The sequence below is a fragment of the Allobacillus saliphilus genome, from assembly GCF_018138385.1.
Classification (GTDB): domain Bacteria; phylum Bacillota; class Bacilli; order Bacillales; family Alkalibacillaceae; genus Allobacillus; species Allobacillus saliphilus.
Window position 1 is genome coordinate 1 of the sequence record NZ_JAGSIE010000029.1, and the last position, 47874, is coordinate 47874.

At 39.3% G+C, this 47874-nt stretch carries 55 protein-coding genes; 37 read left to right on the forward strand and 18 right to left on the reverse strand.

Features of this window, described 5'->3' with window-relative positions:
- The first annotated feature begins 489 nt into the window (after nucleotides 1–489).
- Nucleotides 490–1401: a DMT family transporter gene (locus KC820_RS09765; RefSeq protein ID WP_336511041.1), complete on the forward strand. Its 912-nt coding sequence runs from the start codon at nucleotides 490–492 to the stop codon at nucleotides 1399–1401.
- A gap of 165 nt (nucleotides 1402–1566) precedes the next feature.
- Here KC820_RS09765 and mreBH read toward each other — a convergent pair whose 3' ends face one another.
- Nucleotides 1567–2574, reverse strand: a complete 1008-nt coding sequence (gene mreBH / locus KC820_RS09770; protein WP_144162115.1) for a rod-share determining protein MreBH — start codon at nucleotides 2572–2574, stop codon at nucleotides 1567–1569.
- Nucleotides 2575–2877: 303 nt separating this feature from the next.
- The gene (locus KC820_RS09775) at nucleotides 2878–3708 is read right to left on the reverse strand and encodes an HAD family hydrolase (RefSeq protein WP_212370579.1); all 831 of its coding nucleotides are present in this window, start codon (nucleotides 3706–3708) and stop codon (nucleotides 2878–2880) included.
- A gap of 175 nt (nucleotides 3709–3883) precedes the next feature.
- On the opposite strand from KC820_RS09775, the gene KC820_RS09780 reads away from it, so the two are divergent.
- Both KC820_RS09780 and KC820_RS09785 read left to right on the forward strand, forming a co-directional pair.
- Nucleotides 3884–4609: a lysophospholipid acyltransferase family protein gene (locus KC820_RS09780; RefSeq protein ID WP_336511040.1), complete on the forward strand. Its 726-nt coding sequence runs from the start codon at nucleotides 3884–3886 to the stop codon at nucleotides 4607–4609.
- A 61-nt stretch (nucleotides 4610–4670) separates the two neighbouring features.
- Complete coding sequence (locus tag KC820_RS09785; protein WP_212370581.1) at nucleotides 4671–5336, forward strand: SOS response-associated peptidase; 666 nt, start codon at nucleotides 4671–4673, stop codon at nucleotides 5334–5336.
- Between the two features lie 52 nt (nucleotides 5337–5388).
- Here the strand turns inward: KC820_RS09785 and KC820_RS09790 are convergent, their stop codons facing one another.
- Nucleotides 5389–6747, reverse strand: a complete 1359-nt coding sequence (locus KC820_RS09790) for an alanine/glycine:cation symporter family protein (protein WP_377862705.1) — start codon at nucleotides 6745–6747, stop codon at nucleotides 5389–5391.
- 187 nt (nucleotides 6748–6934) lie between these two features.
- Between KC820_RS09790 and KC820_RS09795 the strand changes: the two genes are divergently transcribed.
- The 3 genes from KC820_RS09795 to KC820_RS09805 all read left to right on the forward strand — a co-directional run bounded on the left by KC820_RS09795 (nucleotide 6935) and on the right by KC820_RS09805 (nucleotide 8626).
- A complete protein-coding gene (locus KC820_RS09795; protein WP_212370583.1) occupies nucleotides 6935–7420 on the forward strand; it encodes a low molecular weight protein-tyrosine-phosphatase in 486 nt (161 codons plus the stop codon).
- Nucleotides 7420–7680, forward strand: coding sequence for a hypothetical protein (locus tag KC820_RS09800; protein WP_212370585.1), 261 nt, complete (start codon nucleotides 7420–7422; stop codon nucleotides 7678–7680). The genes KC820_RS09795 and KC820_RS09800 overlap by 1 nt, the downstream gene beginning before the upstream one ends.
- Nucleotides 7681–7777: 97 nt before the next feature.
- Entirely contained in the window at nucleotides 7778–8626 is an 849-nt protein-coding gene (locus KC820_RS09805; protein ID WP_212370672.1) for a YihY/virulence factor BrkB family protein, read from the forward strand.
- Nucleotides 8627–9088: 462 nt separating this feature from the next.
- Here the strand turns inward: KC820_RS09805 and KC820_RS09810 are convergent, their stop codons facing one another.
- On the reverse strand, nucleotides 9089–10258 hold the full coding sequence (locus KC820_RS09810) for an MFS transporter (protein WP_212370587.1): 1170 nt from the start codon (nucleotides 10256–10258) through the stop codon (nucleotides 9089–9091).
- Between the two features lie 106 nt (nucleotides 10259–10364).
- On the opposite strand from KC820_RS09810, the gene KC820_RS09815 reads away from it, so the two are divergent.
- The 5 genes from KC820_RS09815 (at nucleotide 10365) to KC820_RS09835 (ending at nucleotide 14500) form a co-directional block, all read left to right on the forward strand.
- Complete coding sequence (locus KC820_RS09815; RefSeq protein ID WP_212370589.1) at nucleotides 10365–10751, forward strand: OsmC family protein; 387 nt, start codon at nucleotides 10365–10367, stop codon at nucleotides 10749–10751.
- Nucleotides 10752–10958: 207 nt separating this feature from the next.
- Nucleotides 10959–12272 carry a Na+/H+ antiporter family protein gene (locus tag KC820_RS09820; protein WP_212370599.1) on the forward strand — a complete coding sequence of 438 codons (1314 nt, stop codon included), beginning with the start codon at nucleotides 10959–10961 and terminating at the stop codon, nucleotides 12270–12272.
- Between the two features lie 106 nt (nucleotides 12273–12378).
- Nucleotides 12379–13158 carry a delta-lactam-biosynthetic de-N-acetylase gene (gene pdaA, locus KC820_RS09825; protein WP_212370601.1) on the forward strand — a complete coding sequence of 260 codons (780 nt, stop codon included), beginning with the start codon at nucleotides 12379–12381 and terminating at the stop codon, nucleotides 13156–13158.
- A gap of 8 nt (nucleotides 13159–13166) precedes the next feature.
- Complete coding sequence (locus KC820_RS09830; RefSeq protein WP_212370603.1) at nucleotides 13167–13493, forward strand: hypothetical protein; 327 nt, start codon at nucleotides 13167–13169, stop codon at nucleotides 13491–13493.
- A gap of 137 nt (nucleotides 13494–13630) precedes the next feature.
- Complete coding sequence (locus KC820_RS09835; RefSeq protein ID WP_212370605.1) at nucleotides 13631–14500, forward strand: DNA-3-methyladenine glycosylase family protein; 870 nt, start codon at nucleotides 13631–13633, stop codon at nucleotides 14498–14500.
- Between the two features lie 53 nt (nucleotides 14501–14553).
- Here the strand turns inward: KC820_RS09835 and KC820_RS09840 are convergent, their stop codons facing one another.
- Genes KC820_RS09840 through KC820_RS09850 form a run of 3 tightly spaced genes read right to left on the reverse strand, consistent with a single transcriptional unit; the run spans nucleotide 14554 to nucleotide 16718 of the window.
- Nucleotides 14554–15840: a hypothetical protein gene (locus KC820_RS09840; protein ID WP_212370607.1), complete on the reverse strand. Its 1287-nt coding sequence runs from the start codon at nucleotides 15838–15840 to the stop codon at nucleotides 14554–14556.
- A gap of 3 nt (nucleotides 15841–15843) precedes the next feature.
- Complete coding sequence (locus tag KC820_RS09845) at nucleotides 15844–16314, reverse strand: PilW family protein (RefSeq protein WP_212370610.1); 471 nt, start codon at nucleotides 16312–16314, stop codon at nucleotides 15844–15846.
- Nucleotides 16311–16718, reverse strand: a complete 408-nt coding sequence (locus KC820_RS09850; RefSeq protein WP_212370612.1) for a type IV pilus modification PilV family protein — start codon at nucleotides 16716–16718, stop codon at nucleotides 16311–16313. Before KC820_RS09850 ends, KC820_RS09845 begins: the two co-directional genes overlap by 4 nt.
- Before the next feature lie 145 nt (nucleotides 16719–16863).
- Between KC820_RS09850 and KC820_RS09855 the strand changes: the two genes are divergently transcribed.
- The 7 genes from KC820_RS09855 (at nucleotide 16864) to KC820_RS09885 (ending at nucleotide 23404) form a co-directional block, all read left to right on the forward strand.
- Entirely contained in the window at nucleotides 16864–18522 is a 1659-nt protein-coding gene (locus tag KC820_RS09855) for a GspE/PulE family protein (RefSeq protein ID WP_212370621.1), read from the forward strand.
- A 15-nt stretch (nucleotides 18523–18537) separates the two neighbouring features.
- Complete coding sequence (locus tag KC820_RS09860) at nucleotides 18538–19746, forward strand: type II secretion system F family protein (protein ID WP_144162169.1); 1209 nt, start codon at nucleotides 18538–18540, stop codon at nucleotides 19744–19746.
- A gap of 85 nt (nucleotides 19747–19831) precedes the next feature.
- Complete coding sequence (locus tag KC820_RS09865) at nucleotides 19832–20266, forward strand: prepilin-type N-terminal cleavage/methylation domain-containing protein (protein ID WP_212370623.1); 435 nt, start codon at nucleotides 19832–19834, stop codon at nucleotides 20264–20266.
- Nucleotides 20267–20556: 290 nt separating this feature from the next.
- Complete coding sequence (locus KC820_RS09870) at nucleotides 20557–21315, forward strand: prepilin peptidase (protein ID WP_212370624.1); 759 nt, start codon at nucleotides 20557–20559, stop codon at nucleotides 21313–21315.
- Between the two features lie 11 nt (nucleotides 21316–21326).
- Nucleotides 21327–22304 (forward strand): type IV pilus biogenesis protein PilM, encoded by a 978-nt coding sequence (gene pilM, locus KC820_RS09875; RefSeq protein ID WP_212370625.1) that lies wholly within the window; start codon nucleotides 21327–21329, stop codon nucleotides 22302–22304.
- Nucleotides 22305–22838 (forward strand): PilN domain-containing protein, encoded by a 534-nt coding sequence (locus KC820_RS09880; RefSeq protein WP_212370626.1) that lies wholly within the window; start codon nucleotides 22305–22307, stop codon nucleotides 22836–22838. It abuts the gene before it with no gap.
- Nucleotides 22835–23404: a type 4a pilus biogenesis protein PilO gene (locus KC820_RS09885; protein ID WP_212370627.1), complete on the forward strand. Its 570-nt coding sequence runs from the start codon at nucleotides 22835–22837 to the stop codon at nucleotides 23402–23404. The genes KC820_RS09880 and KC820_RS09885 overlap by 4 nt, the downstream gene beginning before the upstream one ends.
- A gap of 273 nt (nucleotides 23405–23677) precedes the next feature.
- Here the strand turns inward: KC820_RS09885 and KC820_RS09890 are convergent, their stop codons facing one another.
- The 6 genes from KC820_RS09890 to KC820_RS09915 all read right to left on the reverse strand — a co-directional run bounded on the left by KC820_RS09890 (nucleotide 23678) and on the right by KC820_RS09915 (nucleotide 29109).
- Nucleotides 23678–24451 (reverse strand): ABC transporter permease, encoded by a 774-nt coding sequence (locus KC820_RS09890; protein WP_212370628.1) that lies wholly within the window; start codon nucleotides 24449–24451, stop codon nucleotides 23678–23680.
- Nucleotides 24451–25359 carry an ABC transporter ATP-binding protein gene (locus KC820_RS09895; RefSeq protein ID WP_212370629.1) on the reverse strand — a complete coding sequence of 303 codons (909 nt, stop codon included), beginning with the start codon at nucleotides 25357–25359 and terminating at the stop codon, nucleotides 24451–24453. The genes KC820_RS09890 and KC820_RS09895 overlap by 1 nt, the downstream gene beginning before the upstream one ends.
- A 3-nt stretch (nucleotides 25360–25362) precedes the next feature.
- Nucleotides 25363–25578: a PLD nuclease N-terminal domain-containing protein gene (locus tag KC820_RS09900; RefSeq protein WP_236782614.1), complete on the reverse strand. Its 216-nt coding sequence runs from the start codon at nucleotides 25576–25578 to the stop codon at nucleotides 25363–25365.
- A gap of 436 nt (nucleotides 25579–26014) precedes the next feature.
- Nucleotides 26015–26434, reverse strand: a complete 420-nt coding sequence (locus KC820_RS09905; protein WP_144162201.1) for a helix-turn-helix domain-containing protein — start codon at nucleotides 26432–26434, stop codon at nucleotides 26015–26017.
- Nucleotides 26435–27409: 975 nt separating this feature from the next.
- Nucleotides 27410–27961: a GNAT family N-acetyltransferase gene (locus tag KC820_RS09910; RefSeq protein ID WP_212370630.1), complete on the reverse strand. Its 552-nt coding sequence runs from the start codon at nucleotides 27959–27961 to the stop codon at nucleotides 27410–27412.
- A 251-nt stretch (nucleotides 27962–28212) separates the two neighbouring features.
- Nucleotides 28213–29109, reverse strand: coding sequence for a TIGR01777 family oxidoreductase (locus tag KC820_RS09915; protein ID WP_236782618.1), 897 nt, complete (start codon nucleotides 29107–29109; stop codon nucleotides 28213–28215).
- A gap of 66 nt (nucleotides 29110–29175) precedes the next feature.
- On the opposite strand from KC820_RS09915, the gene recX reads away from it, so the two are divergent.
- Nucleotides 29176–29997, forward strand: coding sequence for a recombination regulator RecX (gene recX / locus KC820_RS09920; protein WP_212370633.1), 822 nt, complete (start codon nucleotides 29176–29178; stop codon nucleotides 29995–29997).
- A 16-nt stretch (nucleotides 29998–30013) separates the two neighbouring features.
- A complete protein-coding gene (locus tag KC820_RS09925; RefSeq protein WP_144088173.1) occupies nucleotides 30014–30352 on the forward strand; it encodes a YfhH family protein in 339 nt (112 codons plus the stop codon).
- Between the two features lie 46 nt (nucleotides 30353–30398).
- Here the strand turns inward: KC820_RS09925 and KC820_RS09930 are convergent, their stop codons facing one another.
- On the reverse strand, nucleotides 30399–31382 hold the full coding sequence (locus KC820_RS09930; RefSeq protein ID WP_212370635.1) for a metal-dependent hydrolase: 984 nt from the start codon (nucleotides 31380–31382) through the stop codon (nucleotides 30399–30401).
- Between the two features lie 57 nt (nucleotides 31383–31439).
- On the opposite strand from KC820_RS09930, the gene mutY reads away from it, so the two are divergent.
- From mutY to KC820_RS09985, 11 genes are all read left to right on the forward strand, one after another.
- The gene (mutY, locus tag KC820_RS09935; RefSeq protein ID WP_212370637.1) at nucleotides 31440–32525 is read left to right on the forward strand and encodes an A/G-specific adenine glycosylase; all 1086 of its coding nucleotides are present in this window, start codon (nucleotides 31440–31442) and stop codon (nucleotides 32523–32525) included.
- A gap of 93 nt (nucleotides 32526–32618) precedes the next feature.
- On the forward strand, nucleotides 32619–32789 hold the full coding sequence (locus KC820_RS09940) for a gamma-type small acid-soluble spore protein (RefSeq protein WP_144088170.1): 171 nt from the start codon (nucleotides 32619–32621) through the stop codon (nucleotides 32787–32789).
- A 679-nt stretch (nucleotides 32790–33468) separates the two neighbouring features.
- Complete coding sequence (gene ntdP, locus KC820_RS09945) at nucleotides 33469–33993, forward strand: nucleoside tri-diphosphate phosphatase (protein WP_144088169.1); 525 nt, start codon at nucleotides 33469–33471, stop codon at nucleotides 33991–33993.
- Between the two features lie 118 nt (nucleotides 33994–34111).
- Nucleotides 34112–35899 (forward strand): ABC transporter ATP-binding protein, encoded by a 1788-nt coding sequence (locus KC820_RS09950; protein ID WP_212370639.1) that lies wholly within the window; start codon nucleotides 34112–34114, stop codon nucleotides 35897–35899.
- 273 nt (nucleotides 35900–36172) lie between these two features.
- The gene (locus KC820_RS09955; RefSeq protein WP_212370641.1) at nucleotides 36173–36355 is read left to right on the forward strand and encodes a Fe3+ hydroxamate ABC transporter substrate-binding protein; all 183 of its coding nucleotides are present in this window, start codon (nucleotides 36173–36175) and stop codon (nucleotides 36353–36355) included.
- A 28-nt stretch (nucleotides 36356–36383) separates the two neighbouring features.
- Complete coding sequence (locus tag KC820_RS09960; RefSeq protein WP_144088166.1) at nucleotides 36384–36605, forward strand: hypothetical protein; 222 nt, start codon at nucleotides 36384–36386, stop codon at nucleotides 36603–36605.
- A gap of 48 nt (nucleotides 36606–36653) precedes the next feature.
- The gene (locus tag KC820_RS09965; protein ID WP_212370643.1) at nucleotides 36654–36893 is read left to right on the forward strand and encodes a hypothetical protein; all 240 of its coding nucleotides are present in this window, start codon (nucleotides 36654–36656) and stop codon (nucleotides 36891–36893) included.
- Nucleotides 36894–37193: 300 nt separating this feature from the next.
- Nucleotides 37194–37967, forward strand: a complete 774-nt coding sequence (locus tag KC820_RS09970) for a DUF58 domain-containing protein (RefSeq protein ID WP_212370645.1) — start codon at nucleotides 37194–37196, stop codon at nucleotides 37965–37967.
- Between the two features lie 44 nt (nucleotides 37968–38011).
- Entirely contained in the window at nucleotides 38012–38389 is a 378-nt protein-coding gene (locus KC820_RS09975; RefSeq protein ID WP_212370647.1) for a hypothetical protein, read from the forward strand.
- Nucleotides 38373–39581 (forward strand): MFS transporter, encoded by a 1209-nt coding sequence (locus tag KC820_RS09980; RefSeq protein WP_212370648.1) that lies wholly within the window; start codon nucleotides 38373–38375, stop codon nucleotides 39579–39581. The genes KC820_RS09975 and KC820_RS09980 overlap by 17 nt, the downstream gene beginning before the upstream one ends.
- Nucleotides 39574–40071: a hypothetical protein gene (locus KC820_RS09985; RefSeq protein WP_212370649.1), complete on the forward strand. Its 498-nt coding sequence runs from the start codon at nucleotides 39574–39576 to the stop codon at nucleotides 40069–40071. The genes KC820_RS09980 and KC820_RS09985 overlap by 8 nt, the downstream gene beginning before the upstream one ends.
- Here KC820_RS09985 and KC820_RS09990 read toward each other — a convergent pair.
- The 3 genes from KC820_RS09990 to KC820_RS10000 form a co-directional block, all read right to left on the reverse strand.
- Nucleotides 40068–41129, reverse strand: a complete 1062-nt coding sequence (locus KC820_RS09990; RefSeq protein ID WP_212370650.1) for an FUSC family protein — start codon at nucleotides 41127–41129, stop codon at nucleotides 40068–40070. The genes KC820_RS09985 and KC820_RS09990 overlap by 4 nt on opposite strands.
- 398 nt (nucleotides 41130–41527) lie before the next feature.
- A complete protein-coding gene (locus KC820_RS09995; RefSeq protein WP_212370651.1) occupies nucleotides 41528–41668 on the reverse strand; it encodes a hypothetical protein in 141 nt (46 codons plus the stop codon).
- Nucleotides 41669–41729: 61 nt separating this feature from the next.
- Complete coding sequence (locus tag KC820_RS10000) at nucleotides 41730–43025, reverse strand: glutamate-1-semialdehyde 2,1-aminomutase (protein ID WP_212370652.1); 1296 nt, start codon at nucleotides 43023–43025, stop codon at nucleotides 41730–41732.
- A 113-nt stretch (nucleotides 43026–43138) separates the two neighbouring features.
- On the opposite strand from KC820_RS10000, the gene KC820_RS10005 reads away from it, so the two are divergent.
- The 5 genes from KC820_RS10005 (at nucleotide 43139) to perR (ending at nucleotide 46308) form a co-directional block, all read left to right on the forward strand.
- Nucleotides 43139–43525: a potassium channel family protein gene (locus KC820_RS10005; protein WP_144088159.1), complete on the forward strand. Its 387-nt coding sequence runs from the start codon at nucleotides 43139–43141 to the stop codon at nucleotides 43523–43525.
- A gap of 155 nt (nucleotides 43526–43680) precedes the next feature.
- Nucleotides 43681–44151 (forward strand): thioredoxin-dependent thiol peroxidase, encoded by a 471-nt coding sequence (gene bcp, locus KC820_RS10010; protein WP_212370654.1) that lies wholly within the window; start codon nucleotides 43681–43683, stop codon nucleotides 44149–44151.
- Between the two features lie 29 nt (nucleotides 44152–44180).
- Nucleotides 44181–45131 carry a D-2-hydroxyacid dehydrogenase gene (locus tag KC820_RS10015; protein ID WP_212370655.1) on the forward strand — a complete coding sequence of 317 codons (951 nt, stop codon included), beginning with the start codon at nucleotides 44181–44183 and terminating at the stop codon, nucleotides 45129–45131.
- 1 nt (nucleotide 45132) lies between these two features.
- On the forward strand, nucleotides 45133–45690 hold the full coding sequence (locus tag KC820_RS10020) for a cob(I)yrinic acid a,c-diamide adenosyltransferase (protein WP_212370657.1): 558 nt from the start codon (nucleotides 45133–45135) through the stop codon (nucleotides 45688–45690).
- Between the two features lie 174 nt (nucleotides 45691–45864).
- Nucleotides 45865–46308 (forward strand): peroxide-responsive transcriptional repressor PerR, encoded by a 444-nt coding sequence (perR, locus tag KC820_RS10025; protein ID WP_212370665.1) that lies wholly within the window; start codon nucleotides 45865–45867, stop codon nucleotides 46306–46308.
- Between the two features lie 69 nt (nucleotides 46309–46377).
- On the opposite strand, the gene KC820_RS10030 is transcribed toward perR, so the two are convergent.
- Nucleotides 46378–46752 carry a YgzB family protein gene (locus tag KC820_RS10030; RefSeq protein WP_212370667.1) on the reverse strand — a complete coding sequence of 125 codons (375 nt, stop codon included), beginning with the start codon at nucleotides 46750–46752 and terminating at the stop codon, nucleotides 46378–46380.
- A gap of 202 nt (nucleotides 46753–46954) precedes the next feature.
- On the opposite strand from KC820_RS10030, the gene KC820_RS10035 reads away from it, so the two are divergent.
- On the forward strand, nucleotides 46955–47521 hold the full coding sequence (locus tag KC820_RS10035; protein WP_212370669.1) for a DUF6241 domain-containing protein: 567 nt from the start codon (nucleotides 46955–46957) through the stop codon (nucleotides 47519–47521).
- Nucleotides 47522–47874 lie beyond the last annotated feature (353 nt).

Here is a 47874-nt window from a genome sequence, read left to right on the forward strand (position 1 = left end):
ATTTTGTGGTTGAAATCACTTTAACACAGGAGAGAAGGATGACCTATTCTTTTTACACAATTATATGGACTTAATCCGAGAAGCCGTCTCAACGCCCGAACAGTGGCTTATGAAGTGCAAAAAGTCGTCGAGAAGCTGTCTCGATATCCGAATGGCAGCTTATGAAACGTGAAAAGTCATCGAGGAGCGGTCTCAACACCCGAACGGCACTCAACGCAGCGCCAAATGTCGTTGATAAAGCATCTAATCCCCTAGATCAGAAGCGATAATCCCCCGAATCAGAAACGAGAGTGAAGTTTCGGTGGAATAGCTAGCGCCTAATCACCCGAAACGCAATCACGAATTTGATTTCAGTCGAAATACGGCGGTTGTTAGGTAGTGTTTAGCCTAGCAAGCATAAGTTAAAACAGTTATGCACCATTGAACATATATTAATAAAGAGTATGATAGTCTTTAGGTGGTGATTTGGTGGTTAGGTCTTATATATTTGTGTTGATTGCGGTTACCATCTTTTCCAGCAACTTGGTAGTCGGTAAAGCAGTTAGCCATATGTCACCTGTAACTGTAGTGTTCTTTCGTTTATTCATTGCTTTCCTCATTACTTTGCCTATTGGTTATAAACAGGTGAAATATCATATGGACATATGGAAGGAAAATTGGAAATACTTATTTGCGTTTGCTGTGACTGGCATTTCATTTTTTAACTTCTTTGTTTACTTATCCTTAAACTATACATCATCGACAAACGCTGGAATTGTTGAAGCAACGACACCAGTTTTTTCTATTTTTCTAGGTTATTTCATATTAAAGGAACGGTTGACGAGACGACAATTAATCGGAGCTGGAATTTCCTTTATTGGAGCAATCTGGGTCATTGCGAATGGTTCGTTGGAAGTTTTATTAGCGCTCGATTTCAATATTGGTGACATCTTCATGATTGTTGCTGTTCTAATTTGGGCGATTTATGGAATGTATGTCAAGCAACATAATCACAAGTTTCCTGTGTATGGCGGTGTAGTGATCATGCTGGGAATGGGCTTTTTGATTATCTTGCCGTTTGCTATTGCGAATTGGATCATCAATGGGTTTCATGTTGAAATCACGGATTATAAGGGCATAGCCGGATTGTTATACCTAGGGATTTTTCCGTCAGTAATTGGGCTTATTTTTTGGAATAAATCCGTCTCGAATTTAGGTCCTTCGTTAGCGAGCATTTTTTTGAACTTGTTACCTGTCTTTACAACAATCATGGCTGTCATATTTTTAAATGAAAAACTTGTTCCAGCTCAAATTTTCGGTGGAATCCTTGTGGTCGGTGGCGTCCTACTCGTTAATTTGAATTTGAAGAACATCAAGCGATTTTCAAAAAAAGATAAGAAAGCAATTGAAACGACGAATTAACCGGACCCCGTTACCTGATTGAAAAGGTAGCGGGATTTTTGTTACAAAACAAATACGACGAAAGTACACCACATGGACGATAAAAATAGCTTATTCAATCCACGCCAAAAAGCACACCACCCACAGGATGATATGCAAATGTGACGTATGTGATTGATAAGTTAATTATTTTGTCGCTTTTTGAAGTTTATGAATGATACTCAGTGATTTCCCGGTACCAACAGCAACGCATTCAATCGGGTTCTCGGCAATGTGCACAGGAACATCGATTTCGTTGGATAACCAGTCTTGCATGCCTTTCAAGAGTGCACCGCCACCGGTTAGCATAATCCCATGATCGACAATGTCACCACTTAATTCTGGTGGACAGTTTTCAAGGGTGTCACGGATGGCCTCCAAAATGGCTTCCAATGACTCACGGAGTGCCTGCTGAATTTCATGTGAGTTGAGTTCAATCGTTTTTGGTAAACCTGTCACCAAGTCTCGCCCACGTACTTCCATAGTGAGCGGATCGTGGTCGACTAAAGCATAACCGATTTCCATTTTGACGTTTTCCGCTGTTCGCTCACCAATGAGGACATTATATTTTTTGCGAACATGCTGAATGATCGCGCTATCCATATGGTCCCCGCCTGTGCGAATTGATTTCGCTGAAACAACGCCACCAAAGGAAATAATCGCTACTTCGCTTGTTCCACCACCAATGTCAACGACCATATTGGAAACAGGCTCTTCAACAGGTAGTCCAGCTCCGATAGCTGCAGCGACTGGTTCTTCAATAATGTGTACTTGTTTAGCGCCATATTCACGAATAGCATTGTCGATGGCACGACGTTCAACAGAAGTAGAACCGGTCGGTGCACAAACAATTACATTTGGTTTTCTTAAAGAAACACCGAGTTTTTTACTTACTTTTTTAAGCATTGTACTAAGCATTTGTGACGTAATTTCATAATCAGCAATGACTCCGTCTTTTAATGGACGAATGGATTGAATATTATGAGGTGTTTTTCCGATCATTTCTTTTGCTTCATTACCTACTGCCAATACTTTTCCAGTATGTGTATCTATTGCGACAACTGAAGGTTCATTGAAAACAATTCCTTTATTCTTTGTATATATCAACAGGTTAGCAGTACCTAAGTCAATTCCAATTGCAGTATTTGAAAACATTGTGTTGCCTCCATCTCTCTTGTGTGGTAATTTTTCTCGAAGTTTACGTAATTATTCATTGTTTCGCTTCATTTTTTATTGTTCGTTATGTGACGAATTGTGTCAACTGATATCCTCTTGGTTGAAGAGGAAATGATTTCTATATAACTATTTCCTATACCTCGTCAGTTTAACATTTTTTGAATGAAATTTTGTTAAAAATAGATAACAAATGAATTACATCATTATCGATCATGTAATAATTCTTAACTATCATAAAAAAAGAAACCTGCTCATCGAAAGAGCAGGTTTCTGAAACTGCACTTATTCAAATGTCGCTAATGTATTCGTTAAAACCAATCGATCGTCATCAACAGGTGACTCATCGACATCGCTAATCCATACGGTACTCATTCCAAGCTGTAAGGCTGGTGCAATTTCGTTCATAAAGTTATCACCGACAGAAACAACTTTCTCAGCATCTACATTATATTTTTCGATGACATAATTAAAGTGTTTCTTTGTATTGACAGGCTTCAATGCGGATGGAATCACTTCGACAAAAAATTGCTCTAACTCTAAAAAGCTTAGTAATCTTTTCGCATCTTCTAAATCACTATTCGTACAAACGACTAACGTCTTGCGTTTCGAAAGCTCTTGCAAATAATCCTTCAAACCAGGTGTCTGATTCAAAAATCCTTCGAGTTCTGCCATTTGTACTTTTGTCTGGTTATACGACTCTTGGATTTCCTTCACATGGACGCCAAAGTGACGTGCCACTGCATAAGGTGGCCACCAGCCGTCACCAATCGGTACCCATTTGTTAAAGTCAAAGTCACTCGCTTGCATAAAAGAAGGAGCATTCTCTATTTCTACGACTTCATTGTCCCAGTTTCTAGCTTCTGTCAATGTTTCTTGAAAAGGGTCCCACGACCAAATTAAATCTCTTTCGCCGTCATAAATTTTACCGATTTGAAGAGGTGATTCGCCATTTTCATATTCATTGTATTTCTCTTGAAATGCTTCTCGTAAATCTTCACGTACTCGGGATTTTAAGTTTTCTGTATGTAATTTAAAATGCCCTTTACCTTCATACAATGTTCCGTCCAAATCAAAAATAACCACATCTGCTTGCTCGATGATATTTCGATACATGCAAAATCCCTCACTTTGTATATTCTAGAAATTATTTTACCATAGGAATGATAAGCTTGGTAATAAAACCGTATGTTAGTCAAAAGAGCTTTTTTTCATAGGTGTTTTTCTATACAATGATAAGTGAATCGTTCTATAAACAACAACATCATACAACAAAGAGGGATGGATGACGGTGCGCACATTAAAAACATTGATCGTAAGCATTTATCGAGTGCTTCGGTCTGTTCCAATATTGAATAAAATAAAAAAGATGGACAGAAAAAACTATAGCCGTGAGGAATACAATGCAATCGTGCACAAACTTCCTAAAAAAATCGGTAGAAGTATTTTTAAGTCTACAGGTAGCAAAATTGTCGTTAACGGAGAAGAGAAAATCCATGACTCACAAGTATTGTTTGTCTCAAACCACCAAGGCAATTTTGATATTTTTGCACTTCTCGGTTACTTGAAAAAGCCATTTGGATTTATTTCAAAAATTGAAGTAAAAAAGATCCCGATTGCTCGAACGTGGATGGAGAAAATGGACTGTCTTTTTTTGGACCGAAAAGATCGTCGACAATCATTAAAGACATTTAAGCAAGGGATTGAGTTGCTGAAAGACGGTCATAGCTTATTGATTTTCCCAGAAGGCACGCGGGCGAGAAGGGATGAATTGCTTGAATTTAAAAGCGGTAGTTTATCTTTGGCCAGAAAGGCAAATGTCCCTGTTCAACCGGTGATGATTAATGGCACTTACAATATTATGGAAGCCAACAATAATCGAATTCGAAAAGGGAAAGTGTACTTAACAGTTTGTGATCCAATACTGCCAGAAGAATATGAACATATGAGCCTTGACGAGCTAGCTGATGAAACGAAAAAAAGGATTCAAGAGGCTATGGATCAGACGAAAAAATAAGTTAGTATTCAAAAGATAGCGGAAAGCAAGAAATTAATGAATCAAAAGGAGAGGTGTGCGTATGTGTGGTCGCTTTACGTTAACTGCTTCACCAGAACAAATAATGGAAGCTTTTGATTTAGATGAATTACTGGATTGGAACCCGAGTTATAACATCGCCCCGACACAGGACGTACTGACGATTGTTAACGATGGGCAGAAAAATCGTGGCGGAATGATGCGTTGGGGTTTGGTTCCTTTGTGGGCGAAAGATTTATCCATTGGCAATAAGATGATTAACGCACGCTTGGAAACCGCCGATGAAAAACCAAGCTTTAAACGATTAATGGAACGAAGACGCTGTTTGATTGTTGCGGATAGTTTTTACGAATGGATGAAAGAAGACGGAAAGAAGAAGCCGCAACGAATCTTTCGCGATGACCAACAGCTCTTTACGTTCGCTGGCTTATGGGATCGCTATCGTGAAGAGGAAGACGAATATATTACGTGTACGATTTTAACGAAAGAATCGAATGCATTTATGCAGCCGATTCATCATCGTATGCCAGTCATATTGCCTAAATCCCATGAACAAGAATGGATTACGTATGAACAAAAGGATGCGACTGAAATGCGTGACTGGTTAATGTCATTGGATGATGTTGCGTTTGATCGCTATGAAGTCGATTCTTACGTCAACTCACCTAAAAATAACGATGAGAGCTGTATTGCACCGCTCACAACATAAGAAGAGCCGGTCTTGGTAAATCCAAGATCGGCCCTTTTCAGTTTAAATTAATTTAACTGGCTTTCCTTCGTTCTTCTTTGGCAACAGAAGAGAATCGTTTTGTTTCTGCAACGACAATGCCAGAAAGACCGAGTAACCCGATTAAGTTCGGGAAGGCCATTAGTCCGTTCATGACGTCTGCAAAAACCCAAACCGTTTTTAGCTGAGCGACTGCACCGACAAAAATCAACCCGATGAAGACGACTCGGTAAATGAATAAACCACGTTCATTCGTTAGGTAGTTAAAACATTTCTCTCCGTAATAAGACCAGCCTAGTAAAGTGGAAAAAGCGAAGAATACTAGACCGAAAGCAACAATGTAGCTACCGAAGTCTCCTAAGAAGTGTCCGAACGCAGCAGATGTTAGATCCGCTCCATCATATCCACCTGCGAAAAATTCGGAGCCCGCCATAACGATTGTAATACCAGTAACAGAACAAACGATAATCGTATCAATCAGCACTTGCGTCATGGAAACTAACGCCTGTCTAGCAGGGTAGTCCGTTTTAGCAGCAGCTGCTGCAATCGGGGCAGAACCTAAACCAGCTTCGTTCGAGAAGACCCCACGAGCAACCCCGTAACGGATAACGGCACCAATTGCACCACCAGCAACTGCATTACCAGTAAATGCATCTGTGAAAATTAATCCAAGCGCGGCAGGTACTAAATCGAAATTTACAAATAAAATAATGAGCCCACCTATGAGATAAAGCGCTGCCATAATCGGTACAAAAAATGCAGTTACTTTTCCGATACTTTTGATACCGCCAATAATAACAAGCCCGGCTAATACTGCCAAAACAATACCAGTGACAGCCCCGTGAACATTGAAGTTACTTGCAAGAACATCAGAAACCGAGTTCGATTGCACCATGTTTCCGATACCGAACGCCGCAATCGCTCCGAATAAAGCGAAGAGTACACCGAGCCATTTAGCGTTCAATCCTTTTTCTAAGTAATACATCGGCCCACCAGACATCGTTCCATCTTTACTTTGGACACGATACTTTACAGCCAGCAATGCCTCAGCATATTTCGTCGCCATACCGACTAATGCCGTGATCCACATCCAAAAGACAGCACCCGGTCCCCCAAGTACGACAGCTGTGGCAACCCCGGCAATGTTACCGGTACCAATTGTAGCAGCCATCGCAGTCGTCAATGCTTGGTAATGTGAGATATCACCATCTGACTTTTTGTCTTGCCCTTTTTTAGAAAAAGATAATTTAAGTGCATAACCCATACTGTGAAACTGTAAAAAACCAAGACGAATCGTCAAATAGAGACCTGTACCAACGAGAAGCACAAGAAGGGGAATTCCCCAAACAATATCACTTGCCTTACTGAGAATATCATTTAACTGTCCCATCATCGCATTCCTCCTTTTTTAGATAATTGGCTATCAACTAAATTTTCAGAAAAATTAAAGCAAATGTCAAGCTTTTTTTGAGGATTTATGGATGAACTCAAAAAAACCTTGTTTACTAGCACTATTCGAGGGAAATAGATATTATGAATATAATGTTATTATTTTATATTATAATTAAGCGGGTGATGGAATGGTGAAAGTATTATTTGTCTGTCTCGGGAATATTTGTCGTTCACCGATGGCAGAAGCAATTTTTCAAGATTTAGTGAGTGAAAAGAGGTTGGATGATCAAATAGTCATCGACTCTGCCGGAACAGGTGACTATCATGTTGGTAAATCACCGCATGAAGGTACAATTCAAAAGCTGACGGATGCAGGCATCAATTCAAGTGGTCTCGTTGCTCGTCAAATTAGCGAAGAAGATTATCTCCATTTTGATTACATTATTCCAATGGATGATGATAACTTGGACAACATACGTAAACAAATCGATGAAGATTCAACTATCGTCGTTAAAAAACTATTGGATTTTGTGCCAGATTCTAAAGTGAAAAACGTACCAGATCCGTATTTTACAGGAGATTTTGACGAAACATATGAATTAGTTTTTGAAGCTTGTCAACATTTATTGAACGATGTAAAAGTAAAACTTGAACCATTACAGGAGGAATACTAATGGAAAAATGGAAAAAAGGTATGTTAGTTGGAGCAGCGCTTGGTTTATTTGTTTCATTAATCGATCGCCAAGAAAGAGAGAAAGTCAAAAACTATTCCAAAAATATGGGAAATGAGATACGTCAAGTATACTCCCAGCCGTCGACGGCCATTTCACAATTACGAACAAAATTAAATGATGTTACAAGAGGCACGGACCGTGTCATCCAGCAATTGAATCAGTTGGAATCATTCTTTAATAAGTATGATAACCGTAAATAAACATGCATATAGTGAACGATAAGTATGAGTATTTGCTCAATGACTTATCGTTACTTTTTTTCATCAAATAAAACGAAATATATTGCAGGTGACGAGAATGATTTTTGAGAAAAAATTTTGGAAAGAACTATTTACGGAGTTTAGTAATGATGACGTAACGGGACTTGCTGCTCAATTATCTTATTTCTTCTTGTTATCGTTATTTCCATTACTGATCTTCTTATTATCACTAGTTTCATTTCTTCCGGTTACTCAAGAAGACATATTTCGCATGCTTCAAGAGTATCTACCACCAAATACGCAAGGTTTGATTCAAGATAACGTGCAACAAGTGATTGATGGCGGTGGCGGCGGCTTATTATCGTTTAGTATTATCGGTACGATTTGGTCTGCTTCCGTCGGTGTCAATGCGTTATTGCGGTCGTTTAATCGAGCCTATGAAATTGAAGAAACCCGCTCGTTTATTGTGGCTAGGACGCTGTCTATCGGGCTCACGCTATTAGTTTTATTCTTGATTGCTGTTGCCCTAATGGTGCCAGTGTTCGGTCGATTGCTCGGTGAATACGTCTTCGGCATGATCGGGCTTTCTGAGCAATTCGTTCAAATTTGGTTTGTCATTCGCTGGATATTGACAGCGCTCATATTAATCGTCGTACTAACGATTTTATTTTTCATCGGACCGAACAAAAAATTAAAACTTGTACACACATTACCGGGGGCGATGGTTGCGACAATCGGATGGATGGTCACATCGTGGGGGTTTTCTTTCTACGTTTCCAATTTCGGTAACTATTCAGCGACGTACGGCAGTCTTGGAGGGATCATCGTGCTCATGGTATGGTTATTCTTATCAGGCATGATGATTATAATCGGGGGCGAGGTCAATGCAATTCTTGATCGCAACAATCGCCGCTTACTTTCAAGAAAAAAACAGATAGTAGAATAGCGAGCAGGCAAATTGCCTTAAGCCAAATGAAACCCGAACTAAGATTGCGGATCTTAGTTCGGGTTTATTTATGTGCAAATTGGTTTGCCAGACCAGGGAATCTCCATTCGGGGGTAGCACATAGAGATTGTATTCTACCCTCGAATAAGAGCGTCCAAAAGGATGGTAGCGCGCCCAAATAGCTCCCTACCGTCGAATAGAAGCGTCCAAAAGGATGGTAGCGCGCTAAAACAGCTCCCTACCGTCGAATAGAAGCGTCCAAAAGAAGGATAGCGCGCCCAAACAGCTCCCTACCGTCGAATAGAAGTGCTCAAAACGAGGATAGCGCGCCCAAACAGCTCCCTACCGTCGAATAGAAGCGCCCAAAAGGATGGTAGCGCGCTAAAACAGCTCCCTACCGTCGAATAGAAGCACTCAAATCACGGGTAGCCCACAAAAATGGGAATCTATCCTCAATAAGCACTAAGCGTTGTTCGGCTTTTTCTTCGGACCAAAGAAATACATCATGATACTTACAGCTGCCATGAACAATGCAAGCATGAGGAAGAAGGATTGATTAGCGAAATAATCAAGATAAAAGCCGCCAAAAATCGGGCCGGTGATGCTGCCAATACTAAACGCAACACCACATAATATATTGCCAGCAGGCAAAAGCATACTTGGCAACAGGTCTGTCATATAAGCAATCCCTAGGGAAAATAATGAACCTAGTAAAAGCCCTGCCAGAATAAACGTAGCGAATAATCCGATGAGGTATTGGTCGAACCATGTACCCGCAAAGAAAATAGCTGTCCCACTAGACAAAACAATTGTTAACATTTTCTTTCTGCCAATTCGATCACTGAATGCGCCGAGTGGAATTTGTGAAATGATGCCAGCCCCAGCAAAGCAAGGAACAATCACCGAGATTAATGCAACATCATAACCGATCCGCATCGCGTAAATCGGGAAAATGCTGTGTAAGACAGTTTCCAAAAATCCGTAAGCAAATGGTCCGAGTAATGCAATCCAAGCAATTTTCGTTGCATTCGTAAAACGTGCAATTGTATTGGAAGAGGAGATATCCATCTCTGTCTCATCAACTGGGTAATCGTTTTTAATCCAGAACATAAATATCCATACAAACAAACATAGAACAGAACTAACGATAAAAGGAAGATTTTGATGAATGGCTACTAACTGAGTAAATAACGGCCCAATGGTGAATCCTAAACCAAACATCAATCCGTAAATCGCAATATACGTTCCACGTTTATGCTCCGGTGTTGTGGTAGTAATCCATGTTTGCGTACCGAAATGAAGAATATTATCCCCAATACCGATAAGCAATCGCAAAACAAACCAAAACCACATCGATTCCCATAATGTAAATGAAAATAATGCAATAAAGACAACCGCACCACCGAGTAAAATGACTGGTTTATAGCCATATTTACGTAGTGGCGGCTCTAAAAATGGTGAAACAATTAAAATTCCTATGTATAAAGCTGTCGCATGAAATCCGTTTAACGAGGAAGATACTCCATTTTGTTCAAAAATGATAGAAATTAGTGGCAATAATAATCCTTGTGAAAAACCAGAAATACCGACAAGACCTACGAGAACGGCAAATCTTCTTGCTGAATAGGACATAGACAATCCTCCATTGCTTATAAGCAGAATGAATGACGAACTTTCTCTCTATGTTAAAATAGAACCAGTTGAAAATCACGAAAAAAGAAGGATAGGTGAGTTACGAATGAAATTCACGGTAACAGATGAAAAAATTACTAGTGAGCTTCCTGCAGGTGAACTAACGATTTCTGGAGATGAAAATGAAGGTTTCCGCCCATTTCAGTTAATGGTTTCGTCATTGGCTGGATGCAGCAGTTTAGTATATAAACGTATTTTAGCCAAACAAAAGGTCGAGTGGGATGAAATGACAGTAGAGGCGGATGTCACTCGTAGTGAAGACGAAGTGAACCGCATCGAAAAAGTGACACTGTTATTTAAAGTAAAAGGCAAAGATTTGAACCCAAAAAAATTACAAAAAAGTTTAGAGATTGCATCGAAAAACTGTTCAATGGTTCAATCCGTCGTACCAACAATTGAAGTAGAAGAGAAAGTAGAAATTGTAGACGCGTAAAAATGTAAAGCGCTCAATAGACTCATCTTAGCTAAAGCTAGGATGAGTTTTTTTGTTGATGACCAAACCGAAAGACAATGCCTTTGATCGTAAACACATATTTAAAAATAAAATGAATAAATTTTAAAAAAAGGGTTGTATTCATTTTGAAAATCCTTTACTCTAGTAAACAGATAAAGAGGTAAATCGTTAAAGGGGAGAAATCAAATGGCATTTGTCGTTATCGCATCAGTACTAATTATGGTTATTTTAAGCTTATTGAGAGTGAACGTACTTTTAGCAATCGTCATATCAGCACTTTCAGCAGGCTTGATGTCCGGTATGTCGCTCGCGGACACAGTTAAATTATTTGTTGAAAACATGGGTGGCAGTGCAAACACAGCACTCAGCTACGTGTTGCTCGGTGGATTTGCAGTAGCGATTAGTTTGACAGGCATTACAAGAGGACTCGTTCAATTTTTACGGAAAGCAGTCAAGGGAAAACGCGGAGTGATGTTAATCGCAATTGCTCTTATCGCATCATTATCTCAAAACGCAGTCCCAGTGCACATCGCGTTCGTTCCGATTTTAATTCCGCCATTAATTGCTTTGTTCGATAAAATGCAGTTGGATCGACGTGCGGTAGCGACTTCATTGGTCTTCGGATTAAAAGCGCCATACGTTATGTTACCAGTTGGTTTCGGACTAATATTCCAAGGAATCATTCGGGATAACATGGTTGAAAATGGAATCGAATTTACGTTAAATGAAGTGACACAAGCCATGTTAATTCCAGGATTAGGAATGGTTGTCGGTCTGTTGATCGCTCTATTTATTACGTATCGGAAAAAACGGGATTACAGCCAAATTGAAGCAAGTGAAGCTGCTTCAAGCATGGCAGATGAAAGTGATGAACCATTCAGTTTCGAATCAAAACACTTCATGACATTGATTGCTATCGTTGCAGCATTAGTCGTTCAAATCATAACCGGTGAAATGGTGCTTGGTGCTTTAACAGGTTTACTTCTTATGTTTATTTTGGTAGCTGTACCGTTTAAGCAAGGCGAAGAGGTGATGTCAAAAGGGATTGGCATGATGGGAATGATCGCGTTCATTATGCTAGCCGCATCAGGATTCGGTGAAGTTTTGAAACAAACAGGTTCCGTTGAAGCGTTAGTAGATGCATCATCAGGAATGTTAGAAGGCAATAAAGCGGTCATCGCAATGATTTTACTCTTAGTCGGTCTATTGATTACGATGGGGATCGGTACGTCTTTTGGTACGATACCAATTATTGCTGCGTTGTACGTTCCAATTGCTTTAGCTGCAGGGTTTTCGCCAATGGCCATCGCTGTTCTGATCGGTACAGCTGGAGCATTAGGTGACGCAGGTTCACCAGCTTCTGATAGTACACTCGGTGCGACTGCTGGATTGAATGTAGACGGAAAACACAACCACATTTGGGATACATGTGTACCTACATTCATTCACTTCAACATTCCACTACTCATTTTCGGATGGGCAGCATCAATACTTTTATAAAATTAGTGAAGGTTGGTTGTTTCTTTGTAAAAAGGGACGCCAACCTTTTTTGAATGGTTTTTCTTCTTTCTGCGAAACCTATAAGCAGAGAAGGAGGAAAATCTTCATGAAAAAAATACTATCTGTTTTTTTAATCATTGCTTTTGTCATTGCTCAAAGTTTGCCCATCTTAGCGCTATCTAATGAATCACATGGATTCGGCTATAAAAAAAGTGAGGGAGAAACACCACCTGATTTAGGATTTTACGCACCACTAATTGAAAAATATAACGGATATTATATGGGGAACCCAAATGAGAAGAAAATTTATTTAACATTTGATAATGGGTATGAAGAAGGCTATACAGGTATGATTTTAGATGTTTTAAAAGAAAAACAAGTGCCGGCAACATTCTTTCTGACCGGTCACTATGTCGATGATGAACCAGAGCTAACGAAACGCATGGTAAATGAGGGTCATATTATCGGTAACCATTCCGACAAACACTTAGATTACACTGCAGCAAGTGATGAAAAAGTTAAAAAAGATCTTAAAACACTTGATGAAAAGATTACAACCGTAACATCACAAGATCATGTGAAATTTTTCAGACCAGCAAAGGGCGTCTTCAGCGAACGAACATTGGACCTTACGAATAAACTAGGCTATGTCAATGTGTTTTGGACAGTCGCTTTAGTCGATTGGAATACAGGTGAGAAAAAAGGGTGGGAACAGGCTTATCGCGGAGTAATCGATCAAATTCATCCAGGCGCAGTCGTGTTGTTACATGCTGTTTCCGAAGATAATGCCGAAGCACTCAGTCATTTAATTGATGATTTACGGAAAAGAGGCTATGAATTTGCGTCACTCGATGAATTATTGTGGGATGAACTGTTGCCGTTTTAATAAGATGAGTGGGTTTATCGACAGTTAGCGAGCGCTTATCAACAGTCAGGGGAGCTTTATCGACAGTTATCGGGCGTTTATCAACAGTCAGGGGAGCTTTATCGACAGTTATCGGGCGCTTATCAACAGTCAGGGGAGCTTTATCGACAGTTATCGGGCGCTTATCAACAGTCAGCCCAGCTCTATCGACAGTTAGCCAGTGCTTATCAACAGTTAGCGAGTGTTTATCAACAGTCAGCCCAGCTCTATCGACAGTTAGCCAGCACCTATCAACAGTCAGCCAGCATGTATCAACAATCAACGTAGCTTTATCAACAGTTCGCACACATTCATGAACAGTAAATGTGGAGTAAATTGTGTCTCCTCACTTTTTTCAAAGTTCCTGCCTCTCCTGGTGAAGTATATCAATCTTTTGTCAGCCAGCTGTTAACCATGTAAACTAAAGGTTAGTTTGAAAAGGGAGAGAAAATGAATGTGGAAAGAATATTATCATGCCCCGGGAATGTATGATTTTGATTACGCCTTGAAGCGGTTATCATTAGACCCGTTAATTCATGTAAATAAAAAAGAACGATACGTCGATGTACCTTTAAAATTAACTGCAGATGATCAATGCGTTGTTCGGGTGAAAGCAGAGGGAACAATTGAAAAACCTGTTTTTTCTGTCATGTCTGATCATGACGAACAACAAGATGTCATTTTTGAGCACATCCGAAATATATTTCAGTGGGATAAAGACCTACAAGAAATTCATGATTATTTCCAAGGAACTGATTTATCACTGCTATTCTTCACATACCCAGGCACGCCGATTGTGCGTGACTTTGATTTATATGGTTCACTAATGAAAACATTAATTCATCAACAACTTAATTTGCGGTTTTCATATGAATTGACTTCACGGTTTGTGAAAGCGTACGGAAAAGAAGTCGACGGAGCTTGGTTCTATCCGACACCAGAAGAAGTTGCGAAATTGGACTATGAAGATTTGAAACAACTTCAATTCAGTCAGCGGAAAGCTGAGTATGTCATCGACACATCACGAATGATTGCAAACGGCGAGCTTAATTTGAGAGAAGTTAGCCGGTTAACGAATGAAGAAGTGTTCAAAAAATTAGGAGCTATTCGAGGCATTGGTCCTTGGACCGTGCAAAGCTGGCTACTATTCGGATTAGGCCGCGACGATTTACTGCCTGGAGCGGATATTGGAATACAGAACGCTTTGAAGCGACTTTGGAAAATGGAAACAAAGCCACTGAAGGATTATATTGAAGAAAAAGCTGAAGATTGGGCGCCGTATCGAAGCTATGCGGCAATTACACTTTGGAGAAGTATAGAGTAAAGAAAAAAGCGGGTGAATACCCCGCTTTTTTTTAGCTGGTTAGGCGATGACTATTAATACTCTCCATCCACTAAATCCGCCCCTGTATCACCATCACCACTGCCACCCGTTTCTGGTAGTGGATAATCGGCACAGACATTAGCGAAGGACGGATTATTCAGTTGGTCAACTTTATAATCTCCAGAAGGATTCACAATTGTTTTGCCACTGCCATGAATCGTTAAGTCACCTACTACATGAAGGTGGTTAGAGATGTTTTTAAAATATTCATCGGGGTTTTGATTAACGTAAATCGTTATGTCACCACCAACTTGTAGTACCCCATGTTTGTGATGATTAAAGAATAATCCTTTTTTAAATAACGCATCTCCGCCAATTGAGACAGTGACTTTATCAAAATAAGCAGGTTCATCAGAAATAAGATGTTGCCTGACACCAAACTGGCCACCATAATTGAATCCTTGTTTGAAACGGGCACTTCCACAAGCGTTGAACATTCCGTGTTTATTGGACTTTAAAACTAATTGCGAATTGAAATACGCGTGATCACGAATCAATACTTCTGTATGTTTGCTTGGATTAATATACATTCCATTAAAGACACCAGAACCAAGAATTGTTAATTTAGCATTTGCACTAACACTAATTTTTCCATCCGAATAAAAGTCACCTGTTGTCAGTTCATTGTTTTTTATTTCTGTTTCGCCTTCACCAATATAAACCGTTTCGCCTTCCTCAGCATCACAGTCGTTCAAACCACTTGTACAATTATGATCCGGATTTTCCGGCGGTGGTGGAAATTCGTCACTAACCGAATCCCAATCATCAACATCATCGAGTGATCCACCGCTTGTCGCAAATCGTAAACGATAAGTTACATATATGTCTTTCTCAGTTTCATCATCTACGCCGGTCACTTTGAGGAACACATTTGCACCGTCATCGGTCATTTCATAGCTTGATTTTTTCCGATCATCTTTAGATATCATAAATTTGCGTTCAGGGAAATCTTCATCAACAGTAAAATCCTTTGCTTCCTCATTCAGCATGTTAAATAAATCATGGAAGTAAAACGTCTCATTAGAGGATTCAAAATCTTCATCATCAACATATTCAGCGAGCTTCAATTGCGTAAAGTCCGTACCGAGCTCAGCCAAATGAACCGCTCGGTAGTCTTCCGCGACGATTTGATTTTGCTTTCCCTGCGACAATATCGAATTCATAATCACAGTGGAAAAAAACATGATGAGCGATATGACAATAAGCACCATCAATAAAGCAGCGCCATTGTTGTTGGATACAATTTTTGTGAAGTGACGGCTCTTTTTCAAATTGATCATCCTTTATTCATCCCTTGAATCTGAGTTAGGTGAGATCCGGTATAGTTGTGTATCGATTGAAAACGTTTTGAAACGCTGATCGTTTAATGGAACAACTGTTACTTGAAGAGGAACGGATTGTTGCGTTGATAAATTAATTTGAATTGATTCACCTTGTTGTAAGGCTGTATGATTAAGTGAAACATCTATTCGGTAAGGTGTTGTACTAATCGTGAAAGAATCTTCGCCATTCCTTGTAACCAAATAGGAAGAATCATCATTCCGTGTCAGTGTGTAAAAATCAGCTGTCCGGTGTACGGAAATTAAATGATTAATAAATAAATTGGCCTCCTGTTGGGCGATCGAACGCGTTTCTGTTTGACGATAGTTTTCAATCGCTTGTGTGGCAATTGAAAAAATTAGTGTGCTCACTAGAAAAAACAAAACCAATCCAGCAAGCAGCTCAACTAACGTGATTCCTTTTTGATTTTTCATGAAGACACCTCGAATAAATAATAAGTCCGCATAATTTCTTCATTGTCTTTATCCAAAATTTTAATGATACCCCGTAGAATATCTTCGTCATCTGATTCTCGAAGTTCAATTTTTAACGAAAATTCAGGGTGTTTGATAAATTGACCATTGTTTTGAACAGAGGAAATCTCCAAGAAATCACTCGTATTAAATCGTTCATATGTACCGGCTGATAACTCATCCGCATCAAGATTACGCAGATCTTCTAGCACAATATTGCTTAGATTGGTTGCGGTTAATTTGTCTTCATTAATATTTTGCAGGTTTGCCGATTGCGGAAACAAGGTAAAAAGACCCAGTAAAACGATAGATAATATCGTGATTGCTCCGAGTATCTCAACAAGTGTGAAACCTCTACTATTCAAAGAAAAATATTTTTTCATAGGCAAATAACCTCGATTTAATCATAGTACTTTAGTATAATGTAATTATAAAGTGTAATATAATATAAAACTACTAGATATAGCTCTAAAAGTCACATAAAAGATGACAATTTAAGGGGAATGACAAGTGGTCAAGAAAACGAAGCTTCGACTCGGGGAATTACTCGTTCAAGCTGGGTTGATTTCCGAAGAACAATTGAATGAAGCGCTTGAAAAGAAAGACTCCAGTCAAAAACTCGGAGACTATTTGACTGAGCAAAACTTAATCACAGATGTTCAAGTTGCTGAATTGTTGGAAGAGCAGCTGGGTTATCCGCATATTCGTTTACACAATTATCCTTTCGATCAGACATTATTGAAGTTGATTCCAAAAGAGTATGTCCAGGAAAAAAATATTGTTCCATTGAAGCGTGAAAAAAACAAACTCTTTCTGGCGATTTCCGATCCATTGGATTATTTTACACTCAACGATGTCCGGTTAATGACTGGATTTGAAGTCGAGCCTGTGATTGTCGTCAAAGATGAAATACGACAAGCGATTTTAACACTTTATGAACAAGAGGATTTCACCGAAGAACTGGAAGAGCAATTTCGAGAAGAAGCGGTTCATGATTTAACGATGGAAGAAGCCAGTTCGCCAATCGTAAAAATTTTGAACCAGCTTTTCCAGCAAGCCGTTGTCCAAAAGGCGAGTGATATTCATATTGATCCCCAAGAAATGAAAGTGCTCATCCGGCTTCGTATTGATGGAGCGTTAAGGACAGAGCAAACATTTTCTAAAGGTGTACAAGCGTCGATGATCACTCGGGTGAAAATTTTGGCTGGGCTTGATATCACTGAACAAAAGATCCCACAAGACGGACGGATCAAAATGAAGATTGAAGGAAGAAAGGTCGACTTTCGTGTCAGTACTTTACCAACCATTTTTGGTGAAAAAGTCGTTATTCGGGTGCTTGATACCGCAGCTACTTCAAACAATTTGGAAGAACTCGGCTTCTCTGAAAAAAATTACGAGAAGTTCATCAAGATGATTGAAGAACCTTTTGGCATTGTGCTATTGACTGGACCAACCGGCTCTGGAAAAACATCAACCATGTATGCCGCACTAACTCGGTTAAACGATGAATCGATCAACATCATCACTGTCGAGGACCCGGTAGAGTATCAATTGGATGGCATTAATCAAATTCAAGTCAATCCGAAAGTTGATCTAACGTTTGCGAATGGTTTGCGGGCGATCCTCCGACAAGATCCGGATATTATCATGCTCGGTGAAATTCGTGACCAAGAAACGGCAAACATGGCAGTTCGAGCGTCAATTACAGGACACTTAGTCCTTAGTACGCTTCATACAAATGATTCGATTGGAGCGATCGACCGATTGAAAAACATCGGTGTCGAGCAATTTTTGATTGGATCTTCCATAAATGGTGTCGTTGCACAGCGTTTAGTACGAACCGTTTGCCGGGAATGCGTTCGAGTCGTTGAGCCAACTGTTCGCGAAAAAGCCATTTTTAACCGATACAACATAGAAATCGATTCAATTAAACGAGGTGCCGGCTGCCCATCATGTAACCAGACAGGCTATCGAGGAAGAACAGCGATCCATGAAGTGTTATACATTGATGACGAGATCCGTGAAGCGATTTTAAATGAAAAAACATCCGTTGAAATTGAACAATTAGCGAGAGAGAAAGGGTTTACCTATTTGTTCGAGGATGGCTTGCATAAAGTAAAACAAGGACTTACGACGACCGAGGAAGTCTTCCGAGTCGCTCAAGAATAATTGGGGGAATCGATCATGGCATCGTTCCGGTACACCGTATTTGATATCGAAGGAAACGTTGAAAAGGGGAAGCTTGAAGCCTACAACAAACAACAAGCACAAAAAATGTTGAAGGATCAAGGCTATAAAATTGAAGCCCTTCATGAAATGAAAGAAACGATCTGGAATAAAGATATTCATTTCGGAAAAATCGTCAAACCACGTGAATTCGTTGTTTTTCTAAGGCAATTCCAAGCGTTATTGAAAGCGGGATTGACCATTGTAGAAGGCATTCATTTATTGAGAGAACAAACGAAAAATAAATATTTTCACAAAGCGCTGTATTATATCGAAATCGATTTGCGCCAAGGAAAGTCATTGACGCAAGCGATGGCAAACCACCCGAAGATTTTCTCGGAATTTTTCCGCAATATGATCCGTAGTGGGGAAGAGAGTGGCTCGCTCGAACCGACACTCAGTGCATTGGCCGATTACTATCACAAACACCACCAGACGAGTCAAAAAATGAAATCTACCTTTGCCTATCCAGCCACCGTACTCATCGTCGCCATTGCCGTCGTTGTCTTCCTGTTAATCTATGTCGTTCCACAATTTGTCGCGATGTTCAATTCCTACGAAGCCGAGTTACCGGGTGTGACACAATTTGTACTTGGAGCGAGTGATTTTGTCGGCAACTTTTGGTGGTTGCTTTTACTAGTAACAGTTGGTATTATTTCCTTGGTCTATTACTTATTTCAACAAGAACAAACAGGAATGAAGATGGAAAAGTTCTTATTAAAGCTGCCAGTGATTGGAAGTATATTGGTGAAATCAAATCTAGCAGCCATTGCCCGCTCAATGAGTTCTTTACTCGGAAATTCTGTACCAATCATCCAAGCAATGGAGTTGACCGAAAACACGACGAGCAACCGTATTTTCAAACAAGCCCTTGTACGAACGAGACATTCATTGATCCAAGGCGGTTCTTTTGCCGAACCACTTAAACAACATTGGGCATTCCCATATATGTTCACCGAAATGATTGCCGTCGGTGAGCGAACCGGTTCATTGCCGGAAATGTTAAAGCAAGTCGCAAGCTTTTATGAAGAAGATTTGGAAACAGCCAACGAGCAACTGAAATCATTATTGGAACCATTATTGATTATCACATTATCCGTGGTCGTTGGAACGATTATATTATCGATTATCATGCCGATGTTTGAGCTGTTTAATCAAATTAATTAACTAAGTTTTCATCACATCGATAACTACCGCGCTATAACCTTATCGATGTTTGAATATAATTAAATTATTTAAGGGAGAGGATTTCATGCAAGCTATTTTAAGAAAGCGCGTCAGCAATTCAAAAGGGGTCACACTTCTTGAATTACTAGCCGTACTCGTTATTTTGGGGATTATCGCGTTGATCGCTGTGCCGGCGATTGCAGGGGTGATTGATGATTCGAGAGCTAATAGTGTTAAGGCTTCAGCGATTAATATGATTAACGCTGCAGAATTGTATGCAACAACAAATACCGTAGATATTTCAGAGGTCGAATATGGTGATATAAAAGACAAATATGTAAAAGACAGAAGTGGGTTTACATGGTCTTCACAAGATTCAGACAAACCATTTGTTGACACAGGAACGGGGATAGCAATTTCTGGTATTGGTGAAATTGAAAATGTTAGTGTGAACTTTACTGAAGCAACGATAAATGATATTAACGATAACTCAGACAATGTAACAGTAACTATTAAATAAGAACACAAAATAATAAGTGACATGAGTGAAAGTAAATACATTGATTAGCGTAGCCAAAATACGTAGACTCCTGCAGGAACAGCACGAGCTGAAAATCACCTAAAACGAACGAAAGTGAGTTTTTGGAAGTTGAAGCCGTGCCTGCGGAAAGCGGAGTGTTTTGACGAAGCGGTAGAGTGAGACCCGTACAAGCATTAAACTTTCTTAATCCTTGTACGGGTGTTATACAATGTTAAAAACTTATGCCCCTTCCCAGTCTTTTTTATTAACCTAGTCAGGAATGATGGCTTTTGATCATAGGCATTTATCTTTACATAGCAGTCCTAGGGTTAATCTTGGGATCTTTTTATAATGTGGTCGGTTTGCGCATACCAAATCGGGAGTCAATCGTACGCCCGCCATCGCATTGTCCGAATTGTCAGCACCGATTAACACCACTTGAACTCATCCCGGTTTTTTCGTATATCGCACTTGGTGGAAAGTGCCGAAACTGTCGGTCGAAAATTTCACCGATTTACCCATTTTTTGAAGCGTTGACAGCGGCATTATTTGTATTTGTCTTTTATCATGTAGGATTTGATTGGAATCTATTAATCGCTTGGAGTTTAATCAGTTTATTAATCATCATTTCAATCTCTGACATACATACACAATTAATTCCCGATCGAGTGCTCATTTTTTTCTTTTTGTTAATTGGTGTATCACGCATACTCATTCCAACCGATCCTTGGTATGATGCCTACCTTGGTGCAGTGGTAGGGTTCTTATTATTACTTATTCTTGCAGTCATCAGTCGTGGTGGCATGGGTGGCGGCGACATTAAGTTATATGCGGTCCTTGGTCTCGCGCTCGGTTATCAAAATACGATTCTATCTTTACTATTGGCCGCATTTCTCGGTACGATCGTTGGCTTGATATTAATGCTACTTGGGAAGATCAAGCGAGGAATACCTTTTGCGTTTGGTCCGTTTATTGCACTCGGTGCCTTATTGGCCTATTTTTATGGCGATTCGATGATTGAGTGGTATGTTACAACATTCTTCTACTAAAAGGTGAAAACATGAAAAACAATCTATTCATCAACTTGGAAATTAAAGACTATGTGATTCGATTCGTTGAATGGAATGCAGAAACAAGAACCATCGTGAAATTCGGCGAGCATTATATTTCGCGTGGAATTATTTCGAATGGAATGATTGAAGACCGAGATGAGTTTTTAAAAATTATTCGCATGCTGGCCAAAAAATGGCGCTTGAAACGTAAACAGATCAGAATGACGATGCCTGATGCAGCGGTTATTATTCGAAAACAGTCTATTCCTTCGACGGTTGCTGAGGATGAAATTCAGCAATACGTAACCTTTGCGTTAGGCGAGTCGATTCATTTGCCGTTTGACCAACCGGTGATTGAAATTCTTTCTTTAGGGACAAACAATGAAGAAGACACCACGGATGAAAAGGAAATTGTCATGATTTCAACAGATGAAGAACTTGTCCATGACTATTCTACTTGTTTTCAAGAGGTAGGTTTAAAGCTTGTTTCGATCGATATTTCACCGTTGAATTATTATCGTCTTTTCGAGGAACAGCAACTTCTTGAATCGTCGGATGAGTTATTGTTAATCCAATACCATGTAGAAAATGTCGTTTTCGCTGCAATAGAAGATGGGAATCCAATTTTTATCCAACAGTTTTCGTTATTCGATGATACGACGGATCCACAAAGTTATGGACCAACATTGCATAAAGAGGATTTTAGCCGCCAAGAGGTAATGGAACAATTCAGTGAAATCAACACGGAGATTGAACGAATTCAACGTTTCTTTCAATATTCCATGAACGATGGGAATAAGCAATTTACGAAATTGGCATTGGTTGGTGACACACCGTTTTTAGACGAGATTCGCAGTCAATTAGAAGAGCTCTATGAGATCCCGGTGATTGAATTGGATGTAGACCATTTTTCCGGACCAAAGGGTTTGAAGGTCGAACAGCGTTTTCATCAGGCACTAGGGCTAGCAATGAGAGCAGGGATATAGATGGCAGCCGAAATTAATCTATTACGTAAAAAAGAACCGAAAAATCAAGGATCTTTTCTCGTTGGTGCGTTATTGACGATAACGACTGTATTAGCGGTTGCCATCTGTTTTTTACTCGCCTGGCAACAAGGAAGTGAAATAAGCTCAGTCGAAAACCGTATTCAGCAACAGGAGCAACTTAACCATGCTTTGATGGAACAAGTTGAAGGACCGGTGAATGATAGCGAACTTCAGCAACGGAAAAACTATATCGATCAAGTTTTGCCGTTACATCCGAAGGTTAGCTCATCCATTCAGGAAATTTCCAATCAATTGCCAAGTTCAGGAGCGATTGAACAGTTTACGTACATTGAGAACTCTATTGAAGTCTCAGTAAACGTACGTACGAGCCATCAAGCGACACAATACTTGAATCAATTGAGAGCGGTTCAAGGCGTGAATGATGTGTTACTACACTCCATTTTGGCAATCCCAGAAGAAGATCATTACTCCGCGATTTATACGATGCAAATTGAAGCAGGTGAATCGTCATGAAAATAAAGCTTCAGCCAAGTCAAATCAAAATCATTCTCATTTGGATGGCCCTACTCATTGTAGGTGGGACGGCATTTTACTTTTTTTATTATAGTAGTCAAGCGGACGAATTAAACCGTGCGAATGAAAAACTGAAGATTGAAGAACAGCGAGAAGAAGCGCTTAAGCAAGCAAAGAATAAGCAAGAAGATATGGAAGCAATTACGATTGATGATTTACTCGTTCAATTGCCAGAGGGATTGAATGAAAAAGGATTTGTACAAACGGTCGAACGCGCAGCAAACGGGGAGCGTCTTTCAATTGAAGAGTACCTTTTTGAAGAACCAGCAGCCGTATCCGAAGATCAAGAAATCATCCAGCAGACCGTGACATTGAATGGACAAGCCAATTCGATACGTGCCATTGAACGATTCATTCAACAATTGGAATCCGAAGAACGAATCATTCAAGTAAGCCGATTGACTTATCAAGAGCAGGACGCTGAAGAAATTAGCTTCCAGGCTGGCGTCATCATCTATGGAACAGGTGAACTCGTGAATGGGGAAGAGGGACAAGAAGAAAGCTGAGCAGTCGATTATGGTAATCGATTTCTCAGCTTTTTTTGTGCTTCTAAACTTTGGTGAAGATATGATCTCACGTAGACGCCAATAACGACGAGTGGAGTTATCCTGAACCTTGTTGAACTTCAGTGTTTATATAGTAAGCTTCAGCATTAAATTCGATTTCTTCAGTGTTAATAGAGCAAGCTTCAGTGTTAAATCGGTTTTCTTCAGTGTTAATGGATCAAGCTTCAGTGTTAAATTCGGTTTCTTCAGTGTTAATTTCAAAAAGCCGTTCTTTTAATCAATTGCTCGATTTCGTAAAGATACGATGGCGAATAGTATACAGGCCAAACTAAGCAATAATGCAACGATTGCACTGAACCAGATTTCGATATCCAAATCGCCTGTGTGCAAGTAGATGGAAATATATTCCGTTATTTTAGCCGGGCTCCACCCAAGTACGTGGCCAAAAATGTTCGTCATGACTGTCAAAATGATGACTGTAATGATCGATAAGAAAGCAATCAATCCGGGTGATTTGAACCAAGTATTATAAAGAATGACGATAGCGATGACCAAGGTTAACCAGCATGCATAAAACAAAGCAGCAATGAACATTTGGCTAAGCGCTAATTCTCCGAAAAGAAGATTCGTATAATACCAGCTTGCGAGTAGACCGAGTAAAAGCGAAACCATCATAAGTAACCAGTAGGAGAAGAACTTTCCTGTGACATAATTCGTATACTTTACTGGCTTGGCGAGGATCAGTTCATATACGCCGCTTTTGATTTCACCGGAAATGGTCCCCATCGAAATGACGGTCAGTATTAAAATTCCTATCATATTTAGCTGGGAAAAACTCATCAACATCGCTTCGGACGGACTTGGCATTGGTATGTCGATGACGGTGCCATCCGGTAGTCCACCGGCAGATTCGATGATGATTGGCATATAATAAGTAGAAATAAGATCCATAATAGAGATAAGGATAAACACAATCGGCACCCAGAGCCACTTGAAATTTCGCCAGTTTTCGGTGAGTTCTTTTTTCAGAATGACGGTCCATTGCATTATTTATTCACCGCCTTCATAAAGATATCTTCCAATGTCCCTGAAGTAATCTCAAACAATGAAAGTTCCCAACCCTCTTCTTGAACACGACTGAAAATCGTATCTCGAGCAGCATTTAAATCATGTACTGAAACATCAAAAGTCCCGTTTTGCTCAGTCACTTGGTACACGGAATCAATTTCTTTTAATTTTTCATGAATGAACTTAGGTTCTTTTTCAAAGGCAAGACGGATTGTAACTGTCTGTTGCATGCCACGAATCTCTGAAATCGGTCCTTGTTCGATTAATTTTCCATCATTCATAAGAAGAATCTCTTCGCTCACTTCTTCAGCATCATTTAAAATATGAGTGGAAAATAAAACAGTTGCATCTTTTTTCAATTCACGGATTAGATTCAAAACTTCTCTTCGGCCAATCGGGTCAAGGGACGAAACCGGTTCATCAAGCATGATTAGTTTTGGTTGATGGATCAATGCTTGAGCAATCCCGAGTCGCTGCTTCATTCCCCCAGAATATTTTCCGATTCGTTTTTTGCCAGCATCTGTTAAGTGTACTAGCTGCAAAAGTTTCTCTGACCTGTCAGAGACTTCATGTTTAGTCAAACCAGCAAGTTGACCAGCATAGTGTAAAAATTCCTCACCGGAAATCCACGGATAAAAGCTTGGATGTTGTGGTAAATAACCGACATATTTACGGAAATCCTTTGAAAGCGTATCTTCATTAAATGAAATTGTACCACTGGTCGGTTGAATGAACCCGGCTAACATACGCAATGTCGTTGTTTTTCCAGCACCGTTCGGTCCAAGCAATGCGACACACTTACCCGGATGAAGATCAAAACTAACATGGTCCACGACATTGTGCTTCGAATACGTTTTCGTTAAATCTTTCACTGAGACTAATTCCATTTTTTATCTCCTCTTTCCAGCGATAAAATAAACGATTGGACCGACAATATTAATGAAAATAATGACGAGAGCCCAAACCCACTTCGGTCCTTTCGGCTCATCATTTTTAGCCAAATCAATTAACGCAATGACCATTAAAATTAATTGCAGTATAAATAACGGTGCAAGAATTGCTAAATTCTCTTGAATAATTTTTAACCCTTCCATTTGATCTCCCATCCTTTTGCTGATAGATTCTATAATTCTCTAAACTGCATGGCTTGGTGAGTGAAAACTGTTCAAAGAATTGCGCAGACTGTTCAAAGCTGCGTGTTGACCGTTCAAAGAATTGCGCAGACTGTTCAAAGCTGCGTGTTGACCGTTCAAAGAATTACGCAGACTGTTCAAAGAAGCATGTTGACCGTTCAAAGAATTAAGCAGACTGTTCAAAGAAGCATGTTGACCGTTCAAAATATGCGCAGACTGTTCAAAAAAAGCACATCACCGCTCATGCAAACCAACACCTTCACTCAAGCAACGGACTGAACCGCTATAATATACGTACGGTTAATCATTCAAAAAGGTTTCAAGTCATTCTATTGAACTTTTAATGTAATATTTAACATAAAAAAAGATAGCCAATACTAGTATCGACTATCATTCCTCTATTCATAACTTATATTTTATTTAAATCAGATATTAATTTTTCAAGCATGTTCAATACGATGCGTTGCTTTTTTACAGGCATTCTAGCAAGCTCGCGAAACCGTTCGTTGAATTGTTTGTTGCGTATGATGAAATCTATGAGTTGGATAATGTTTTCATCTTGTTGTGAAACTTCTTCTTCCAATGAATAAATGCGTTCAATTTCCCGAAGAACGTGTTCTTTCGTGATTGATCGTCCAATGAGTTGATCAAGGGAAATTTCGAAAAGTTCACTTAGCTTGATTAACATATGTAAGTCGGGCTGCGCTGATTGGTTTTCCCATTTGGCAATCATTGAACGAGAGACATTCAGAGCGTCTGCGACATATTGTTGTGTCCAGTTATTCTGTTCGCGAAAATATCGGATATTTGCTGCTAAATTGAATGGCATTTACACACACGCTTTCCGTTTAAGAAGTAACGGTAACAACCGCTTGATCAAGCAACCAGGATACTGGAAACATACGTTATATCTCATCATGCTATCACTAAAAAAAACGGAAAGGGAGGCAGTTCGTGTTCTTATTCTTCACAATGGAGAAATTGTTCTAAATAAGAACAAAAAGTCATGAAAAAAGAGCCACTGATTGGTTGTTCCGTCAATGACTCTATATACAGGTTATCCACAATAGAAATGGGATTTATTTAGCTATTAACAGACTTATTCACATTATCCATAAGCAAGAGCGTATGTTCTTGTGAATAAAAGGAGTTGAAAAAACAGGCATTCACAGAGTTACTCACAATTTGTGGACAGTTGTGGATAACTTAGTTGTTTTTGATCAGAAAATCATTTCAGAATACCGATGGACTGATTTATACAACTAAAAGATTAAGATATGCACCTAAGTCAGCGGGATATACGGCCAAGCCGGTGTGATATGAACCCAAATTGGAAGGATATGTGCCCAACCCGATGGGATATGCTCCCAAGTCGGCAGGATATACACCCAAGTCAGCGAGATATGAGCCCAGTCGCAAAGATATGCCCAAACTGATGGTATATTAGCTTAATCAAAATTATATACACTCAAACCGGTGAGATATGCTCCCAACTCAAAAGGATATGCTCCCTAACTGGTAAGATATGCGCTCATATCGATGAGATATGCACCCAATTGAAAGTACATGCCCAGCCCGGTGGGATATGTGTCTAAACTGGTGAGATATGCTCCCAAGTTAAAAGGATATGCGCCAAAACTCGAGAGATATGCAGCCAAGTCGGCGGGATATGCACCTAAACCAATGGGATATGCTCCCAAGTCAAAAGGATATACTCCCAAACCGACGAAATATGCACCCCATTCTATAAAATATGCGCCCACCCTACATATATACGTCAATAAGTACGTGCCAGGTCATTTACTTAAGCCTCCAACTCATCCACAACAAGTTGTTCTCGCTCGTTCATAAACAATAGATAGGCCTCTTTATGAATGGCGTACAGTTTGTAACGTTTATTCCCCTGGTTGATCTTTTCATAAACGTGTGGAAAAGTGTCATTGGCAATAACGGCGTATGGTATTTTATTCATGGCTGCGATGGACCGGGCATTCAATTGATTAACTTTCAAAAATACTAGGTCGATGTCGTGCTCGACGAACAGTTCATATAAAAATTGTTCCTTGGCGTATTGATTATAGCCTTTTCCGAAAAAAGGTTTTCCTAGCCATGTGGCCAAAAATCCAGCGCGATCCTCAATATCATATAAAGTAATCGCACCGATCGGGCTACTCCAATCATCCAAAATTGTTCTTGATATTAACTCGCCGTTATCTTCTTGCTGGGCAAACCGGTTCATCAGGAAATAATAGGCTTCTAATGAATCAGCTTTTTCGCGGACATACGGTTTTACCGCTTGATCATTCAATAGGGGGAAGAGAATGTGTGCGTCTTGTGGCTCACGTTTTTTAAGCATAATAAAACACCCTCCATTTTTATGAGGGTGTTAAAGAAAAACGGCCCACGTGTGGCGTTCGTTTCACCCTCGAATTTTTATCTGCTACAACAAAAATTCGGGGTGGGAATCGAACCCACTAGAACCGCAATATACTAAGCGGTGGCGCACCATTTGCCTTCCCTATTTCTCTAAAAAAATCATACACTTTTTTTGGCCATTTGCCAATCGTTTTTTATGTCGAAAAAGCAATTTTTTTATGAGAAACAAACTCATCTATAAATATTATCAAGTGCGCGATCTAGTGAACGATATTTAAACGAATAACCACTATCCTGCAGCTTTCTTGGCAGAACATATTGCCCTTTCAAAATTAAATCACTCATATCTCCTAATGCGACACGAACAGGGGTGGAAGGGATGGATAGCCATGTTGGACGATTCAATGTCTCGGCCAATTCTTTGCCGAAATCTTTATTTCGTTTCGGTTTAGGTGCCGTAAAATTAACAGGCCCTGATACGGCTTTATTTTGAATAATCCACTCGATTGCCAGTACGACGTCCTGAATATGAATCCATGACATCCATTGTTCTCCAGAACCTACTTTTCCGCCAACCATCATTTGATAAGGTAATGCGAATAATGGAAGTACACCGTTGTTTCGATCAAGAATCAGTCCAAATCTTGTGAGCACGGTTCGAATGCCAAGTGCTTCGGCTGCCTGGGCCTCAGCTTCCCAAACATCACAAACTTCCGCCAAAAAGTCGCGTCCAGCTACAATCGTATTTTCTGTAAAAATTTTTTCAGTCGATGTTCCGTAATAACCGATTGCTGAAGCGTTAATATATACTTCAGGCTTCGTTTTCAATGTATCCATAATGCGAATGAATTCTCTCGTTGTTGTCATGCGACTTTCCAAAATCGAACGCTTTCTTTCTTCCGTCCATCGACCACTGTTTAGTGATTCACCAGCTAAATTGATACAAACATCAACTTGCTGAATAGGTATTTCTGGTTGGCTATCAGGCGTTAACCATTCGATGTATTTTACATAAGGTTCATCTTTATATTTTTCTGGGTGACGCGTCAGCACAAAAATCATATTTTCCGGATTACGAAAGTGATCAATTAATCGTCTGCCGACAAATCCGGTACCACCAGCAATCATGATTCTCAAGTGGAAGTCCCTCCTATCGTGTACTATAATGGAAGTAATTTAAAATGAGGTGTCAATATGATCGTCAGTCGGATAACAACGCAAAAGAAGAATAAAAACCGATATAATGTTTTTATAAAAACGAATGAAGTAGAATCTTTCGGATTTGGCGTTCATGAGGACTTGCTAATCCGACATGCCATTCGAAAAGGGATGGAAATTTCCCAGTCCGAAATGGATGAAATCAAAAAACAAGATGCAATCCACCAATACTATACCCTTTCCATCAATTATTTAAGCTACAGAATGCGAGCAGAGTCTGAAATGGTTGATTATTTAGTGAAAAAGGAAGCGACAGAAGAGGAAATCGCTTTTGTGATGGAAAAATTAATTCGTGAGAAATTGATTGATGATGTAGCCTTTAGTGAAGCATATGTTCAAACGAAAATAAACACAACAAGTAAAGGGCCAAATAAAATTAAACAAGAATTGATGCAGAAAAAGATTTCGCCTGCTACGATTGACGATGCAATGGAAAAGTACTCAAAAGAAATAGAAGTCGAAAAAGCAGCCAAACTATTACAGAAAAAGATTCGTTCTTCCAATAGAGAGTCATTCCGTACGCAATTGAACAAAGCGAAGCAATCGATGTTGCAGCAAGGGTACCAAATGGATGCTATCCAAATGGCAGTCGAAGAAATCGATTTGGAAAAAGACGAAGATGCAGAAAAAGAAGCTCTCTACCATCAAGGTGAGAAAATATGGATGAAACAAGCACGTAAGCATGAAGGCGGCATGCTGATTCAGAAAGTGAAAGCATCTCTTTATCAAAAAGGCTTTCAAGGCGATTTGATTGAACAGTTTATCGATGAAAAAATGAATGAAGAAGTAGAATCCTAAAAAGGAAGTGGTAAGAATGGAAAGAAGATACAGTGAATACACAATCCCGGAGTTGCGTTCAGAGATTGGCCGGTTGAAGGCGAAAGCACAAAATGCCGAACAGCTCGGTATGGTTAACGAATTTGAAGTGTATCAACGAAAAATGGTAATGGCCGAAGCTTATATGATGGACCCGAAGGATTACAGTAAAGGCGATGTGTACGAGCTAGAAGGCGCAGTGGGAGAGACGTTTACGATTAGCTACTTGAAAGGCGTCTTTGCTTGGGGTACGAGAAGAAGTGTTGATGGAGATATTATTGATGAAGAAGAAGCTCTTCCAATCTCCTTATTGAAAAACAAAATTGAACTGTATTAGTTCAAAACAAGGCTGCCTCGAAATACAATCGCCAGGCAGCCTTGCTTTAAGATAGAACGTCTAATTTTTTCTGTAGTTTTTCTTCGGAATAAACCCAGCCAGTATACGAAGTCAGGATATTATAAAACTTATCCAACGTAACGACTGCAACGAACGGATAATGACCTTTTGACCGGTACCGTAAGTCGATGAAGCGGATTTCTATATAATCATCGTGGCGATCAATTTCATAACGATAAACCGGTGAAAAGTTGACGAAAGCTTGCACGTTTTTATCGAGTAATGCAGCATTCATCTCAGCAGTTTCAGGTAACGGTTTCCGATCGAAAATATCGAGAATTTCAATATGGCCATCGACACTATCAGCAATGAAAAATTGATTATCTGCAACGACGGCAATCCGCCACCAATTATGCTTGATCGTCGGCTGCGTAATAATTCTTTCAATGTTTTTATCGTGAAAATGCCGTTTTAAAATATCAACAATTTCTTTTTTGTCCAAGTATCTTTTAATGTGATACAGAATGTTGATGAAAAAGACAATCGTAAATGTATAAATAGGATTTGCTCCGAGCAACCAGGCGAAAATGCCTGCAACGAATAGATAGAAAATAAACGGATCGAATGTATTGATAAAGCCCATTGCTAACCATTTATGACTAAACGGCCTGAGCGCTTGTGTGCCGTACGCATTGAAAATATCGACCGTCACGTGTAAAAGGATAGCGAGCATCGTCCAGAGCCATAAATGAAGATAAGAAATCTCCGGCATAAAGAACAGAATAGGAAGTGAAACGAAAAAGCTCCAGAAAATGAGCATGGGCGGTGAGTGAGAAGAACCACGATGGTGCCGAATATACGTTGCATTGTCTTTTAATTTAAAAATTGTATCGAAGTCGGGGGCGATTGAGCCAATGACAACCCCAAAAAACGTGGCAGTAAATAAACTCGGATCGACTTCAACGACCGGGTCTAATACGGAGAGACCACTTAATGCGACCCCCATCGTCAAGTGAGTTGCAGTATCCAACTGTGCACCTCCTTACAATTATTTATTTATGTAAACATAAAGAATGGTGAGTGAATCATGAATAACGCGTCAACCACTTATATACCCGAAAATTTTGATAAATATTCATTTCAGCAAGACCTAATTAACTGGTACCAAAGCATCCGGAGAGAGCTCCCCTGGCGAGAAAACCAAGATCCGTATCGAATATGGGTCTCTGAAATCATGCTACAGCAAACGCGTGTTGATACGGTAATTCCCTACTTTAATCAGTTCATGGAACGCTTTCCAACTGTTAAAGACTTAGCCAATGCAGATGAACAAGATGTGTTAAAAGCATGGGAAGGTCTTGGTTATTATTCACGCGCTAGAAATTTACATACAGCAGTAAAAGAAGTCGTTGCTACATATGATGGCCAAATTCCATCAGAGTCATCCGAACTGAAAAAATTGAAGGGGATAGGTCCATATACGTTAGGAGCAATCATGAGCATCGCTTTTGATGAGCCAATCCCTGCTGTTGATGGTAATGTGATGCGTGTTATGTCGCGGATATTTGAGATGTATGATAATATTGCCGACCAAAAATCGAAGAAAAAATTTGAACAAGTCGTAGAAGCGGTTATTTCAAAAGAGGATCCGTCATCCTTTAATCAAGGATTGATGGAACTCGGTGCTTTAATTTGCTCGCCGAAAAAACCAAAATGCAATGAATGCCCTGTTTCATACTATTGTACGGCATTCTCAAAAGGTATCCAAGAAGAACTGCCTGTTAAAACAAAAGCGAAAAAACAACGAACGATTGCTTATTTCGCGATGGTGATTGAAGCTGATGGACAGTACCTAATTCAAAAGCGACCAGCACAAGGACTGCTCGCAAATTTATGGCAATTTCCCTTGGTCGAGCAAGCTGAGTTTCCGAAAGATGAAGCCATCCACTATATCGAATTGGAATACGGTTTGAATCTCGAAATGATTCATGAAGGTAAGCCGGTGAAACACGTATTCAGCCATGTCATATGGGTAGTCTACCCAATTTTTTGCCGCGTTTCGGACGGAGATATTTCAACAGATCACGGGCAATTTGTTACTTTGGAAGATATGGACCAATATCCACTCTCAAAAGTTCAGCATAAAATAAAACAACAAATTGCCACCACTTAAAAATAGCTTTGCTACTTGTATTAATTGACAGTAAAATTCGATGGATAACCTCCGCAAAGATTGGACAAAGTAATCATTGCGGAGGTGATATAAATGGCTAAAAACAAACGTCAGCCAAACGAAACTGCTGCAGGAACAAATATCAAAAAGGTGCAGAAGCAAAATCAATCTGCTCAAGGAAACCAATTTGCAGAAGAATTTGCTAGTGAGACGGATGCTCAGGAAGTACGTCGTCGAAACAAGCAATCTGAACAAAAAAAGTAAAATAGTAATGATGCGACCAGTCGTGCGAACAAGCGCGGCTGGTTTTTTAAACATTTTGGTGGTCAGTGTGACGTTTATCGTCAGTTAAGAGCGTTGTATCGACAGTCAGCGGTTGTTTATCAATAGTTAAGAGCGTTGTATCGACAGTCAGCGGTTGTTTATCAATAGTTAGGCGCGTCGTATCAACAGTCAGCGCTCGTTTATCGACAGTTAGACGTGCTGTATCAACAGTCAGCGCTCGTTTATCGACAGTTAGGCGTGCTGTATCAACAGTGAGCGTTCGTTTATCGACAGTTAGGTGCGCTTTTTCAACAGTTAGCGCTCGTTTATCGACAGTTAGACGTGCTGTATCAACAGTTAGCGCTCGTTTATCAACAGTCAGGCGCGCTGTATCGACAGTGAGCGTTCGTTTATCGACAGTTAGGCGCGCTGTATCAACAGGGAGCGCTCATTTATCGACAGTTAGGCGCACCGTATCAACAGTCAGCGCTTGTTTATCAACAGTTAGGAGCGTCATATCAACAGTCAGCAAGCATTTATCAACAATTACCAACAATAAATTGTACATACGAAGCGGCACCTCACAACGAACGCATCTTAATCGCTATGGTGTATGTCCTGTGTTACAATTAATTCAAAATAAATTTTGAAACGTAATTGTGAGGAAAGTAGGTATATCATGAAGAACCCAAAGGCTGGTGAAGTTATTGAAATTCAGAGTTACAAACATAATGGCGCCATCCACCGGGTTTGGGAAGAAACGACTGTCTTAAAGAGTACTTCTTCAATGTTAATCGGAGCGAACGATCGGGTGTTGGTGACAGAAAATGATGGTCGGACTTGGTTTACGCGCGAACCAGCGATTGCTTATTTTACGGCGAATTATTGGTTTAATGTTATTTGTATGTTACGAAATGACGGTGTCCATTATTACTCGAATATCGGCTCGCCTTACGTACTCGATGAAGGCGCAGTTAAATATATCGACTATGACTTGGACATAAAGGTTTTTCCGGATATGACTTACAAAATATTGGACGAAGACGAATTTATCGAACATAAACAGTTAATGAATTATCCGGTAGTACTTGAACGGATTTTGTACAAGCAGTTAGGTATTTTGGAACAATGGATTCTACAACGGAAAGGTCCCTTTGCACCTGATTTTACAGAACGTTGGTATGAACAGTACTTGACTTATTAAAGTGTGCAATAATAAAGACGCTACAGGCTGCTGAATCGTAATAAAGGCAGTCTTTTTTTGAAAAATATCATGATATTAAAAACAAATCATTGTTTTGAACTGACAAGCAGGTGAAGACATGGATAGTATTAAGAGGTATTTGGCTTTTGTGAAGCCATATAAATGGAAAATTTTCTTTACAATCTTAATTGGCATAGTGAAATTCAGTATCCCACTGTTGATGCCGTTAATTATTAAATATGTTATTGACGATATTGTTGGTGCGGAAGCATTAAGTAATAGTGAAAAGGTAGACAAACTGCTTTGGACGATGGGAATTGCATTCTTCTTATTCTTAATTATACGTCCGCCTGTTGAATATTTCCGTCAATACTACGCCCAGTGGGTAAGCAGTAAAATCTTATATGATATTCGAAATACATTATTCGATCATATTCAGCGGTTGAGTTTGAACTTTTATTCCAGAACGAAAACTGGAGAGATTATTTCTCGAGTAATTCACGACGTTGAACAGACGAAAACGTTTATCATGACAGGGCTCATGAATTTGTGGTTGGACATGGTGACCATCCTAATTGCGATTGGTATTATGATCTGGCTTGATCCATTGTTGACATTAGTCGCAATCGTTTTGTTCCCTGTGTACGGATTTTCGGTAAAATACTTTTACTCACGTTTACGTAACTTAACACGAGAACGGTCACAAGCACTCGCTGAAGTGCAAGGTCATTTGACTGAGCGTGTACAAGGAATGCCAGTCGTACGAGGCTTTGCGTTGGAAGATCATGAACAAAAACAATTTGATGATCGAAATGCTAACTATTTAAACCGCGCATTAGCGTTTACAAGTTGGAATGCGAAATCTTATTCAGTAACGCATACGATTACAGATTTGGCACCACTATTGTTACTCGCTGTCGGTGGGTATTTTGTCATCGATGGAAACGTATCGCTCGGTACATTGGTTGCCTTTACAGCATATATGGACCGTGTATATAATCCACTTCGACGATTAGTCAACTCTTCGACCCAATTGACGCAAGCACATGCTTCGATGGACCGGGTATTTGAATTCATGGATGAAGAATATGACATTACCGATGAACCGAATGCCAAACCAATGCAAGCTGTCAAAGGTGATGTTCATTTTGAAAATGTATCATTTAAATATAATCCAAATGAGTCATACGCACTTAAAAATATCGATCTAAAAGTCGCTGAAGGCGAGACAGTTGCTTTAGTCGGAATGAGTGGGGGAGGAAAGTCAACGCTTGTCAGCTTGATCCCTCGATTTTACGATCCAAGTCTTGGGAAAATTACGATTGATGGAATAGATATTACAAAGGTACAAGCACGAACGTTGCGTGACCAAATTGGACTCGTTCTCCAAGACACGATTTTATTCAGTGATTCTGTTGCGACAAATATTCGAATGGGAAATCCTGATGCAACTGATGAAGAAGTGATTGAAGCGGCTAAAGCTGCGAATGCACACGACTTTATCATGGAACTTCCAGAAGGTTATAATACGCTTGTTGGAGAACGTGGTGTCAAACTATCCGGGGGTCAAAAACAACGTGTGGCGATTGCACGTGTCTTTTTGAAAAACCCACCACTTCTTGTGTTGGATGAAGCGACATCCGCACTTGATTTGGAAAGTGAACACTTAATTCAAGAGGCGATGAACAAGCTAGCCCACGACCGCACGACATTTATCGTGGCTCACCGTTTATCAACGATCACTCATGCGGATCGGATTATATTAATTGAAGATGGACAAATCAAAGAACAAGGTAGTCATGATCAACTCATGCGTCGAAAAGGAATTTATTATAACCTTTATCAAGTACAGGAATTGGATGATGAAGGGAAACTGACGAAAAATAAAGTGAGAAATATTCGATAGAGTACTTCAAGAAAGCTAACAGGTTTTGTCCAAAAGTTAGAATAACCTACAAATAAGAGGTCTAAGCCACGTACGGCTTGGACCTCTATTTTTTGCCGTTACAAGTGTTTTCATGACCAGTAGGAATGCGAGATTTAGTCAATCGACTGAAAAATTTACTAAGTTCTTTGCAGGTAAATAGAGGGTTTCTGATAAAATGGATATAACATTTAATTGAAATGTTCATTAAACGTTGCCAGCTGATAAAAAAATTTAAAGGAAAGAGGTGATATTTTGCTAGAAGATAAACCTAAATGTATTGAATGTGGTAAAGAGATTGAAGCTGAGGACGATGTTTTTGTAAAAATGCGCTACCCAAAGCGTAAGGGTTTCACTGAAATAAAAGCCTATTTAAGTAACGAGGGTAAATTTATTTGTGAAAGCTGTTTTAATAAAGATTCTAATTTAAAAAGATAAATTAACGAATAGATAAGGTGGGGGTAAAATGAATAAATACATCGCAGCAATATATACTTGTTCAGGGTTTATTATTATAGCTTTATCTGGTATTGGAAAAATACTTATGATCGGTTTACCAGAATTCTATGTGAACCAGGAAGAAAGTAGCATAATACCCTTAATAACATTTATAGCCGGCGTAATTACAGCTTTAATTGGACTATCTTTTTATATAATGAAATTACTTACCTATGAAATTAGAAAATAGACAATCTTGCTCAACTATAAAATAGTAATGACAAAGCAGGTGTTGGTCATGTCAAAAAGTTATGTCGTAGTTACATATGATGTTTGTGAACATAATGATTTATACGAAGATATGAATGAATATATTTTAGATTCTTCTGCCGGTATGGAAGAGCAAGTAAAAGGGTTTGCTGAACAAGATATTGCTCCCTTAGTCAAAGTTTACGAGACGGCTTCAAGTGATTTCGGGGAATTAACACTGTATAAGGAATATAAATTCAAGGAATTTGAGTGTGATTGTGAACAGTAGCCAGCTATTCTAAATCGGAGAAACCAAGTGAATAAGTGTTTTCTTACGAATGAATGATATTCTGGAAACAACTATGTATGTTTTTCGTATTGTTAAATAAAGTGTAAACTCCCAACTGATACGGGAGTTTTTTATTCTGTACCCTAAACCCGAATAAATCTCCCAGTTTTTCTTTTGACCGATTGAACTAGCGTATATTTTGTAGAAACGATAACAATACAGCTGCAATATAAAGTTTATTTTCAGAAATGATTGAATTCATGATATAGTATGGGAAAAGCTTACATAAGGAAGAGCGATATGTCATTTCATAAATCAATTCTTGAGATTAGTATATTTCGTACGCTGACAGTGATTGCTGTGCTTTTGTTATTCGGTGGGTTGGTGATTTCAGCATTTGGGCATGCTTTTTTATTGTTGTTTTTGGCAATACTCATTGTTGCTATATATGGGCTAGGGAAATTTTATGAAAAGCATGTGGATGACTTTTTGGAGGTTACGGTTGCACAAAGACAACAACGGGTCGATCCAGGGGATACCGGTTCAATTGAAGTGGTCATTCGGCAGAAGGGTATTTTGCCATTACTGATGGCGAAAATTTCAATGGAAATGGATCATGCCATTGAGTTAAGTGGGGGTAAGATGCATCGACGTCGAGAACGAACATTTATCGAAAAGCCATTCAGCCTTCAATTTTGGGAAGAAAAAACGATCGAATTTCCTTATACGGCTAGACAGCGTGGCGTATCACAAATCCGATCGCTAGAAATCATTTTACCGAATCCCTTTAATCTGAATCAGATCTATTTAAAGCTGGACGATTTGAATTTAACAGAAGTCGTTGTTTTTCCAAAGAAAAAAGCTGTCCATCATTTGCAAAACGTACAGCCAAAAGGGAAAGGCGAACATGTAACACAGCAATCGTTATATATCGATCGATCTCGAAACATCGGTACGAGACCGTATGAATTTGGTGATCCTTTTAATCAAATCCATTGGAAAGCAAGTGCAAGAACAGGTGAATTTCACGTGAAAGTCGACGAACAGTCAGTCATTTATCACGGATGTTTCTAATCAATGTGAAATTAACACGTAACAACAGAGAAGCGTTTGAAGAAATGGTTGAACAAGTTGCATACTTGTCGATGGATGCGGCGAAAAAAGGAATTCCTTACTCCTTATATATAAATATTTTATCGATGAATCGCGTACCGTTTATTCACCAGGCTGAAGGAAAAGGGGAGAAACATCTCGGGAATACACTTGAGCTGTTGGCAAGAATTCAAGGTGGGACCTTTACCGTTCCGTTTGAAAATATGTTGAATCAAATTATTCTCAAAGAACCATTGGCGACAGATGTAATTCAAGGCGGGATGAATCTTCCAGATTACGACTATTATTATAGCTTGTTCGAACATAAAGGATCACGTGTCCACCACTTGCAGACTGACAGAGCCCAAGAAGAGGGGGTGGCTGCGGATGGATCATTTGCCTAATCGTTATGTTCAATTTTATCAATACATATTAGAGCTGTTCCCGATATGGATTGTTATTTATTTTTTTCATATGCTAAATAATCTTGGTGCATCACTGATTTCATTTTTCTGCTTGGCTATAGTAGCTTATGGAGTCAGTACGCTTGCTTTTTTGAAGTCAGGAAAACCGTTGATTGCTTTCGGTCCAATCCTCGCAGCAGGTCTGGCGTTTCTATTCGGCTATCATTATGTGCTAGTAATAGTCATGGCCATTGTTTTGTTCGTTCGAATCGAATCTCATTTACTGAAACCCGATCAAGACCATGAAGAAAAGATTCTTATCAGTACGTTAGTGATGAGCGTTGCGGCATATGAATTCAGTAACGGGACTCCATATGCGGATAACTACTTACTAATAGCGGCTGTCTTTTTGTTTACGTTTTTACTTGGACGGTTTCTGCTTTATTATTTCAGCGACCCGGACGGCGCGAACAATGTCGGCAAAAAGAAAACGATTTGGTTTCTCGGTATTGGATTTTTGTTGTTTGTCGGCACCTATTCGTTGTCAACCCTATTTCCGTACATACGTTTACTCTTTGGATATGTTTTTTATGGGGTACTCATCGCTCTTGCTTGGATTTATTCGCCAATTATGCAGCTGACTGAGTATATTAATATCGAACCACCGGAGCTTGAATCTATAGAAAGTAATCCAGAATTTGTGACAGGACCCGAACAACAACGAACAGAAACAACGATGATAGGTGCGTACATCGAATGGTTTTTATATGGCGTCGGTGGGTTGATTATCTTACTCCTTCTATTTTTATTTTTAAGGTACCGAAGAAATTTGGCGCGCGAGGATGCATCGCAGAAAGAACAAACAATTACGGTGAAGAGAAATCGTACAACGGAGCATCGTTTTTGGAAGGGTAATCGTCATCAAGTACCAAAAAATCCTATTCGAAAAATGTACTATCGACTGGAGAAATGGGCTGCAGATCAAAACGTCGGTCGTTATCGTGATGAAACGATTGATGAGTGGCTCGACAGGCAACAAATCTATGGACATGAACGCCAGGAAGTCATCGAGCGTTATGAGACAATACGTTATGCCGAAAAAGATGACGAGAGCAAAGCAAAATCGTTTCAAGATAACATTTCACTATTGAAGCAGATGCTAAAAAGCAAGAAGGAGAGCAACAATGAATAAATGGTCAATCTATCAAGGTGGCGTCGGCATTGTTTTAATCATAAGCGCTGTAATTTTTAACCATATGGAAGTTGATCTCCATTACCAAATCGGTGATTCGATGGGGATGGTTACGTCTCCATTGTTAGTTATGACAGGTTTTCTTTTCATTAGCGGACTCATGTGCTTGTTCTTTCTTTTTCAAATAAAGAAGAGCCGGACGTTTTTACAACATCCGGCGTGGAAAAAAATGCTTCCTATTATATTTGCTTGGTTTACGATATCGTTTATCGCTTTCATTTTTGCTTTTCAAAACGATTCATTGACAGAATTTTTTGATTCTCGTGTTAGTTTTTATGCATTGCTGTATTACTTCACGTTTTTATGGCAATTATTATTAATTACTTTTGTTCATAAATTTTCGGGTCCAACGACTTCAGTGGAAAAGCAAGTTGAATATTCATATTTAATGAACCTAGCGTTAATGCTATTGCTTATCTTACTCGTTTAATAGAGTTCATGATCAGATGCTTTCTTCAAGTAACTTTTCATCAACATTTTGCAATGCATCATTTCTTCATGATAATCATATAACATCGACGCAAGCGGGATTAACTTCAACCGCGCTTCCTCGTCACCTTCATCATAATAATTGATCAACTCTACGATTAACCCCTTCACATCTGGGGTCGAAACACTATGGAGCGGATCGGTATCCTTTGAGCGGATCCGGCCTTGATACATCAGCATCAATTTCTCATGTGTATGCATCACTTTATCGACTTCTTTTAAAATTCGTCTACTGATGTCTTTCGAAATATGCTCAATGTCATAATCCAATCGGTGTAAAGTCGTCAACAAATCATACGATTTACGGGATAGAGAGATGAGCGAGCGGAATATGACTAACTTTCTTGCTCGTTCAATACCTCTAGATCGCGAATATGTCCGTTCTTCTGAAAATAATAAATACGTATTCTCTAATTGCCACAGTTCCGTGTTTAGCGTTTCAATTTCTTTTTTAAGAGCAGGCTGATCGGCTAGATGCCTTGTCGTTACACGAATCCATTGCAATAGGTCCGAAGTCAGCTCACTGATCTGATTAAATAATTGGATTTCATATTTTGGTGGTAAGAAAGCTAAATTCACTAGGAATGCGGAAAAAATACCGATTAGAATTGTCGTAAATCGAATTCCTGCAAACTCTAAGTATACGACATCCGCAGAATACATCATCAATGCGAGAAGCGCAATGATGGCAATGAATGTCGTATCTTCTTTCATTTTGAAAAAAGTACATATGCCTATGACAACCACAATACCTATACCAATTAGGAATGGGGCATTCCCTGCTGTCAGTACGATAATGATTGCAATTCCAGAACCTAAAATATTCGCTTGAATTTGTTCTGCCATCGTTTGAAAAGAACGATAGATGGAGGGCTGTAGTGACGTTGCTGCCGCAATTGTCCCAGCAAAGAATCCAGCCTCAAAACCAATCAAGGTGGCGATATACATCGTGATCATAATAGCTACGCCTGTCTTGAATGCACGTGCGCCTAGTTTCATTGAATCAACCTCCAATTCTTTTCAAACACCCTTGTCCAGAAATTACTCTGAGATGTAATGAATATCGAATCTCTTCCTATCTTATAACAATCTACTACCTATCACAATCTGATATGCAACAAAAAAAGAAGTGTCCGCACAAATTGCGAACACTTCAATCTGGCAAAACCAGAAAGGAAGGGAGTTTTCATAACATCGTTCCTATAATAAGGGGTAATCCAATAATTCTGAATTATCTATATATTAACACATTAAATGAAAAAAACAAGGCTCTTTTTGCTTTTTTGGAAAACTTTTTTAGGTTTGCTTGTTAAACAAGCGGTTGTATAGCAACTCTTCCATTCTTCACAGTAAAGGTGCGGTGCTTCAGTGTTAATCTGTTCTTCTTCAATGTAAATTTACAAAGGTTCAGTGTTAATCAACATCGCTTCAGTGTTAATTCGCAGTGCTTCAGTGTTAATCAGCAAATCTTCAGTGTAAACTCGCAATGCTTCAGTGTTAGCGATTTGACTTGTATGATTGCTGAAGATTGATTTCAAACGGGTTAGTCGAACCGGGTTTAAAAAGAGTGCTTTTCGCTACATATAAAATTATACAAGGCTAGAATTTTGCCATTTCTGCAAAGCTTTCATCAACCGCTCGTAACGTTTTTTCTATATCTTCATCTGTGTGAGCAATCGTTAAGAACCAAGCTTCATATTTTGATGGTGCAAGGTTGATGCCTCGATCCAACATCAACTTGAAAAATCGAGAAAACATTTCGCCATCAGTATTTTCTGCTTGATCATAATTTGTAATTTCTTCATCGGTAAAGAAAACTGTAAAAGCTCCTTTTAACCGATTAATTTTTACCGGTAGACCATGTTTATTGGCACTTTCTAAAATACCTTCTTCTAACGTTTCGCCCATTGCATCTAACCGTTCATAATTCACAGGATCATTCAACACCTCAAGACATGCAATTCCTGCAGCCATCGAAGCAGGATTTCCAGCCATTGTTCCTGCTTGGTACGCAGGTCCGAGTGGGGCGACTTGTTCCATAATATCCGCTCGTCCACCATAAGCACCGATTGGTAGTCCGCCCCCAATAATTTTACCCATGGCAATCATATCTGCGTTTACACCTACTAAGTCCTGTGCACTTCCATAATGAAAGCGGAAAGCAGTAATGACTTCATCAAAAATTAATAAACTACCGTTCTCATGTGTTAGCTCCTTCACTTTTTCCAAGAAACCGACAGCAGGTTCAACAATACCGAAATTACCGACAATCGGTTCCACTAGTACCCCGGCCACTTCATCGCCGAATCGTTCTAATGCATCACGGAAAGCTTCCACATCATTAAATGGAACGGTAATTACTTCTTGGGCGATACTTTGAGGTACACCAGCAGAATCAGGTGTTCCTAACGTAGCTGGACCAGAACCTGCAGCGACCAACACTAAGTCAGAGTGACCGTGATAACAACCGGCAAATTTTATGATCTTCGTTCGATTCGTATAAGCACGAGCAACTCGGATTGTTGTCATAACCGCTTCCGTACCAGAGTTTACAAAGCGTACTTTGTCTAATGTAGGAATTGCATCTTTTAACATTCTCGCAAATTGGTTCTCCAATTTTGTCGGCGTGCCGTATAACACACCATTATAGGCAGCTTCAGAAATCGCCTCAGCAATATGTGGATGTGCATGTCCGGTAATAATCGGGCCATAAGCACCTAAATAATCGATGTATTCATTCCCATCAACATCCCAGAAATGACTGCCTTTCGCTTTTTCCATAAATACAGGAGTTCCGCCACCAACCCCTTTATATGCACGTGATGGCGAGTTAACACCACCAAGGATTAAATCATTTGCTTCTTCATAAAGTTTTTCAGATGTAGTTCGATTCACAACAACATTCCTCCTAAAAGATTCTCGTTAACCATTCTAGCATAACGATTTGCGAACATCTTTTGAAGAGAAACTTCATATAATAAAGCACTAACGAAGAAGTTGGTGATTACATGGACCGTTTTTTCGCTATCCTAATCATTCTAATTATTATCAGTAGCTTATTTGTATTCGTAAAAAACTATCAAGATGTGCGTGGAGCTTTTTCGAAGGAGTTATTCACCTCATTTATAGCTATTTATTTCATATTAATGCTCGGATTTGCTTTGCTCTATTTTTTGCTATCTGAAGCGGGGTTTTCACTGCTCGTCAATCAGCCGCTCCAATCCGGAACGTCCTTCGAGCGGTTTTTTCATTCGGTCTACTTTAGTGGTGTCACACTGATGACTGTCGGTTATGGTGATGTAACACCAATTGGCATCGGTAAACCGATTGCATTATTTGAAGCGATGATTGGGTATTTGCTCCCTGCAGCATTTTTGTACAAGCTCCTTGGTTAGTCGCCAAGATGCAACTTATTTCCCGGGAAATTTCCCAAATTTTATGGAGGATTGTCGAACGAATGGAAAAGCTGAGTAGAAAGGCATAAATATTTGTCACTGTCAGAAAACTTCGGTAATCTTATAGTACAAATAATCATAAAGGGGATGTTCTCATGACAGTCGAAGTAGGACAAACAGCGCCTGATTTTACACTACCAGCCAGTAACGGAGAATCCGTCAGTTTATCGGATTATCGCGGAAAATTCGTTGTTTTATATTTTTATCCGAAAGATATGACGCCGGGATGTACGACGCAAGCGTGTGATTTCAGAGATCAATATGAAAAATTCAATGAGTTAGATGCCGTCATCTTAGGTGTGAGTCCGGACCCAGTTGAAAGACATAACAAATTTATTGAAAAACATGAGTTGCCGTTTCTGTTACTTGCAGACGAAGATCATCAAGTTGCAGAAACGTATGATGTTTGGAAATTGAAAAAGAACTTCGGAAGAGAATATGAAGGAATTGAACGTTCCACTTTCATCATTGATCGTGAAGGTAATCTAGTGAAGGAGTTCCGAAAAGTTAGAGTAAAAGATCACGTAGAAGAAGCATTACAATATATCGAAAACAATTTGCAATAAGTCGAGCCAGTTAAAGGAGCAAGATCGATATGAAGGTACTAACGACATTTAAAACGAAAGCAGTCATTAAAGAGGATATGGAAAAAACCTTCCCTAAAGTGAACTTTTCATGGAAGGAATCAATCGAAAAAGCAGAACCAGAATTGCATGAAGCTGAAGTGCTCATCACCTATGGTGTGGATTTGACTGAAGAACATATTGAGAAAGCAAACAAGTTGAAGTGGATCATGGTCGTCTCAGCTGGTGTTGATGACATGCCGTTAGAAAAGATTGCCGAGAAAGGTATTTCCGTGACAAACGCACGAGGAATCTCAGCGGGACCTATGGGTGAATATGCAATTGCAATGTTGCTACAAGTTGAACGAAAAGCGAAGGAACTTTATGAAAAGGAAAAAGCTCATGAATGGTCACGAGCTGTAAAAATGGTTGAGATCTCTGGGAAAACAATGCTTATTGCGGGAACCGGTGCGATTGGCCAGGAAGTCGCACGTTTGGCAAAAGCTTTTCACATGAAAACAATCGGTATATCAAAAAGTGGCCGTTCGAAAGAACATTTTGATGAAACATACACAATCGAGGAACTGAACACACAGTTAGGAAGAGCTGATTATGTAATCAATGTTTTGCCGGCAACAACAGAGACAGAGAAAGTGTTCGGCACTGAACAGTTCGATGCAATGCATAACGAAGCTATATTTCTGAATATGGGTCGTGGAACAACAGTAGATGAAAAAGAGTTAATCGATGCGTTAAAACAAGAAAAAATACAGCATGCGATATTGGATGTAATGGAAGAAGAGCCACTCAATGAACATAGTCCACTGTGGAGTTTAGAAAACACAACGATTACACCACATTTATCCGGGATTTCTAGACATTATCAACCGAGGGGTTTTGAAATCTTTAAGAAGAACTTAGATGCTTACTTAAAAAATGAAAAATTTCCGCTCAATCAAATCGACGCTCGAAAGGGGTATTAATATGCGCATATATACACGCTCAGGGGATAAAGGTGAAACGTCCTTAATTTATGGAAAACGAGTTCCGAAAAATGATGTACGGGTTGAAGCTTATGGAACCTGTGATGAAACAAACTCAATGGTTGGATTGGCACTTAGTCAGTTGGCCAATGAAACATGGAAAGGGAAGCAGGAAGTAATTGATGCACTTCATAGAGTGCAAACGATTTTGTTTCACGTCGGTGCAGAACTTGCAACACCAAGTGATAAAGAGGTTATGTGGAAATTAAAACAAGAACATATCGATCAGTTAGAAACAACGATTGATCGCTGGGATCAAGATCTTGAAGAATTGAAAAACTTTATTCTGCCATCTGGTCATCCAGCAGCTGCGAGCTTACATGTTGCACGAACAATTGCCCGTCGTGCAGAGCGTGTTACGATATCGATGGGTGATGACTTGACTAATCCACTCGTACAGTCTTATTTGAACCGTCTTTCTGACTTTTTGTTTGTAGCAGCTAGGTATGTAAATCATCATTTAGGCGGCGAAGAGCTACCTTTGCATACAGACATTTAAGAAATGCCCAGCGAAATAGGGATTTATCTTAGTAATCCGATTCTTTTTTAATGAATGAATGACTTAGCTTATTTAGAAAGAATACAATTTAATTGACAACTATAGCATTCGCTTAGTAAACTAAATTATAAGCATTCTAATGTAAGAATATTATTATTTAGGAAAGCGAGGTGCATGACGGTGCCTGAGCAAAGATTACAAGAAGCATTAACAACCTTAAAGAAATCAGGTGTTCGTATTACACCACAGCGTCATGCAGTGTTGGAATACTTGATGCAATCCATGAAGCACCCAACTGCAGATGAAATTTATAAAGCATTGGAAGACAAATTTCCGAACATGAGCGTTGCGACCGTCTATAATAATCTTCGCGTTTTTTTAGATATCGGACTTGTTCGAGAATTAACATATGGAGATTCTTCCAGTCGATTCGATTGTAACACTTCGGATCATTACCACATTATTTGTGATGAGTGTGGTAAGATTGTAGATTTCCATTACCCTTCATTGAATGAAGTGGAACAACTTGCTGAACAGGTGACAGGATTTGATGTATCCAATCACCGTTTGGAAGTTTATGGCACTTGTGAAGATTGCCAACAGATGGCAAAGCATTAATAAACAGTAACAAAAAAGGGGCTAATCGATTAGCCCTTTTTCATATACACGGAAATGAGATTGATTTTGTTATGATTGATCTTGTTGTTCTTTCCAATATTTTTTGGAATTGTACTTCTCATCAAATTCTTTGCCCTCAAGGTTCCGGTCGAATGTGAGAGGCTGCTTGCAATGCATGCAGGCATCGACTCGTCCGAGCATCTTAGTCGGTTTACCACATTCCGGACATTCAATCGGGATGGCTTTCGTGGATAACATACCAATCCATAAGTAAATAACGGTACTCAATCCAATGGCGATCAGACCAAGAATCATGAAAGTGACTAATAACCATTCAATATTTCTAAAATAAAGTCCAATATACATAATGATCATTCCGGCAAAGATGAGCCCTAAAGCTACTGTCCGGATTTTATTAATTTTACTACTGTATTTTAACCCCATGGTGAACCTCCTTCTTTCCATAAGAATTATAGCATATCTGTCCCACAACTTGTTAATAGAAGAGTGAACATTCAAGAGATTGTCGAAAAGATAGAAAAACTAAAAAAGGTTTCGTTTTGTAACTGACTTGTATAAAATGAAAGTATCTACCATTATTGATAAAATATTCTAATAAAACATAAAAGCATTGAGGGGGATTATATTGAAGGGTACGTGGAAATGGCTTCTACCAATCTTGATTGTTGTAATAATTGCTACTGGTACATACTACTGGATGAACGAAAACATCTTAAATGAGAGCTCTGAGGCTGAGCCGGAAGTAGAAAAAGAGATTGAGCAAGCAAGGGAACAAGCAAAACAAGACGTAACAGAAGAAGAAATCGAAGAATATAAAGAAGAAGGAAAAAACCCGTTTGGACAAAAACGAACACAAAGTGAATTGTCTGAAGCGTATTATCAAGAGTACATTCATGGCATGTCGCACCAGAAGGTAAAAGCCAATAAAAAATGGGGTTTTTATTTAATAACACAGGAAAGAATTGAATGGTTATTGAATGGACTGGACGAAGTAGACATCGATAATGAAGACATCTATCGAGATATATTGACTCGATGGTCTAATGGAGATTTTTCACAAGCTGATGAGGATCATAATACAATATGGCGGATGCAAAATGGAACTGTCGGTGAAGCTTATGGCATTTTAAGTGAGGCTGAAGAAGCGGCATATATTGAGCAAGTGAGAGAAGGATCAATAGAAGGACGTTGAATGATGAAATAGTAATTGCGGTTAATCAGCTATCAAGCGGTTTTAATTAAAACACTCTCGGCCGGACAACTAGCAACTAAACGGGGGTGATTCGAAAAAATAAAAAAAGATGAGAGCACCTATTGACTTCCATAAATACTCCATGCTATATTTATAAGCGTCGCAAAAAACAGCTAAATAAGTCACTAATACAAATTCAAAAAAGCATTGACGCAAACTTGAATGCGTGTTACATTTATAAAGTCGCTGTTTTGAGGCGAAGATATACGAAGAACATTTCGAACCTTGAAAACTAAACAAAATAGCCTGAAGTCAATTCGGTTTCTTTCTTATTGATTGGGAAAGAAACAAAC

Excerpts from the sequence above, each read along its gene's own strand:
- mreBH (WP_144162115.1), bottom strand. The coding sequence starts at position 2,574 with ATGTTTTCAAATACTGCAATTGGAATTGACTTAGGTACTGCTAACCTG.
- KC820_RS09775 (WP_212370579.1), bottom strand. The coding sequence starts at position 3,708 with ATGTATCGAAATATCATCGAGCAAGCAGATGTGGTTATTTTTGATTTG.
- KC820_RS09785 (WP_212370581.1), top strand. The coding sequence starts at position 4,671 with ATGTGTGGTCGCTTTACGTTAACTGCTTCACCAGAACAAATAATGGAA.
- KC820_RS09790 (WP_377862705.1), bottom strand. The coding sequence starts at position 6,747 with ATGATGGGACAGTTAAATGATATTCTCAGTAAGGCAAGTGATATTGTT.
- KC820_RS09795 (WP_212370583.1), top strand. The coding sequence starts at position 6,935 with ATGGTGAAAGTATTATTTGTCTGTCTCGGGAATATTTGTCGTTCACCG.
- KC820_RS09800 (WP_212370585.1), top strand. The coding sequence starts at position 7,420 with ATGGAAAAATGGAAAAAAGGTATGTTAGTTGGAGCAGCGCTTGGTTTA.
- KC820_RS09805 (WP_212370672.1), top strand. The coding sequence starts at position 7,778 with ATGATTTTTGAGAAAAAATTTTGGAAAGAACTATTTACGGAGTTTAGT.
- KC820_RS09810 (WP_212370587.1), bottom strand. The coding sequence starts at position 10,258 with ATGTCCTATTCAGCAAGAAGATTTGCCGTTCTCGTAGGTCTTGTCGGT.
- KC820_RS09815 (WP_212370589.1), top strand. The coding sequence starts at position 10,365 with ATGAAATTCACGGTAACAGATGAAAAAATTACTAGTGAGCTTCCTGCA.
- KC820_RS09820 (WP_212370599.1), top strand. The coding sequence starts at position 10,959 with ATGGCATTTGTCGTTATCGCATCAGTACTAATTATGGTTATTTTAAGC.
- pdaA (WP_212370601.1), top strand. The coding sequence starts at position 12,379 with ATGAAAAAAATACTATCTGTTTTTTTAATCATTGCTTTTGTCATTGCT.
- KC820_RS09835 (WP_212370605.1), top strand. The coding sequence starts at position 13,631 with ATGTGGAAAGAATATTATCATGCCCCGGGAATGTATGATTTTGATTAC.
- KC820_RS09840 (WP_212370607.1), bottom strand. The coding sequence starts at position 15,840 with ATGATCAATTTGAAAAAGAGCCGTCACTTCACAAAAATTGTATCCAAC.
- KC820_RS09845 (WP_212370610.1), bottom strand. The coding sequence starts at position 16,314 with ATGAAAAATCAAAAAGGAATCACGTTAGTTGAGCTGCTTGCTGGATTG.
- KC820_RS09860 (WP_144162169.1), top strand. The coding sequence starts at position 18,538 with ATGGCATCGTTCCGGTACACCGTATTTGATATCGAAGGAAACGTTGAA.
- KC820_RS09865 (WP_212370623.1), top strand. The coding sequence starts at position 19,832 with ATGCAAGCTATTTTAAGAAAGCGCGTCAGCAATTCAAAAGGGGTCACA.
- pilM (WP_212370625.1), top strand. The coding sequence starts at position 21,327 with ATGAAAAACAATCTATTCATCAACTTGGAAATTAAAGACTATGTGATT.
- KC820_RS09880 (WP_212370626.1), top strand. The coding sequence starts at position 22,305 with ATGGCAGCCGAAATTAATCTATTACGTAAAAAAGAACCGAAAAATCAA.
- KC820_RS09885 (WP_212370627.1), top strand. The coding sequence starts at position 22,835 with ATGAAAATAAAGCTTCAGCCAAGTCAAATCAAAATCATTCTCATTTGG.
- KC820_RS09890 (WP_212370628.1), bottom strand. The coding sequence starts at position 24,451 with ATGCAATGGACCGTCATTCTGAAAAAAGAACTCACCGAAAACTGGCGA.
- KC820_RS09895 (WP_212370629.1), bottom strand. The coding sequence starts at position 25,359 with ATGGAATTAGTCTCAGTGAAAGATTTAACGAAAACGTATTCGAAGCAC.
- KC820_RS09900 (WP_236782614.1), bottom strand. The coding sequence starts at position 25,578 with ATGGGAGATCAAATGGAAGGGTTAAAAATTATTCAAGAGAATTTAGCA.
- KC820_RS09905 (WP_144162201.1), bottom strand. The coding sequence starts at position 26,434 with ATGCCATTCAATTTAGCAGCAAATATCCGATATTTTCGCGAACAGAAT.
- KC820_RS09910 (WP_212370630.1), bottom strand. The coding sequence starts at position 27,961 with ATGCTTAAAAAACGTGAGCCACAAGACGCACACATTCTCTTCCCCCTA.
- KC820_RS09915 (WP_236782618.1), bottom strand. The coding sequence starts at position 29,109 with ATGATTGCTGGTGGTACCGGATTTGTCGGCAGACGATTAATTGATCAC.
- recX (WP_212370633.1), top strand. The coding sequence starts at position 29,176 with ATGATCGTCAGTCGGATAACAACGCAAAAGAAGAATAAAAACCGATAT.
- KC820_RS09925 (WP_144088173.1), top strand. The coding sequence starts at position 30,014 with ATGGAAAGAAGATACAGTGAATACACAATCCCGGAGTTGCGTTCAGAG.
- mutY (WP_212370637.1), top strand. The coding sequence starts at position 31,440 with ATGAATAACGCGTCAACCACTTATATACCCGAAAATTTTGATAAATAT.
- KC820_RS09940 (WP_144088170.1), top strand. The coding sequence starts at position 32,619 with ATGGCTAAAAACAAACGTCAGCCAAACGAAACTGCTGCAGGAACAAAT.
- ntdP (WP_144088169.1), top strand. The coding sequence starts at position 33,469 with ATGAAGAACCCAAAGGCTGGTGAAGTTATTGAAATTCAGAGTTACAAA.
- KC820_RS09950 (WP_212370639.1), top strand. The coding sequence starts at position 34,112 with ATGGATAGTATTAAGAGGTATTTGGCTTTTGTGAAGCCATATAAATGG.
- KC820_RS09960 (WP_144088166.1), top strand. The coding sequence starts at position 36,384 with ATGAATAAATACATCGCAGCAATATATACTTGTTCAGGGTTTATTATT.
- KC820_RS09965 (WP_212370643.1), top strand. The coding sequence starts at position 36,654 with ATGTCAAAAAGTTATGTCGTAGTTACATATGATGTTTGTGAACATAAT.
- KC820_RS09970 (WP_212370645.1), top strand. The coding sequence starts at position 37,194 with ATGTCATTTCATAAATCAATTCTTGAGATTAGTATATTTCGTACGCTG.
- KC820_RS09975 (WP_212370647.1), top strand. The coding sequence starts at position 38,012 with ATGGTTGAACAAGTTGCATACTTGTCGATGGATGCGGCGAAAAAAGGA.
- KC820_RS09980 (WP_212370648.1), top strand. The coding sequence starts at position 38,373 with ATGGATCATTTGCCTAATCGTTATGTTCAATTTTATCAATACATATTA.
- KC820_RS09985 (WP_212370649.1), top strand. The coding sequence starts at position 39,574 with ATGAATAAATGGTCAATCTATCAAGGTGGCGTCGGCATTGTTTTAATC.
- KC820_RS09990 (WP_212370650.1), bottom strand. The coding sequence starts at position 41,129 with ATGAAACTAGGCGCACGTGCATTCAAGACAGGCGTAGCTATTATGATC.
- KC820_RS10005 (WP_144088159.1), top strand. The coding sequence starts at position 43,139 with ATGGACCGTTTTTTCGCTATCCTAATCATTCTAATTATTATCAGTAGC.
- bcp (WP_212370654.1), top strand. The coding sequence starts at position 43,681 with ATGACAGTCGAAGTAGGACAAACAGCGCCTGATTTTACACTACCAGCC.
- KC820_RS10015 (WP_212370655.1), top strand. The coding sequence starts at position 44,181 with ATGAAGGTACTAACGACATTTAAAACGAAAGCAGTCATTAAAGAGGAT.
- KC820_RS10020 (WP_212370657.1), top strand. The coding sequence starts at position 45,133 with ATGCGCATATATACACGCTCAGGGGATAAAGGTGAAACGTCCTTAATT.
- perR (WP_212370665.1), top strand. The coding sequence starts at position 45,865 with ATGACGGTGCCTGAGCAAAGATTACAAGAAGCATTAACAACCTTAAAG.
- KC820_RS10030 (WP_212370667.1), bottom strand. The coding sequence starts at position 46,752 with ATGGGGTTAAAATACAGTAGTAAAATTAATAAAATCCGGACAGTAGCT.